We start from the raw sequence: 57,186 nt of genomic DNA, 5'->3' as shown, positions 1-57,186 counted from the left end.
CCCGTACCCTTGCAGTACAGAGTCGGGCGTCAAATAGCGGGCGCCCCTGACTGAAGGATTTTCTTCATGCTGATCGCTCAGCGTCCCTCGTTGACCGAAGAGGTCGTCGACGAGTTCCGCTCCCGGTTCGTCATCGAGCCGCTGGAGCCGGGCTTCGGCTACACCCTCGGCAACTCCCTCCGCCGCACCCTCCTCTCGTCGATCCCCGGCGCTGCTGTCACCAGCATCCGCATCGACGGTGTCCTGCACGAGTTCACCACCGTGCCGGGCGTCAAGGAGGACGTCACCGACCTGATCCTCAACATCAAGCAGCTGGTCGTCTCCTCGGAGCACGACGAGCCGGTCGTGATGTACCTGCGCAAGCAGGGCCCGGGTCTGGTCACCGCCGCCGACATCGCGCCCCCGGCCGGTGTCGAGGTGCACAACCCCGACCTCGTCCTCGCCACGCTCAACGGCAAGGGCAAGCTGGAGATGGAGCTGACCGTCGAGCGCGGCCGCGGCTACGTCTCCGCCGTGCAGAACAAGCAGGTGGGCCAGGAGATCGGCCGTATCCCGGTCGACTCCATCTACTCGCCGGTTCTCAAGGTCACGTACAAGGTCGAGGCCACGCGTGTCGAGCAGCGCACCGACTTCGACAAGCTGATCGTCGACGTCGAGACGAAGCAGGCCATGCGTCCCCGTGACGCCATGGCGTCGGCCGGCAAGACCCTGGTCGAGCTGTTCGGTCTCGCCCGCGAGCTGAACATCGACGCCGAGGGCATCGACATGGGTCCGTCCCCGACGGACGCCGCGCTCGCCGCCGACCTGGCGCTGCCGATCGAGGAGCTCGAGCTCACCGTCCGGTCGTACAACTGCCTCAAGCGCGAGGGCATCCACTCCGTGGGTGAGCTCGTGGCGCGTTCCGAGGCCGACCTGCTCGACATCCGCAACTTCGGTGCGAAGTCGATCGACGAGGTCAAGGCGAAGCTGGCGGGCATGGGCCTCGCGCTCAAGGACTCGCCTCCCGGGTTCGACCCGACCGCCGCCGCGGACGCCTTCGGCGCCGACGACGACGCGGACGCGGGCTTCGTGGAGACCGAGCAGTACTGAGCGCTCCGCGAGGAAGCCGGTTCTGCGGCTGCCGGCCGGCCGTGGCCGGCCGCGCAGTTCCCCGCGCCCCTTCGGGGCGCGGACCCTCCGGGGCGTCCGACAGGACGCCTCGGATCTCCGACAGGCGACCGCCTGCTCGGATACTGACTCCGGTACCTGATACGGCCGGGGCAGACACCTAGGAGAAACACCATGCCGAAGCCCAGCAAGGGTGCCCGTCTGGGCGGCAGCGCCGCGCACGAGAAGCTGCTCCTCGCGAACCTCGCGAAGTCGCTGTTCGAGCACGGCCGCATCACCACGACCGAGGCGAAGGCGCGCAGGCTGCGTCCGTACGCCGAGCGTCTGGTCACCAAGGCGAAGAAGGGCGACCTTCACAACCGCCGTCAGGTGCTCCAGGTCATCACGGACAAGAGCGTCGTCCACACGCTCTTCACCGAGATCGGCCCCCGGTACGAGAACCGTCCCGGTGGTTACACCCGGATCACCAAGATCGGCAACCGCCGTGGCGACAACGCGCCCATGGCCGTCATCGAGCTGGTCGAGGCCCTGACCGTGGCGCAGCAGGCCACCGGTGAGGCCGAGGCCGCCACGAAGCGTGCCGCCAAGGACGCCGAGGCCACCGAGGCTGCCGAGGCCAAGGTCGACACGGCCAAGGCCGACGAGGCTCCTGCCGAGGAGTCCAAGGACGCGTAAGCGTCTGCCGGGGGCTGTGCGACGGCGGCTGCGGCTTCGTCGTGGTTGTTCGCGCAGTTCCCCGCGCCCCTTGAGGGTGTTGGCGGGTCCGTTCCCTTCACAGGAACGGGCCCGCCTTTTTGTCGGTGAGAGGATTCCTGGGTGAGTGACGAAGTAGAGGCCGGGTTCGTACGGGTGCGGCTCGACCTGTCGTACGACGGGTCAGAGTTCTCCGGCTGGGCCAAGCAGGCCGGTGGGCGGCGGACGGTGCAGGGGGAGATCGAGGACGCGCTGCGGACGGTCACGCGCTCCCGGGAGACCTACGAGCTGACCGTGGCGGGGCGGACCGACGCCGGCGTGCACGCCCGGGGGCAGGTCGCCCACGTCGACCTGCCGCGCGAGGTCTGGGCCGAGCACCACGGGAAGCTGCTCAAGCGGCTCGCCGGGCGGCTGTCCCGGGACGTGCGGGTGTGGGCCCTCAGGGAGGCGCCCGGCGGCTTCAACGCCCGGTTCTCCGCGATCTGGCGACGCTATGCCTACCGGGTCACCGACAACCCGGGCGGTGTGGACCCGCTGCTGCGCGGACACGTCCTGTGGCACGACTGGCCCCTCGACGTCGACGCCATGAACGAGGCCGCCCGGGGGCTGCTCGGGGAGCACGACTTCGCCGCCTACTGCAAGAAGCGGGAGGGGGCCACGACCATCCGGACGCTGCAGGAGCTGAGCCTGGTGCGCGGTGAGGACGGCATCGTCACCGCCACGGTCCGGGCCGACGCCTTCTGCCACAACATGGTCCGCTCGCTGATCGGGGCGCTGCTGTTCGTCGGCGACGGCCACCGTCCGCCCGACTGGCCCGCCAAGGTGCTCGCCGCCGGTGTCCGGGACTCCGCCGTGCACGTCGTACGGCCGCACGGGCTGACGCTGGAGGAGGTCGGCTATCCGGCGGACGAGCTGCTGGCGGCGCGGAACAAGGAAGCGCGCAACAAGCGGTCCCTGCCGGGCGCCGGCTGCTGCTGAACCGCTACCCGGCCGTCGCCGCCGCCGACGCCTGGGCCTCGCCGCGCCGGCGGATCTGCCGGAAGGCGAACTCGGCCAGGTCGTCGCCGGTGCGGAAGACGGCCGTGTCCTTCTCCGTCACGCTCTTGCCGGTCGTGAAGCCGGAGATCGTGAAGTAGGCGTAGCGGCCGTAGGAGTTGGTGGTGGAGCGGCAGACCGCGCCCGTGCAGAACGAGTTCACGCCGCCGCCGGACAGCGAGCGCACGATGCTCTTCTTGTCGGTCTGGCCCTTCGCCTTCAGCGCCTGAGCCTCGTTGTCGAAGACGGCCACGCCCACCGTCACCGCCATGTCGCCCTTGGTGTAGGTGACGCGCAGCAGCCGGGTGCAGCCGTTGGCGGTGAGGGCCTTCGGCAGGGTGCCCTGGGCGGCGGAGGCGCAGGTGCGGGTGTCCGCCGTCGGCCCCTTCTTGTACACGATGTCGCCCATGGTCAGCTGCGTGCCCGGGAAGAGGAGGTCCGCGCTCAGCGGGGCCGTGTCCTTCTTGCTGCTGGACACGAAGTCCTTCGGGTCCAGCGGCGGCGGGGCGCTGGTCGGCGCGAACGAGGGGGGCGCGGCCGACTGGCTGGGGATGTCCGCCGTCGACGGGAGCTGGGAGGAGGGCGCGTCCGACGCCTGGTCGGAACCGTTCGCCGAGACCACGGCCACGGCGACGGCACTGGCTATCGCCACGGTGGCCAGCGCGCCGCCGCCGATGAGCAGCAGCCGGCGCCGCTTGTTACGGGCCTCCGAGGCCTCGGCGAGGGCGGCCCAGTCCGGGGAGTCGCCGCCGCCGCTGTTCCAGGGCTGCTGCTGCGATTGCGGTTTCCAGGGATCCCACTGCGACTGAGGTCCCCCCTGCCCAAAGCTCATGGGCGGCATCTTAGACGGGCCGAGAGGCGTGCTGGTGCGCCTGTGGAGGGCCCGCAGCGCCTAGCGTTCCCCCCATGCGGACGGGCAAAAACGACATCTCCGGGTGGTTGGTGCGCCCCGTGGGCGGGCACGCGTGGGCGGCGCTCGTGGCGGTGCTCGGGGCGTCGGCGCTGAGTGCGGCCCGGGCGGCTCCGGACGGGGGGATGGACAACGCGATCGTGGTGCGGGCCGCCCGCACCTGGCTGGCCGGCGGCTCCCCCTACGACGATCCGCACTTCCTCTATCTGCCGAGCGCGGTGCTGGCCGCCGTCCCGCAGGCGCTGCTGCCCGGGGCCGTGCTGCGGGTGCTGGCGCCGCTGACGGTGACGGCGCTGCTGGCGCTGGCCTGGGGCTGCGCGCTGCGGCTGCACCGGGTGCCGTGCGGCAGCCGCCTCGGGGTGCTCGGGGCGATCGGGCTGGCGGCGGGCTTCGCGCCGTTCGGGCACCTGGTGCGGCTCGGCAACTGGACGGTGACGGCGGCGGTGGGCCTGCCGCTGTGCCTGCTGCTGGCGAGCCGGGGCCGGTGGACGGCGGCGGGGGCCGTCGTCGGGGCGGCGGTGGCGCTCAAGCCGCTGCTGGCGCCCGTGGTCCTGCTGTTCGTGTTCGCCGGGCGGTGGCGGGCCCTGGCGGCGGCGGTCCTGGTGCCCGCCCTGGCCTCCGGCGCGGCGGCGCTGCTCATGCCCGACCCGGCCGGCTTCCTCACCCGCACCCTGCCGTTCCTGGCCCACGGCGACGACGGCTTCCTGCGGCTCTACGAGGCGTCCCCGGCGGCCGTCCTGCCCCGGCTCGGCCTGGCGGAGCCGCTCGCGCAGGGGGCAGCGGGGGTGGCCGCCGGGGCCGGGGTGCTGTGCGCGTACCTGCGCTGGCGCCGCGCGGACGCCGGGCCGCTGCGGTACGCGGAGACCGGCGCGGGCCTGATGCTGTCGGCCTTCCTGGTCTCCAGGCCGTCGTACGACCACTACCTCCTGGTCGCGGTGCCGGTGCTGCTCGCCGGGCTGCCGTACGCCGGGGCGGTGGCCCGGGGGCCCTGGTTCTGGATCGCCCTGGTGCCCCAGGCGCCGGGGCTGACCTGGCCCTGGCTGGAGTCGGCGCGGGAGCGGGCCTTCAAGGACGCGTTCACGCTGTGTGTGCTGGCGTGGGCCCTGGCGCGGCGGGCCCGGGGCGGCGCGGCTCCCGCCGGTGGGCACGACGGCGCCGGGCGCGCGCCGGAGACGACGCGGGTGTCGGCCGCTCCGTTTTGACCCGGCTGAGGCACCCCGGGTACTCTGCACAGTCGTATGTGTATTGGCTTGCTCATTCTCACGTGAGGGGCCCTTACACCGGTCCACCGGGACCGATGACCAGCGACCAGCACGCGGTTTGCGTCACCGCTGTGCGGTCAGGGCTGTCGTGATCGTCTTCGGTGACCTTGTCAGGACCATTCACTGAAGAAGCGAAGGCTACGAACCGTGCGTACGTACAGCCCCAAGCCCGGCGATGTGACGCGCCAGTGGCACGTCATCGACGCTCAGGACGTCGTCCTGGGTCGTCTCGCCACGACCGCCGCCACCCTCCTGCGCGGCAAGCACAAGCCGATCTACGCGCCGCACGTCGACGCTGGTGACTTCGTCATCATCATCAACGCCGACAAGGTGCACCTCTCCGGCAACAAGCGGACCCAGAAGATGGCGTACCGCCACTCCGGCTACCCCGGCGGTCTGCGCTCCGTGCGCTACGACGAGCTGCTGGACAAGAACCCCGAGAAGGCCATCGAGAAGGCCGTCAAGGGCATGCTCCCCAAGAACACGCTGGGCCGTCAGATGCTCTCGAAGCTGAAGGTCTACAAGGGTGACCAGCACCCGCACGGCGCGCAGCAGCCGCAGCCGTTCGAGATCACCCAGGTCGCGCAGTAAGTCCGGCCACCCCCTAAGACTGAAGAGAATCTGAGGAGCATCGTGGCCGAGACCACTGCCGAGCAGCCGCTCGAAGAGATCGACATCGACAGCTACACCACCGAGTCCGAGGTCCCCGTCGAGGGCGAGTACACCTCGGAGTCCATGGCGTCCCGCTTCGGCGAGCCCCAGCCGGCCGCCGGCCTGGGCCGTCGCAAGAACGCCATCGCCCGCGTCCGGATCGTCCCGGGCACCGGCAAGTGGAAGATCAACGGTCGCACCCTCGAGGACTACTTCCCGAACAAGGTGCACCAGCAGGAAGTCAACGAGCCCTTCAAGGTGCTCGAGCTCGAGGGCCGTTACGACGTCATCGCCCGCATCGCGGGTGGCGGTGTCTCCGGTCAGGCCGGTGCGCTCCGTCTCGGTGTCGCCCGTGCGCTGAACGAGGCCGACGTGGACAACAACCGCGGCCCGCTGAAGAAGGCCGGCTTCCTCAAGCGCGACGACCGTGCGGTCGAGCGCAAGAAGGCCGGTCTCAAGAAGGCCCGCAAGGCTCCGCAGTACAGCAAGCGCTAAGCCTCGCTGCCTGTACTCCGAACGCCCCGGCGGCACGCCACTGTGCTGCCGGGGCGTTCGTTTATCTCCGCCGTTGGGCGTATAACGGCACAAGACGTTCAGACATTGAGACGCTCAGACGTTCAAAGGCTTGTGTGATCGGATGGCCGGGCAGCGCGGTGCGACGCGTGACCGGTACCACGGGAGCCGACTGCGTGGGCCGCACCAGCAGCCGCTCCCGGAATTGACGTTTCCTCAGGAGGACAAGTGGGACGACTCTTCGGCACGGACGGCGTGCGCGGTGTCGCCAACGCGGATCTGACGGCCGAGCTGGCGCTCGGTCTCTCCGTCGCCGCGGCGCACGTACTGGCCGAGGCGGGCACCTTCGCCGGACACCGCCCGACCGCGGTGGTCGGACGGGACCCGCGCGCCTCCGGGGAGTTCCTGGAGGCCGCCGTGGTCGCGGGCCTGGCCAGCGCCGGCGTGGACGTGCTGCGGGTCGGCGTGCTGCCGACGCCCGCGGTGGCCCACCTCACCGGCGCGCTCGGCGCCGACCTCGGCGTGATGCTCTCCGCGAGCCACAACGCCATGCCCGACAACGGCATCAAGTTCTTCGCCCGCGGCGGCCACAAGCTCGCCGACGAGCTGGAGGACCGCATCGAGGCCGTCTACGCGGAGCACCGCACCGGCGCGCCCTGGGACCGCCCGACCGGTGCCGGCGTCGGCCGCGTCCGCGACTACGACGAGGGGCTCGACCAGTACGTCGCCCACCTCGTCGGCGTCCTCCCGAACCGCCTCGACGGACTCAAGATCGTCCTCGACGAGGCGCACGGCGCGGCCTCCCGGGTCTCGCCCGAGGCGTTCGCGCGGGCCGGCGCGGAGCTCGTCACCATCGGCGCCGTGCCGGACGGCCTCAACATCAACGACGGCTGCGGCTCCACCCACCTCGACCTGCTCAAGGCCGCCGTCGTCGAGCACGGCGCCGACCTCGGCATCGCCCACGACGGTGACGCCGACCGCTGCCTGGCCGTGGACCACACCGGCGCGGAGGTCGACGGCGACCAGATCCTCGCCGTGCTCGCGCTCGCGATGCGGGAGCGGGACGCGCTGCGCTCCGACACCGTCGTCGCCACCGTGATGTCCAACCTGGGCTTCAAGCTGGCCATGGAGCGCGAGGGCATCCGGTTCGTGCAGACCGGGGTCGGCGACCGGTACGTGCTGGAGGAGATGAAGGCCCACGGCTACGCCCTGGGCGGCGAGCAGTCCGGCCACGTGATCATCCTCGACCACGCCACCACCGGCGACGGCACGCTGACCGGCCTGATGCTGGCGGCGCGGGTCGCGCAGACCGGCCGTACGCTGCGGGACCTCGCGTCCGTGATGGAGCGGCTGCCGCAGGTGCTGATCAACGTGCCCGACGTGGACAAGGCGCGGGTCACGACGTCCGCCGAGCTGTCGACCGCCGTCGGCGAGGCGGAGCGGGAGCTGGGCAGCACCGGTCGTGTGCTGCTGCGGCCCTCGGGGACCGAGCCGCTGGTGCGGGTCATGGTCGAGGCGGCGGACATCGAGCAGGCGCGGTCCGTGGCGGGGCGGCTGGCGGACGCGGTGAAGTCGGCGCTGGGGTAGTTCCGCGGCGCCGGGCACGGGGTGGGGGCGCTGTGCGTTGCGGGCCGCGGGTCTCGTCGTGGCTGGTCGCGCCCGCGCGGCGGAGCCGCACATCGGCAGAGCCCCGCGCCCCTGAGGGACATGCCCTCACCCGGCGTTCAGAGGGTGCCGTTCCCTCAGTGCCTGTCCGGCTTCGCGAGCCGGCCGCGTTGTGTCGCCCACAGGGCCTTCTGGGCGCAGAGGGTGAGGGTGCCGGCCAGGATGATGCCCACCAGGTTCAGCAGGAGCTGTTCGGCCGAGTGCCAGGCCTGGTGGGTGTCGCCGTAGACGAGGGCCACGGCCGCGTTCGCCCCGGCCGGGACCGTCGTCACGGAGATGGCGACGCCGACCAGCGCGCCGGACTTCGCCGAGGTGAGGGAGAGGGTGCCCGCCACGCCCGCCAGTACCGCCACCACGAACGAGAACCAGTCCGGGGCGTAGATGAACCCGGTGTTGGGCCGCTCCGCCTCCAGCCGTGCCTTGCTGAACAGGTCCACGGCGTCCATGAAGAGGCTGAAGCCGGCCGTGACGACCATCGCCACCGCGAAGCCCACCAGCAGCGCGGTCGCCGAGCGCAGCGCCAGGCGCGGCGCGCGCTGGACGATCGCGGTGCAGATCCCCGCCAGCGGCCCGAACTCCGGGCCGACCGCCATCGCGCCCACGATCAGGACGGCGTTGTCGAGCACCACGCCGCAGGCCGCGATCATCGTGGCGAGCGTGATGAAGGCGACGTAGGTGAAGGAGAGGGTCGACTCCTCGTGGGTCGCCTCCTCCAGCTGCTCCCACAGCACGGCGTCCGCGGGCTCGCCGGGGGCGTCCCGCTCCGCCGCGTCGGCGCGCCTGGACAGGGACAGGTCGATGTTCTCGACGGTGATGGCGCCGCAGTCGTCGATGCCCAGCGCCCGGAGCCGGCTGACGATCTCGTCGCCCGCCTCGCGGGCCACGTCGCACATGACGACGTCGCCCTTCGGGTCGCGGGCGGCACCGGGCAGGACGACGAGGTGCGTGGTGCCGACCGTCCGGTCGATCACACGGAGCACCTCCTCGGTCCGGTCGGCCGGGGTGATCAGACGCAGATGCAGCATCCGGTATTTCTACAGGCAGCCGGCCGCCGTCGTCACAGCTTCCGCAGGCTCAGGCGCTGCACCTTGTGGTCCGGCCCCTTGCGCAGGATCAGCGTGGCCCGGCCACGGGTGGGGGCGACGTTCTCCACCAGGTTGGGCTTGTTGATGGTGCGCCAGGTGGTGCGGGCGTAGTCCAGGGCCTCCTCCTCCGAGACCTGGGTGTACTTGCGGAAGTACGAGGACGGGTTCTGGAAGGCGGTCGCGCGCAGCTTGCGGAAGCGGCTGAGGTACCAGTGCTCGATGTCCTCGGTGCGGGCGTCGACGTACACGCTGAAGTCGAAGTAGTCGGCGAGGCCGACCCTGGTGCGGCCGTCCTTGCCGGGCAGCGCGGGCTGGAGCACGTTCAGGCCCTCGACGATCAGGATGTCGGGGCGGCGCACGACGAGCTTCTCGTCCGGGACGATGTCGTAGATGAGGTGCGAGTAGACCGGTGCGGTGACCTCGGCCTTGCCCGCCTTGATGTCGGCGACGAACCGGGTGAGCGCCCTCCGGTCGTACGACTCGGGGAAACCTTTCCGCGACATCAGGCCGCGGGCCTCCAGCTCCTTCGTGGGCAGCAGGAAGCCGTCGGTGGTGACCAGCTCGACGCGCGGGTGCTCGGGCCAGCGGGACAGCAGCGCCTGGAGCAGGCGGGCGACGGTGGACTTGCCGACCGCGACCGAGCCGGCGACCCCTATGACGAAGGGCGTGCCGCTCTGGGAGCCCTGCTCGCCGAGGAAGGTGTTCAGCGCGCCGCGCAGTCCGTCGGTGGCGCCGACGTAGAGGTTGAGGAGCCGGGACAGCGGGAGGTAGATGTCCCGCACCTCGTCGAGGTCGATGACGTCGCCGAGGCCGCGCAGCTTCTCCACCTCCTCGGCGGTCAGCGGCAGCGGCGTCTTGTCGCGCAGCGCGCTCCACTCGGGGCGGGTGAGGTCGACGTAGGGAGTCGCCTCCGGCCGGGACCGGTGGGCGCTCCGGGGCATCGAGGGGACCGGAGAGATCACAGTCCATTGTTAACGGAGTTTGAACGGGGCGGCGGGTGGGCTGCGTCACGCCGGGCCGCGTTCCGCCGGGCAAGATCACGTCGGCGTCACGGTCGGATACCGGGTGGTCATGAAGTGGTCGCCGAGTGATCGACTGTGTGGTCGCTGTGAGTACAGTGCGCGCGAAGCATGCGGAGCTCCTCCGCTGTACTGGCAGAAAGAGTCACCCCACGTGAGATCGACCGCTGTGCGCCGCACCGCCCTGGCGGCCTCGGCTGCCGCCCTGGCCCTCCTCGTCACCGCCTGCGGCGGCTCCTCCGACGACGGCGGCGAGGCCGGTGACGGCGCGACGGACGCCGGCAAGAACGCCCCGGCCGCCGCGAAGGCGCTGACCGCCGCCGAGCTGGAGAAGGCCGCCCTGGCCCAGGCCGACGTCAAGAACGGCAAGGTCACCGACGCCGTCGCGACCGACGACATCGCCCAGGACAAGGTCAAGGCGGAGAAGGCCGAGTGCCGGCCGCTCAGCTTCGCCCAGACCGGTGTCGCCGCGGGCGAGCCGGCGGCCACGGTGAAGCGGTCCTGGACGGAGGAGCCGAAGAAGCCGGCCGGCGACGACATCTCCGAGGAGGCGCTGAACAGTGCCTTCGACCTGGACAAGGTCCTGGTGACCCTGGCCTCCTACGAGGACGGCGGCGCCGAGAAGGCCGTCGCGGACGTCAAGGCCGCGATGAGCGCGTGCGCGGGCGGCTTCAGCCACACCGCGGCCGGCGTCAGGACGCAGGTCGACAAGGTGGTCGCCGACAAGGCGCCCGCCGGTGCCGACGAGGCCGTCGCGATGACGCTGACGGTGACCGGCGATGAGGGCGACAAGTTCCCGGTCAAGGTCGCCGTCACCCGCAAGGGCTCCACCGTGGCGTCCTTCACCGTGATCAACCTGGCCGCCGCCGCCACGGGCAAGGACTTCGCCTTCCCCACGGAGATCAGCGACGCCCAGCTCGCCAAGCTGGGCTGATCCGACGGCCCGAAATTCCCACCGGGGTGTTCGTACCCCGGTGGGAATTTCTGATTTCGGGCACGCGACGACGGGTTCGTGACGGGACCTGACCGTAGGCTGCCGGTCATGTGCGGAATTGTGGGATATGTGGGGGCGCAGTCGGCGCTCGACGTCGTGGTGGCCGGACTGAAGCGGCTGGAGTACCGGGGATACGACTCGGCGGGCGTCGCCGTGCTCGCCGACGGCGGGCTCGCCACCGCCAAGCGGGCCGGCAAGCTCGTCAACCTCGACAAGGAACTGTCCGAGCACCCGCTGCCGTCCGCCGCGGCCGGCATCGGGCACACGCGCTGGGCCACGCACGGCGGACCCACCGACGCCAACGCGCACCCGCACCTCGACAACGCCGGCCGGGTGGCCGTGGTCCACAACGGCATCATCGAGAACTTCGCCGAGCTGAGGGCCGAGCTGGAGGAGCGCGGCCACGAGCTGGTCTCCGAGACCGACACCGAGGTCGTCGCCCACCTGCTCGCCGAGGAGTACTCCGCCTGCGCCGACCTGGCCGAGTCGATGCGGCTGGTGTGCCGTCGGCTGCAGGGTGCGTTCACCCTGGTCGCGGTGCACGCGGACGAGCCGGACGTGGTCGTGGGCGCCCGTCGCAACTCACCGCTCGTGGTGGGCGTGGGGGAGGGCGAGCACTTCCTCGCCTCCGACGTCGCCGCCTTCATCGCCCACACCCGGGACGCCCTCGAACTGGGCCAGGACCAGGTGGTGGAGCTGCGCCGGGGGGGAGTGACGGTCACCGGCTTCGACGGCAGCCCCGCGGACGTGCGCGCTTACCACGTCGACTGGGACGCCTCCGCCGCCGAGAAGGGAGGTCACGACTACTTCATGCTCAAGGAGATCGCCGAGCAGCCCAAGGCGGTCGCCGACACGCTCCTCGGCCGCATCGACGGCTCCGGCTCCCTCACCCTGGACGAGCTGCGGATCCCCACGGGTGTGCTCCGCGAGGTCGACAAGGTCGTCATCGTCGCCTGCGGCACGGCCTTCCACGCCGGGCTGATCGCCAAGTACGCCATCGAGCACTGGACGCGCATCCCCTGCGAGGTGGAGCTGGCCAGCGAGTTCCGCTACCGCGACCCCATCCTCGACCGGCAGACCCTGGTCATCGCCATCTCCCAGTCCGGCGAGACCATGGACACCCTCATGGCGCTGCGGCACGCCCGCGAGCAGGGCTCCCGGGTGCTGGCCATCTGCAACACCAACGGCTCGACCATCCCGCGCGAGTCCGACGCGGTGCTCTACACGCACGCCGGTCCCGAGATCGCCGTCGCCTCGACGAAGGCGTTCCTGACCCAGCTGGTCGCCTGCTACCTGGTCGCCCTCTACCTCGGCCAGGTCCGCGGCACGAAGTACGCCGACGAGATCCGCGACGTCGTCCGCGACCTCTCCCGCGTCTCCGGCGCGGTCGACAGGGTGCTGGAGACCATGCAGCCGGTACGGGAACTGGCCCGCTCCCTCGCCCACAAGAACACGGTGCTGTTCCTGGGCCGGCACGTCGGGTACCCGGTCGCCCTGGAAGGCGCCCTCAAGCTCAAGGAGCTGGCGTACATGCACGCCGAGGGCTTCGCGGCGGGCGAGTTGAAGCACGGTCCGATCGCACTGATCGAGGAGGACCTGCCGGTCGTCGTGATCGTGCCGTCCCCCCGCGGCCGTTCCGTGCTCCACGACAAGATCGTGTCCAACATCCAGGAGATCCGGGCCCGGGGCGCGCGGACCGTCGTCATCGCCGAGGAGGGCGACGAGGCGGTCGTCCCCTACGCCGACCACATCGTCCGGATCCCCGCCACCCCGACGCTGCTCCAGCCGCTGGTGGCGACGGTGCCGTTGCAGGTCTTCGCCTGCGAGCTGGCCACGGCCCGGGGCAACGAGGTCGACCAGCCGCGGAACCTGGCCAAGTCGGTGACGGTGGAGTAGCCGTGCGGGTTCCTCAGGGTTCCCGCGCCGGATGGGACGAAGGTCACCAAGCAGCCCCCTGTGCGGGGGCGGCGCTGATCGCTAAGGTACGGGGGTTTGCGGTTGGTGCTGCAGTGATCACTCCTGCCCGCCGGCCGTGACCGCACGCGGATACGACTGGTGGACCGTTATGACCACAGCCCCCCCGGCACCCACGACTCCGGCCACGGAGCGGTCAGGGCGCGCGGATCGGGCCGGCACCCTGCCCACGCGTCTGGCGTCGCTGACCAGCCTGCGCTTCTTCGCGGCCTTCGCGGTCTTCGTGCATCACTTCAACGGAGTGAGCGCGGGCGGCGGAGTGTGGCGGGTGCCCGACCTCTTCCCGTACTCGAAGATCGGCGCGCACGGCGTGACGTTCTTCTTCGTCCTCTCCGGCTTCCTGCTCACCTGGAGCCACAAGCCGACCAACGGCAAGGGGACGTTCTACTGGCGGCGCTTCGGCCGCATCTACCCCGCCCACCTGGTCGCGGCCGTCGCCGCCATCGCCGTCTTCTACGGCATGGGCAACGACCACACGGACGCGGTCAGCCTGATCTCGTCCCTGTTCCTGGTGCAGGCGTGGCTGCCGAACGCGATGCCCACCCTGCCGGGCAACCCCGTCACGTGGACGCTCAGCGTCGAGCTGCTCTTCTACGCGCTCTTCCCGCTGCTCATCGGGCGCCTGCGCGCCTGGCGCACCAGGACCCTCGCGATCGTCACGGTCGCCGGACTGGTCGCGATGTGGGCCGTGCACGTGGCGGCCGACCACTACCTGAACGCGCACGACGCCTCCTGGGTGATGCGCCACCCGGTGGTCTACCTGCCGCAGTTCCTCGTCGGCGTCACCTTCGCCATCGCTCTGCGCCGCGGCCACCGCGTCCCCCTGCGGCCCACCGCGGTGGTGGCGCTGCTCCTCGTGTACGCCGTAGCCTTCACCCGCGCACCCGACTGGGGCAGCCGCTTCGTCGCCCACCAGATGGAGTGCACCGTGCGCCCCGTCATCGCGGTGCTGTCCGTGCTGCTGATCGCCGCCTGTGTGCAGAACGAGGCCGCCGGCCGCGCCCGCCTGCTGACCAACCGTTCGCTGATCATGCTCGGGGCCAGCTCGTACGCCTTCTACCTGGTCCACCAGACCGTCAACCAGTTCATCCGCGAGTACTGGCCGCACCGGATGGCACCCAGCAACGAGGCGATCGTCTTCCTCCTGGGCACCTTCCTGGTCTCCCAGGCCCTCGCCTGGCTGCTGTACCGGTGGGTCGAGGAACCGGCCCAGCAGTGGTGGGCCAAGCGCGGCCCGAAGTCCCGCGCGCCTCGCGCCGACAAGGCCCCGGGCGCCTTCGTCCCCTGAGGAGGTCGGCGCGGCCTCGTAAGGTGCTCGGCATGAGCATCATCGGGGTCGGGATCGACGTGGCGGAGATCGCCCGTTTCGGGGCGTCGCTGGAGCGGACGCCGGCCATGGCGCGCCGGCTCTTCCTGGAGAGCGAGCTGCTGCTGCCCAGCGGGGAGCGCCGGGGCGTCGCCTCGCTCGCCGCCCGGTTCGCGGCCAAGGAGGCGCTGGCGAAGGCGCTCGGCGCGCCAGCGGGGCTGCACTGGACGGACGCCGAGGTGTACGTCGAGGACAGCGGACGGCCACGGCTGCGGGTCACCGGGACGGTGGCGGCGCGGGCGGCGGAGCTGGGGGTGACGTCGTGGCACGTGTCGCTCAGCCACGACGCGGGTGTGGCCTCGGCGGTGGTCGTCGCGGAGGGGTAGCTTCCCGCACCGCCAGGGGCCGCACGCGTCCGACGCGAACCGGGCCGGCGCGGCTCGTGACGTTCGCCGCGTACCGGGAAGACTCGACGGCATGCGGACTGCGTACAGCGTGGAGACGGTCAGGACGGCCGAACGGGAGTTGATGGCGAGGCTGCCGGAAGGGGCCTTGATGCAACGGGCGGCGGCCGGGCTCGCCGCCGCCTGCGCGGAGCTGCTCGGCCGCGTCGCCGGGCGGGTCTACGGCAGCAGGGTCGTGCTGCTGGTCGGCAGCGGCGACAACGGCGGCGACGCCCTGTACGCCGGGGCGCGGCTCGCCCGGCGCGGGGCCGGCGTGACGGCCGTCCTGCTCACGCCGGAGCGCGCCCACGCCGGCGGGCTCGCGGCGTTCCGGCGGGCCGGCGGCCGGGTCGCCGCCGACGGCGACGGGGAGCGGCTGATCGAGCGGGCCGACCTGGTCGTGGACGGCATCGTCGGGATCGGCGGCCGGGGCGGCCTGCGGGCGGAGGCGGTGCCGCTGGCCGCCGCGGCCGGGCGGTCGCGGGCCGCCGTCGTCGCGGTCGACCTGCCGAGCGGGGTCGACGCCGACACGGGGGAGGTGCGCGGGGAGGCGGTCCGGGCCGACCTGACGGTGACCTTCGGGACGCACAAGCCGGGGCTGCTGGTCGACCCGGCGCGGGAGTACGCCGGGTCGGTGCGGCTGGTCGACATCGGGCTGCCGCTGCCGCACGACGCGGCCGAGCTGGAGGCGTTGCAGCACGCGGACGTGGCGCGGCTGCTGCCGGTGCCGGGCGCGGAGAGCGACAAGTACCGGCGCGGGGTCGTGGGGATCGCCGCCGGGTCGGCGCGTTACCCGGGGGCCGCCGTGCTCGCCGTCTCCGGGGCGCTGCGGGGCGGGGCCGGGGCGGTGCGGTACGTCGGGCCGGCGGGGGACGCGGTGATCGCGCGCTTCCCGGAGACGCTGGTGTCGGACCAGGGGCCGAAGCGGGCGGGGCGGGTGCAGGCGTGGGTCGTCGGACCCGGGGCCGGGGACGACGCCGGGACGGTCGCGGAGGTGCTGGGGGCGGAGGTGCCGGTGCTGATCGACGCGGACGGGCTGCGGCTGGCCGACGCGGAGGCGGTGCGGGGACGGACGGCGCCGACGCTGATGACGCCGCATGCCGGGGAGGCGGCGGCGCTGCTCGGGGTGAGCCGGGAGGAGGTCGAGGGGGCGCGGCTGGCGTCCGTGCGGGAGCTCGCGGGGCGGTACGGGGCGACGGTCCTGCTGAAGGGGTCGACGACGGTGGTGGCCGCGGCGGGCGGGAAGGGGCCCGTGCGGGTCAATGCGACGGGGACGTCGTGGCTGGCCACGGCGGGGAGCGGGGACGTGCTGTCGGGGCTGGCGGGGTCGTTGCTGGCGGCGGGGCTGTCGGCGGTGGACGCGGGCAGTGTGGGGGCGTATCTGCACGGGCTGGCCGGGCGGGTGGCGGCGGTGGGGGCGCCGGTGGGGGCGCATGACGTGGCGGAGGCGGTGCGGGTTGCGTGGCGGGACGTTCGGGGGGTCGGCGGCGGGGGGTGACGTGGGCGGTGCGGTGAGGTGCGGTGCCGTTGGGCCGGGCCTGATGTGGGCGGTGCGGTGAGGTGCGGTGCCGTTGGGCCGGGCCTGATGTGGGCGGTGCGGTGAGGTGCGGTCGGACCGGGCCCGATGTGGGCGGCGTTGCGTGGGCGGGGGCGTCGGTGCGGGGGGTGGTGCGCGGCCCGGCGCTGCGGGGTGCCGCTGCGCCCACCCGTGCCGCCCCAGCGGCACGACTGCCCGCAGCTGCGTGAGCAACGGGGTTGCCCGGGGGTGATCGGGGGCTCTGAGAGACTGGGGGCACCATGAGTGAGACTTCCGCCCAGTGGGCCGCGTCCCTGCGGGGCCGTGCCGAGATCGATCTGGCCGCACTGCGGGCCAACGTGCGCGCGCTGCGTGAACGGGCGCCCGGCGCGGCACTGATGGCCGTGGTCAAGGCCGATGCCTACGGCCACGGGGCGATCCCGTGCGCCCGCGCTGCCGTCGCGGCCGGTGCGACCTGGCTCGGTACCGCCACGCCGCAGGAGGCGCTCGCGCTGCGCGCGGAGGCCGGGCTGCCGGACGACCTGCGGATCATGTGCTGGCTGTGGACGCCGGGCGGCCCCTGGCGCGAGGCCGTCGAGGCCCGTCTCGACGTCTCCGTCAGCGGGCTGTGGGCCCTGGAGGAGGTCACCGCCGCCGCGCGTCTGGCCGGCCGCCCCGCGCGGGTGCAGCTGAAGGCCGACACGGGGCTCGGCCGCAACGGCTGCCAGCCGGGCGGCGACTGGGAGGAACTGGTCCGGGAGGCCCTGCGCGCCGAGGCCGAGGGACTGATCCGCGTCACCGGGCTCTGGTCGCACTTCGCCTGCGCCGACGAGCCCGGCCACCCCTCCATCGCCGCCCAGCTCACCCGCTTCCGGGAGATGACGGCGTACGCCGAACAGCAGGGCGTGCGCCCCGACGTGCGGCACATCGCCAACTCGCCGGCCACGCTCACCCTCCCCGAGGCCCACTTCGACCTCGTACGCCCCGGCATCGCGATGTACGGCGTCTCGCCCAGCCCCGAGATCGGCACCCCCGCCGACTTCGGACTGCGCCCCGTGATGACGCTGTCCGCCGCTCTGGCCCTGGTCAAGCAGGTCCCCGGCGGACACGGCGTCAGCTACGGCCACCACTACACCACCCCCGGCGAGACCACCCTCGGTCTCGTCCCCCTCGGCTACGCGGACGGCATCCCGCGCCACGCCTCCTCCACCGGTCCCGTCCTGGTCGACGGCAAGTGGCGCACGATCGCGGGGCGGGTCGCGATGGACCAGTTCGTCGTCGACCTGGGAGGGGACCGGCCCCCGGCAGGCGCCGAGGCGGTGCTGTTCGGCCCCGGCGACCGCGGTGAGCCCACCGCCGAGGACTGGGCGCAGGCGGCGGGCACCATCGCGTACGAGATCGTCACCCGGATCGGCGCGCGCGTCCCGCGCGTCTACGTCAACGAGTGACGGTCGCGGGCCCGGGTGACCAGTGACACATGACGCGTGCCCGGCCCGGCGTGTATGACGGGCATGCCGCACGCGTTCGGGTGAATGAGGAACGAGAGGGGAATCCGCCCCGCGGCCCGGTGAGGAGGAGCGGTACGTGAGCGAGAGCAGCGCGGAGGGTGTCGCGGACGTCGCCGCCGCGGCCGTCGCCTCCGCCGCGGAGGCCGCCACCGACGTGGCCGCCGGGGGCTGGCGACGGGCGACCGGGATCGCCGGTCTCGCGATAGGCGTGGTCGCCGCGGGCGCGGCGGCCGGCGTGGCGATAGAACGGCTCACCGTCGGCCGCGGGATACGCCAGAAGGCGCGGCTCGCCCTCGACTCGGCAGGGCCGTACGGCGGACTGCGCGGCACCCCCGGCACGGCGTACGCCGACGACGGCACCGAACTGCACTACGAGGTCGACGACGTCGATCCGGAGACCGCGACCGTGCTCAGCCCGCGCCGCCGGCGGCTCTTCGGCCGCAGGGCGCCCGCTCCCGTCACCGTCGTCTTCAGCCACGGCTACTGCCTCAACCAGGACTCGTGGCACTTCCAGCGGGCGGCGCTCGAGGGCGTCGTGCGCACCGTGCACTGGGACCAGCGCAGCCACGGACGGTCGGGGCGGGGCGTGGCCCAGGTGCGCGACGGCGAGCCGGTCACCATCGACGAGCTGGGCCGGGACCTCAAGGCCGTCATCGACGCGGCGGCGCCCGAGGGCCCCCTGGTGCTGGTCGGGCACTCCATGGGCGGCATGACGGTGATGGCCCTGGCCGACCGTTTCCCCGACCTGATACGCGAGCGCGTCGTCGGCGTGGCCCTCGTCGGCACGTCGTCCGGGCGGCTCGGCGAGGTCAACTTCGGACTGCCCGTGGCCGGGGTCAACGCGGTGCGGCGGGTGCTGCCCGGGGTGCTGAAGGCGCTGGGGCAGCGGGCCGAGCTGGTGGAGAAGGGCCGGCGGGCGACGGCGGACCTGTTCGCCGGGATCATCAAGCGGTACTCGTTCGCGTCCCGGGACGTCGACCCGGCCGTGGCCCGCTTCGCCGAGCGGATGATCGAGTCGACGCCGATCGACGTGGTCGCCGAGTACTACCCGGCGTTCAACGACCACGACAAGACCGAGGCCCTCGCCCGCTTCCGCGACCTCCCGGTGCTGGTGCTGGCCGGGGAGCAGGACCTGGTGACACCCAGCGAGCACAGCGAGGCGATCGCCGGCCTGCTGCCCGACGCCGAGCTGGTGCTCGTCCCCGACGCGGGGCACCTGGTGATGCTGGAGCACCCGGAACTGGTCACCGACCGCCTCGCCGACCTGCTCGCCCGCGCCCACGAGAAGGCGCGCGGCGCGGCCGTGTGAGCGCGGTGGCGGGAGTCCGGCCGGTGCGCCGGCAGCGGCTACCGTTGAGGGCTATGGAAGCACCAGCCACACCGCAGGGCCCGGCCGAGCCCGCACCCGCCGTCGAGATCACCGTCACCTCCCCGGAGCAGATGCGGGAACTGGGCCGCAGGCTCGCCAAACTGCTCCGCGCCGGTGACCTGGTCATGCTGAGCGGGGAGCTGGGCGCGGGCAAGACGACGCTGACCCGGGGGCTCGGCGAGGGCCTCGGCGTGCGCGGCGCCGTCACCTCCCCGACCTTCGTGATCGCCCGCGTGCACCCCTCGCTCGGCGACGGCCCGCCGCTCGTCCACGTCGACGCCTACCGGCTGTCCGGCGGCCTCGACGAGATGGAGGACCTCGACCTCGACGTCTCCCTGTCCGACTCGGTGATCGTCGTCGAGTGGGGCGAGGGCAAGGTGGAGGAGCTCACCGAGGACCGGTTGCAGCTCCTGATCCACCGGGCCGTGGGCGACACCACCGACGAGGTGCGGCACGTGACGCTGACGGGTGTCGGCGAGCGCTGGTCGGCGGTCGACCTGAGCGTCCTCGCCGCCTGAGCCGCTTCCCGCGGCCGGGTTCCGACAACACGTCGGCAAGATATTGCCAAGGGGGCACCGCCCGTGGTCACATGGTATCCAGCTCGTAGTTAGGCATGCCTAACTACGCCCGCCCCCGACCTTCAGGAGGCGTCCGTGCCGGAGCCCGTGACCCAGCAGCCGCCCGCGCCCGCCGGGGTGTCCATGCGTGACCTGCTCGCGGCCTGCGCCGCGGCGGCCGCCGTCTCCACGCCACCGCGCACGCCGGAACCGGAGGAGTGCCGCCCCGTCCGGGAGCACCGCGAGGCCGCCTGACCCGCCGGGCGGCCTCGGCGGACGTACCGGGGCCGCGTCAGGGGATGACGACGACCCGCTGGCCGATCGTCGCGAACCGCCACATCGCGTCGCCGTCCGCGCGGGACTCCCGGATGCCGCCGGTGCGCAGGCGCGGATCGGGCTTGGGCGCGGAGTCGTCCACGGCCGCGCTGAAACCCACGACCACGCCCTCCACACTGGTGAAGCGCACGACGTGCTCGACGGGGACGCCGTCCGATCCGGTGACCTGCTTCGAGCGCGAGGTGACGGCGTAGGTGCCCGGCACCGGGTCGACCCTGCTCGGGGTGACCGCGAAGGTGGTCCGGACCCTGTTGTCCGGGCCGACCAGCCACACCCGGTCGTCGTCCAGCGAGTACACGACCCGTTCGCCCCGGCCCGAACCGACGGGCAGGGCGTCCGGGTGCCGGGCGTCGCGGGGCGCCTTGGAGGCCCCGGGGGCGGGGGTGCTGGTCGCGTGCGCCCGGCTCAGGTCGGCCGGCAGGCGGACCGACGCCTGGTGGGCGAGGAATCCGACCGTGCCGAGGGCCGCCGCCGTGAGCGCGGCCACCCAACCGGCGCTGCTGCTTGCCACTGGGACCACCTAGGCGTCGTACTCATGGGCATCGCGTGACGCAAGGTGCACTTTTCGTCACGCACCGTGCTTCCGGCGACGGTAGCAGCAGCCGGCCGTCCGACCCGGCCGTCCGACACGGGGCCGCGAGCGCCGTAGGCTGTTTGCGTGCTCTTGCTCGCTCTGGATACCGCCACGCCCGCCGTGACCGTCGCGCTGCACGACGGTACGGACGTCATCGCCTCGTCGAGCCAGGTGGACGCACGCCGGCACGGTGAGCTGCTGCTTCCCGCCGTCGACCGGGTGCTCGCCGAGGCCGGACTGCGGCTCGACGCCGTCACCGCGGTCGTCGCCGGAATCGGTCCCGGCCCGTACACGGGTCTGCGCGTCGGCCTGATGACCGCGGACACCTTCGGGCTCGCGCTCGGCGTGCCCGTGCACGGCGTGTGCACGCTGGACGGACTGGCGTACGCCGCCGACCTGGAGGGCCCCTTCGTGGTCGCGACGGACGCCCGCCGCAAGGAGGTCTACTGGGCGCGCTACGCCGACTCCCGCACCCGTCTCACCGACCCGGCGGTCGACCGGCCCGCCGACATCGCCGCACAGGTGGCCGGGCTCCCGGCCGTCGGCGCGGGCGCGCTGCTGTACCCGGACACCTTCCCGCGGGCGCACGAGCCCGAGCACGTGTCCGCCGCCGCCCTGGCGAGCCTGGCCGCCGAGAAGCTGGCGGCGGGCGAGGAACTGCCCGCGCCCCGGCCGCTGTACCTGCGCCGGCCGGACGCGCAGGTCCCGAAGAACTACAAGGTGGTCACCCCCAAGTGACCGAGCCCGTGACCTTGCCCGTGGACGCCGTGCTGCGCGAGATGCGCTGGTGGGACATCGACCCCGTGCTCCGGCTGGAGCGGGAGCTGTTCCCGGAGGACGCCTGGTCGCGGGGGATGTTCTGGTCCGAACTGGCCCATGCGCGCGGGCCCGGTGCCACCCGGCGCTACCTGGTCGCCCAGCAGGACGCGGAGGTCGTCGGCTACGCGGGTCTGGTCACCTCCGGGGAACAGGCGGACGTGCAGACCATCGCCGTCGCCCGCGACCACTGGGGCACCGGCCTCGGCGCCCGGCTGCTGACCGAACTGCTGCGGGCCGCGACCGCCTTCGAATGCACCGAGGTGCTCCTGGAGTGCCGCGTGGACAACACCCGCGCCCAGCGGCTGTACGAGCGCTTCGGCTTCGAGCCCATCGGCTTCAGACGCGGCTACTACCAGCCGGGGAACGTGGACGCCCTGGTGATGCGCCTGACCGACCCTTCCACCTCCGTACCGGGAACCGAACGAGGAACCGACAACCATGGCTGACTCACGCGACGAGCCCCTCGTCCTCGGGATCGAGACCTCGTGCGACGAGACCGGCGTCGGTGTCGTGCGCGGCACCACCCTGCTGGCCGACGCCGTCGCCTCCAGCGTCGACGAGCACGCCCGCTTCGGCGGCGTCGTCCCCGAGGTGGCGAGCCGCGCCCACCTGGAGGCGATGGTCCCCACCATCGACCGCGCGCTGAAGGAGGCGGGCGTCAGCGCCCGCGACCTCGACGGCATCGCCGTCACCGCCGGCCCCGGCCTGGCCGGCGCCCTGCTGGTCGGCGTCTCGGCGGCCAAGGCGTACGCCTACGCCCTCGGCAAGCCCCTGTACGGCGTCAACCACCTCGCCTCCCACATCTGCGTCGACCAGCTGGAGCACGGCCCGCTGCCCGAGCCGACCATGGCGCTGCTCGTCTCCGGCGGGCACTCCTCGCTGCTGCTGTCGACGGACATCACCTCCGACGTCCGCCCCATGGGCGCCACCATCGACGACGCGGCCGGCGAGGCCTTCGACAAGATCGCCCGCGTGCTGAACCTGGGCTTCCCCGGCGGCCCCGTCATCGACCGGTACGCGCGCGAGGGCGACCCGAACGCCATCGCGTTCCCGCGCGGACTGACCGGACCGCGCGACCCGGAGTACGACTTCTCCTTCTCGGGGCTGAAGACGGCCGTGGCCCGCTGGATCGAGGCCAGGCGGGCGGCGGGCGAGGAGGTGCCGGTACGGGACGTGGCGGCCTCCTTCCAGGAGGCGGTCGTGGACGTGCTGACCCGCAAGGCGGTACGGGCCTGCAAGGACCAGGGCGTCGACCACCTGATGATCGGCGGCGGCGTGGCCGCCAACTCCCGGCTGCGGGTCCTGGCCCAGGAGCGCTGCGAGGCGGCCGGCATCCGGCTGCGCGTGCCCCGGCCCAAGCTGTGCACGGACAACGGCGCGATGGTCGCCGCGCTCGGCGCCGAGATGGTCGCCCGCGACCGGGCCGCCTCCGACTGGGACCTGTCGGCGGACTCCTCGCTGCCGGTGACGGACCCGCACGTCCCGGGGCAGGGCCACACGCACGACCACGTCCACGAGGTCAGCAAGGAGAACCTGTACCCGTGACCGTCGCGCTGATGTGGGAGGCCCGTGCCGTGCCCGGCCGGGGCGAGGACCTGCTGGCCTGGGCACGGGCGCAGCCGCTCGACGGCGAGCCGCTGCGCCGGGAGACGCTGCGCGCCCCGCAGGACCGCGTCCTCGTCGTCACCTGGTGGGACGCCGCCTACGACGCCGACCTGCCCGAACTGCCGGAGCCGGACGGAGAACTGGTCACGCGGGCGGTGCACCGGTGGCGGTTCGAGTCGGTCGCCGCGGACTGAGCGGAACGGCCGGTCGGGCGGCGGGCGTCACGCCGGCGACACCTCCGTCGCGCAGCGCAGCCGCCGGTCCGGTCCGAGCACCCGGGCGGGCCCCGTGAGGGTCAGCCGTGCCGTGTGGCGGACGTCCGCGCTGGACGCCGCCAACCGCAGTTCCAGGGCGCCCGGTTCCACCGTCCGGCGGCCCGCGCGGTCGGTGAACGCCGAGAGGTCGGCGTGGAACCGGAACGTCACCCGGCGGGCCTCGCCGGGCGCCAGCTCCAGTCGCCGGTAGCCGATCAGGCGGACGTCCGGGCGGGTCACCGACGCCACCGGGTCGTGCAGGTACAGCTGGACCACCTCGGCCCCGGCCCGGCCGCCGGTGTTGCGGACGGTCACCGACACGTCGTACGTGCCGTCCGTGCCGATCTCCACGCCGTCCTCGGGACCGCCGGTGCCGGCCTCCCACGCGAACGTCGTGTACGAGCGGCCGTGGCCGAAGGCGTACAGCGGGGTCGGGTCCAGGTTGCTCACCTCGCCGGCCAGGCCCAGCGGGGGCTGGAGGTAGGTCCACGGCTGGCCGCCGGGCAGGTGCGGAACGCTCACCGGGAGGCGGCCGGACGGAGAGACGCGGCCCGACAGCACGCCCGCCACCGCGGGGCCGCCCTCCTCGCCGGGGAAGAACGCCTGCACGGCCGCGCCGAGCCGCCCGTGCCAGCGGCCGAACGCGTACGGGCGGCCGGTCAGCAGCACCAGGACCACCGGCACGCCCGTCGCGACCAGCGCGTCCAGCAGCGCCCCCTGGACGCCGGGCAGCCCCAGGTCGCTCACGTCGCAGCCCTCGCCGGAGGTGCCCCGCCCGAACAGCCCGGCCCGGTCGCCCAGGACCGCGACGCACACGTCGGCCTCCGCGGTCCGCGCCACCGCCTCCTCGAAGCCCGAGGTGTCCGGGCCGGAGGTGTCACAGCCCTCCGCGAACGTCACCTTGGCGTCGGGCAGTTCGGCGCGCAGGGCGTCCAGCACGGTCGGGATCTCGATGCCCGTCGGCACGTCGGGGTGGTGGGGCAGGACGTGGGACGGGAAGGAGTAGCAGCCCAGCATCGCCAGGGCGTCGGCGGCCCGCGGGCCGACCACCGCGATCCGGGTGTCGGGGGCGAGCGGCAGGACGCCTTCGGGGTTGTCCAGGAGCACCACCGACTCCTCGGCGAGGCGGCGGGCCAGCGCGCGGTTGCCGGGGGAGTCCAGGTCGACCGCGGCCGGGTCGCCGGCCGGCTCCGGGGTCCAGTCCTCGTCCAGCAGGCCCAGTTCGCACTTCTGCAGCAGCACGCGGCGGGCCGACAGGTCGATCAGCTCCTCGGGGACGTCGCCCGCGCGGACCGCCTCCAGCAGTGGCTTGCCGTAGCACCGCACCGTCGGCAGCTCCACGTCGATGCCGGCCGCGAGGGCCAGGTGCGCCGCCTCGGCGGGGCCGGCGGCGACCCGGTGCAGGGACTCCAGGAAGCCGACGCCGAAGTAGTCGGCGACCACCGTGCCGGTGAAGCCCCACTCGTCCCGCAGCAGCGAGGTCAGCAGTGCCGGGTCGGCCGAGGCGGGGACGCCGTCCGTCTCCGTGTACGCCGCCATCACCGACCGGGCGCCGCCCTCGCGCAGCGCCAGCTCGAACGGCGGGAGCGTCACGTCGGCGAACTCCCGCACGCCCGCCCGCACGGGGGCCAGGTTGCGGGCACCGGCCGAGGAGGCGTACCCGGCGAAGTGCTTGAGCGTGGCGACGATCCCGGCCGACTCCAGGCCCCGCACGTATGCGGTGCCGATCGTGCCCACCAGGTACGGGTCCTCGCCGATCGTCTCCTCCACCCGGCCCCAGCGGGCGTCCCGTACGACGTCCAGGACGGGGGCGAGGCCCTGGTGGACGCCGACCGAGCGCAGGTCGTGGCCGATGCGCCGGGCCATCTCCTCGACCAGGTCGGGGTCGAAGGTGGCGCCCCAGGCCAGCGGCACCGGGTAGGCGGTGGCCCGCCAGGCGGTGAAGCCGGCCAGGCACTCCTCGTGGGCGAGCGCCGGGATGCCGAAACGGCCGGCCTCACGGATGTGGTGCTGGGCGCGGGCGAGGGCCTGCGCGCCGAGGACCGGGTCGACGGGGGCGGTGCCGAAGGGGCGGGTGAGCTGGCCGAGGCCGTGGGTGATCAGCTCGTCCCAGTCGTGGTCGGCGGTCATCTGGTTCTGGAGCGGGGCGACGCCGTCGCCGTCCGTGGCGGCGCCCACCCACACGCCGTACAGCTGTGCGGTCTTCTCCTCCAGGGTCATCCGGGCCAGGAGGTCGTCGACGCGGGCGGCGGCGGGCAGGGCGGGGTCACGCCAGGGCGCGGTGGTCATGGAACTCCTGTCGGGGTGGACGGGACGGCTGCCCTCTCACGAACGCTTCTTCACGGACGGCTCCGCGAATGTTTCGACGTATCAAGCGAATGTTCCGGAAACCTATGGCCACCCGTAGTCTTCGTCAAGAGGGTCGGCGGGGATACGATCGCCGCCATGACATCCCCGCAGCCCGCTGAAACCCGGACGCACAGGCGGTCCGCGCAGACCGCGACCCTCGCGGAGATCGCCCGCGAGGCCGGTGTGTCGGCACCGACTGTTTCGAAGGTCCTCAACGGCCGCGCCGACGTCGCCCCCGCCACCCGGGCCCGCGTCGAGGAACTGCTGCGGGCCCACGGGTACCGGCGCAGGCGGGCCGAGGCGACCCGCTCACCCTTGATCGACCTGGTCTTCCACGAACTGGAGAGCGCCTGGGCGATGGAGGTCATCCGGGGCGTGGAGAACGTGGCCCGGGACGCGGGGCTCAGCGTCGTGCTCTCCGAGAGCGCGGGCCGCCTCACGCCCGGCAGGACGTGGGCCGACCAGGTCGCCGCGCGGCGACCGCACGGCGTCGTCCTGGTGCTGTCCGGCCTCGACGAGTCCCAGCGGGCCTTGCTGACCAGCCGCTGCATCCCGTTCGTGGTGATGGACCCGGCCGGCGACCCGGGCGCCGACGTGCCGTCCATCGGCGCCACCAACTGGCAGGGCGGACTCGCCGCCACCCGCCACCTGATCGACCTGGGGCACACCCGCATCGGCGCGATCAGCGGACCCACCCGGATGATGTGCAGCCGCGCCCGCGTCGACGGGTACCGGGCCGCGCTGGAGACGGCCGGGCTGCCGGTCGACCCCGGCCTGATCGTGACCGGGGACTTCCACCACGAGGCCGGCTACCGGCAGGGCCTGGAGCTGCTGCGCCGGCCCGACCGGCCGACCGCGGTCTTCGCCGGCAACGACCTCCAGGCGCTCGGACTGTACGAGGCCGCGCGCGAACTGGGGCTGCGCATCCCGCAGGACCTGAGCGTGGTCGGGTTCGACGACCTGCCGGTGGCGCGCTGGGTGGGGCCGCCGCTGACCACCGTGCGGCAGCCGCTCACGGAGATGGCCGAAGCCGCGGCACGCCTGGTACTGGACCTCGGCCGGGACGACGGCTCGGCCGCGGCCACCCGGGTGGAGCTGGCCACCAGCCTGGAGGTGCGCAGCAGTACGTCGGCGCCACCGTCCGCCTAGCCGTCGAAACTTTCGCGAAAGCTTTCGAGTCCAGGATTCTGCGTCCTGCCCGCTGCCCGCTGCCCGCCTGGCGAGAAGTCTGAGAATTTCCGCAGAATGCCGTCCGCGTCTACCCGCTCCCCATAATTCGGACTTATGTTTCCTTCCGGTGGGGCACTCGGGTGGGGACGCGAGCGGGACGGGCGGGGGCGGACGCATGGCTGCGCGGGCGGAGCGGGACGGACGTTCGGCGATGCTGAGGACCGCCTGCCTCGCCCTGGCCGGCGCCCTGCTGCTGGGCATCGCCGCGGCCGGCTGGGCGTACTGGCACCTGAGCGGCAACATCAGGAGCGTCGACATCGACGGCGCGCTCGGCGACGACCGCCCCGCCCGGTCCCTCACCGCCCCCTCCGCCTCCGCCTCCGAGCCCCCGCCGCCCAGCGGCGCCCTGAACCTCCTGGTCCTCGGCTCGGACTCGCGCGACGGGGAGGGGAACCAGGAGCTCGGCGGCGGCGACAGCGAGGGCGCCCGCTCCGACACGGCGATGGTCGTCCACCTCGACGCCGGCCGGACCTCCGCCACCGTCGTCAGCATCCCGCGCGACACGCTCGTCACCCGTCCCTCCTGCCCGCTGCCGTCCGGCGGCACGACCCGGGAGGCCGAGGGCGCGATGTTCAACACCGCGTACGCCCTGGGCGGGCCGGTCTGCGCGGTCAAGACCGTCGAGTCGCTGACCGGCGTCCGCATGGACCACTACCTCGAGATCGACTTCTCCGGTTTCGCCGAGCTGGTCGACGCGCTCGGCGGTGTCACCGTCACCACGGACGTGGACATCGACGACGACAAGAGCCACCTCCACCTGGACGCCGGCACCCATCACCTCGACGGCACGCAGGCCCTCGGACTCGCCCGCACCCGGTACGGGCTGGCCGGCGGCAGCGACCTCGCCCGCATAGGACTCCAGCAGAAACTGGTCAAGGCGCTGCTGGAGCGGCTCTCCGACGCCGGCCTGCTCACCGACCCCGCCCGGCTGTACCGGGTCGCCGACGCGGTCACCGGCAGCCTCACCACGGACACCGGCCTGGACTCGCTGGGGGAGCTGACGAACCTCGGCCGCAGCATCGGGGGCCTGTCGGCGGACGCCGTACGGACGGTGACGATGCCGGTCGTACCGGCCCCGTGGGACGCCAACCGGGTGGTGGCCCGCGAACCGGACGCCCGCAAACTGTGGGAATCGCTGCGCTGACCCGCCGCCCGGCCTGCGCTCATGGGGGCGCGGGCGGCTGTCCGGACACGGGCCGAAAAAAATCCGGGAAAAAATCCGGGGCCCTGTCGATCCACGGCCCTCCCGTTCGACGCAGGGGTGAGAGGCCGGGAACGACCCGGTCCCGGCACCGACCCGAGGAGTCACCATGCCCCGCTACCTGTCGCTCGTCCGCATCGACGAGAACAACACCCCCGCCGAGGGCCCCAGCCCCGAACTGATGCAGCGCATGGGGGAGCTGATGGAGGAGATGACGAAGGCCGGCGTCCTGCTCGACACCGCCGGGCTGACCCCCACCGCCCAGGGCACCCGGGTCCACTACGAGTCCGGACAGCTGTCCGTCACCGACGGCCCCTTCACCGAGTCCAAGGAGGTCGTCGGCGGCTACGCGCTGATGCAGGCCAAGGACATGGCCGAGGCGATCGAGTGGACCAAGCGCTTCCTGAAGGTCCACGAGGAGCACTGGACGGTGACCTGCGAGGTGCGGGAGATCATGGAGGGCTGAGTTCCGCTTTGTCCGGGGTGCGCGAGGGTGTTGCATGTGGGCTGTGAAGCCACAGCCCACCGCCGCCCCGCGCGGCACCGCCGCCTCCGCCCGGACCGCGGAGGCGATCGAGACGGTCTTCCGGCTGGAGTTCCCCCGCGTGATCGCCGGCGTCGCCCGCGTCGTCCGGGACGTCGGCATCGCCGAGGAGATCGCGCAGGACGCGCTGGTCGCGGCACTGGAGCAGTGGCCCCGCGACGGGGTGCCCGACAATCCGGGCGCCTGGCTGACGACCACCGCCCGGCGCCGCGCCGTCGACCTGGTCCGGCGCCGGGAGACCTACGCCCGCAAGCTGGCGGAGATCGGCCGGGACCTGCCCGTCGCCGCGCCGCCCGAGGAGCCCGCCGACCCGGACGGCATCGACGACGACCTGCTGCGGCTGGTCTTCACCGCCTGTCACCCGGTGCTGTCCGCCGAGGCCCGCATCGCGCTGACCCTGCGCCTGCTCGGCGGCCTGACCACCGCCGAGATCGCCCGCGCCGTCCTGGCACCGGAGTCCACGGTCGCGCAGCGCATCGTGCGCGCCAAACGGACGCTGGCGGCGCGGAACGTCGCCTTCGAGGTGCCGTACGGACCGGAGCGGGCGGCCCGGCTCGGCTCGGTCCTGGAGGTCATCTACCTGATCTTCAACGAGGGTTACGCGGCGACCGCCGGCGACGACTGGCTGCGGCCCGGCCTGTGCGAGGACGCGCTGCGCCTGGCCCGCGTGCTGTCCGCCCTGATGCCGAAGGAGCCCGAGGTCCACGGGCTGACCGCGCTGCTCGAGTTCCAGGCGTCCCGCACCGCCGCCCGCACCGGTCCCGACGGCACGCCCGTCCTGCTGAAGGACCAGGACCGCCGTCGCTGGAACCGCATGCTCATGGCCCGCGGCATCACCGCCCTCGACCGGGCGAACGCCCACGCCGCCGGCTCCCCGGGCCCGTACGCGCTCCAGGCCGCCATCGCCGCGTGCCACGCCCTCGCGTACACCTGGGAGGAGACCGACTGGCCGCGCATCGCCACGCTGTACGGCCTGCTCGCGGCCCGTGCCCCGTCCCCGGTCGTCGAACTCAACCGCGCAGTGGCCGTGTCGATGGCCGAGGGCCCGGCCCAGGCGCTCGCCCTGGTCGACACCCTCGCCGCCGAACCGGCCCTGCGCGGCTACCACCTGCTGCCCAGCGTCCGCGGCGACCTCCTGCTCCGCCTGGGCCGCACGGAGGAGGCCCGCCCGGAGTTCGAACGGGCCGCGTCCCTGGCCCACAACGAACGCGAACGCGAACTGCTGACGCACCGCGCGCGGGAGTGCGGCTGAGGCACGCACCGCAGCCCGCCGAAAACCCGCCACAGGCGGCCCGGCTCGCGGGTGCCCGGCCGACCACCCCGCACGGGGTCGCGCCCCGCCGCCACGGGAACCCGCCACAGGCGGCCCGGTACGCCTGTCAGACCGACCCCGCACGGGGGCGCCCCCGCCCACACGGGCCCCGCCGCAGGAGGCCCCGGTACGCCTGTCCGGACGACCTCGCACGGGGGTGCGCCCGTCCGCGGAAAGCCACCGCAGGCAGCCCGGCACGGGGGCACCGCCGGCGCCGAACGCCCGTGCCGCTCGTGCCGGTCACGTCACGCGGCCGAACCGCCGGAGGCATCAGCGCGCCGGGTGTCCGATCAGCATCGTCGGCGCCCCCGCGACCCGGGTCAGGAACACCGTGGCGGCGTGCGGTCCCTGGGGCTTGACCTTGCGGCGCAGCTCCTCCGGCTCGACCGCCGAGCCGCGCTTCTTGACGGTCAGCGTGCCGACCTGACGCTCCCGCAGCAGTGCCTTCAGCTTCTTGACGTTGAAGGGCATCCGGTCGGTGATCTCGTACGCCGTGGCGTACGGCGTCGGCAGCAGCTCGTCCGCCGTGACGTAGGCGATGGTCGCGTCGAGCAGCCCGCCGCCGACCTGTTCGGCGACCTCGGCGACCAGGTGGGCCCGGATGACGGCGCCGTCGGGCTCGTACAGGTACCGGCCGGGCGTGCGGACCTCCGGGTCGGGCAGGCCGGCGCCGAGCAGAGTGCGCGGCCCCGGCAGCAGCGTCGCCCGGACCGCCCCCGGTGCGGTGCCGAACCACAGCACCGCCTCCTTGACGTCCCCGCCGTCGGAGATCCACTCGGCCTCGGCCCCCTCCGGCACCGCCTCGTGCGGGATGCCGGGCGCCACCTTCAGCGCGGCGGCGCGGGACGCCGTACGGGCGGCCGCCACGGCCCAGGACAGCGGCGGCGAGTAGGCCTCCGGGTCGAAGATCCGGCCCCGCCCGCCCCGCCGCGCCGGGTCGACGAACACGGCGTCGTACCCGCTCGTGTCCACCTCGGTGACGTCCGCCTCGCGCACCTCGACCAGGCCGGCGAGCCCCAGCGCCTCGGCGTTGGCGCGCGCCGCCGCGGCCGTCGCCGGGTCGCGGTCGACGGCCAGGACCCGGATGCCCGCGCGGGCCAGCGCGATCGCGTCGCCGCCGATCCCGCAGCACAGGTCGGCCACCGAGGTCACGCCCAGGTCCGCCAGCCGGCCGGCCCGGTGGGCCGCCACGCTCGCCCGGGTCGACTGCTCGACCCCGTTCGGGGTGAAGAACATCCGTCCGGCGTCCTCGGCCCCGAACTTCACCGCCGCCCGCTGCCGCAGCCGCGCCTGACCGAGCGCCGCCGACACCAGCCCGGCCGGGTGGTCGCGGCGCAACCGGGTGGCGACGGCCAGCTCACGCGCGGGGTCGGTGTCGCGGACCTCGTCGAGCAGGGCGCGGCCTTCGGGGGTGAGCAGGGAGAGGAGGGCGTCGAGGTCGTTCACCGGCCCATTGTGGGCCAGTCGGTGGATGGTGTGCGCCCGACGCGGTGTCGGGCGCGGACGGGGAGCCCGCGGCTGCGAAGATCCGGCACCATGCGAGTAGTAGTACAAAATGACAAAAGCCGGGCACGCGGGGTGTCCCGGGCGGCTTCCGGGCCCTCGCCGGCCGCCCGGGTGTGCGGCGGCCTCGCCGTGCTCCTCGTCGCCGCCCTCGCCTCCGCCTGTGCGCACCACCCTTCCGAGGTGCGGGACACCGCCGGCCGGCGGCCCCTGCAGGCGCCCCCCGCCCGGGCGTTCGACACCGACGCGTCCATGCTGCGCGCGGCCCAGGCCGCCCGGGCCGCCGCCGCCAAGCGCTGGAACCTGGAGGAGGTGCCGCTGACGGCCCCGCCGCCGCCCGCCCGGAAGCCGGAGATCACGGCGCGCGAGGGCTTCGAGGTGGACGGGCAGGAGGACCTCCCGCCCGTCTTCACCACCGTCCCCACCGAGGAGAGGGTCCTCTTCCTCACCATCGACGACGGCGCCGAGAAGGACCCGGCGTTCCTGCGCATGATGAGCGAGCTGCAGATCCCCTACACCGTCTTCCTCACCGACGACGAGATCAAGGACGACTACGCCTACTTCGAGGAGATGCAGGCCCGCGGTGTCACGCTCAACAGCCACACCCTGAGCCACCCCTACCTCCCGGGGCTCTCGTACGCGCAGCAGAAGCACGAGATCTGCGGCATGCAGGAGGTGATCGAGAAGCGCTACGGCAAGCGCCCCGAGCTCTTCCGCCCGCCCTTCGGCAACTACAACCAGGACACCCTGCGCGCCGCGAAGTCCTGCGGCATCAGGTACGCGCCGATCTGGAACGAGGAGGTCTACGTCGACCACTGGGAGTACCGCGAGTGGGACCGGGACCTCCACCCGGGCGACATCGTCCTCACCCACTTCCGGGGCCGGAACGACTGGGACGGCACGATGACGGACATGGTCCGCCGCTTCCTGAACCGGGTCACCGCCGAGGGATACGCGGTGGCCCGGCTGGAGGACTACCTGTGAGGCGGGGGCGGTTCCGGGCGGCCGGGGCCGCCCTGGCCGCCGTCCTGCTCACCGGCTGCGCCCAGCTCGGCGGTCCCGCCGGCCACCCCACGGCCGGCAAACCGGCCCGGGCCGGCGGTCAGGACCGCACACCGCCGCCCGTCCTGGACCACGTCCGCACCACCGACAGGGTCGTCTTCCTCACCTACGACGACGGCGCCGACCGGGACCCCAACCTCACCGCACTGATCCGTGAACGGCGGCTCCCGGTCACCCTGTTCCTCACCGACACCGTGGCCGGGCCGGCCTACGGTCACTTCGCCCGGCTCCGCTCGGTCGGCGCGAGCCTGCAGAACCACACCCTCGATCACCGCTCCCTGGCCGGCCTGCCCTACGCCGGCCAGCGCGCCGAGATCTGCGGCCAGCAGACCAAGCTCCACTCCCGCTTCGGTGTCCTCCCGCGCCTGTTCCGCCCGCCCCACGGCCGCTACGACCCGACGACCCTGCGAGCCGCCGCCGACTGCGGCATCACGGCCGTCGTCCTGTGGCGGGCCGCCCTCGACGCCGACGGAGACCTGGCCTTCGCCCGCGGCGATCCCCACCTGCACCCCGGCGACATCGTCTCGGTCACGGCCCCGTCCCGCACGGAGGACCTGCTGCAGCAGATCGAGGAGCGGAACCTCCGGGTGGCCCGCCTGGAGGACTACCTCTGACCTGCGGTGGCGGCTCGTGGCTTCTCGGCCCGGGCCGCGAATCTCAGCCCGTCCGGCGTTTGAGGACGAGGCCGTCCAGGCCGATGGCGGGGCCCGGGGGCGGCAGCCCCCAGCGACGCCCACACCCACGCCGGGTGCGCCACAAAACCGGCGTTCACGCGAGAAAGTCCCCCGACGCGCCGCAGGCATTGGCACTCCGCTTGACCGAGTGCTAATCGCGGTCATAGTCTCGGCTCTGGCACTCCCCCCTGGAGAGTGCCAACAAAGCGACGGGCAGGTCCGGCACCCGCGACGACGGATCGACCTGGTCGCCACCTCAGACAGTTAACCCCGTGAGATCTCCGAAGGGGGAGGTCGGATCGTGACGACCGCCAGCTCCAAGGTTGCCATCAAGCCGCTCGAGGACCGCATCGTGGTCCAGCCGCTCGACGCCGAGCAGACCACGGCTTCGGGCCTGGTCATTCCGGACACCGCCAAGGAGAAGCCCCAGGAGGGCGTCGTCCTGGCCGTGGGCCCGGGCCGCTTCGAAGACGGCAACCGTCTTCCGCTCGACGTCACCGTCGGCGACGTCGTGCTCTACAGCAAGTACGGCGGCACCGAGGTGAAGTACAACGGCGAGGAGTACCTCGTCCTCTCGGCTCGCGACGTCCTCGCGATCGTCGAGAAGTAGTTCACCCGAAGCACCTTGCTTTCCAGCTGCGCCCCTGGCTCCCGCGACCATAAAAAGCCGGGCGTCGGGGGCGCAGTTGCCGTATAACCCCAAGATTTCCGGAAGAGGGCTCACGCTCCCATGGCGAAGATCCTGAAGTTCGACGAGGACGCCCGTCGCGCCCTCGAGCGCGGCGTCAACAAGCTTGCCGACACGGTGAAGGTGACGATCGGCCCCAAGGGCCGCAACGTCGTCATCGACAAGAAGTTCGGCGCTCCCACCATCACCAACGACGGTGTCACGATCGCCCGCGAGGTCGAGATCGAGGACCCGTACGAGAACCTCGGCGCCCAGCTGGTGAAGGAGGTGGCGACCAAGACCAACGACATCGCTGGTGACGGCACCACCACCGCCACCGTCCTGGCCCAGGCTCTGGTCCGCGAGGGCCTGAAGAACGTCGCCGCCGGTGCCTCCCCCGCGCTGCTGAAGAAGGGCATCGACGCGGCCGTCAAGGCCGTCTCCGACGACCTCCTCGCCACCGCCCGCCCGATCGACGAGAAGTCCGACATCGCCGCCGTGGCCGCGCTGTCCGCCCAGGACCAGCAGGTCGGCGAGCTCATCGCCGAGGCCATGGACAAGGTCGGCAAGGACGGTGTCATCACCGTCGAGGAGTCCAACACCTTCGGCCTGGAGCTGGACTTCACCGAGGGCATGGCCTTCGACAAGGGCTACCTGTCGCCGTACTTCGTGACGGACCAGGAGCGCATGGAGGCCGTCCTCGAGGACCCGTACATCCTCATCAACCAGGGCAAGATCTCCTCCATCGCGGACCTGCTGCCGCTGCTGGAGAAGGTCATCCAGGCGGGTGCCTCGAAGCCGCTGCTGATCATCGCCGAGGACCTCGAGGGCGAGGCGCTCTCCACCCTCGTCGTGAACAAGATCCGCGGCACCTTCAACGCCGTCGCGGTGAAGGCCCCGGGCTTCGGCGACCGCCGCAAGGCGATGCTGCAGGACATGGCCGTCCTCACCGGCGCCACGGTCATCTCCGAGGAGGTCGGCCTCAAGCTCGACCAGGTCGGTCTGGACGTGCTCGGCACCGCCCGCCGCGTCACCGTCACCAAGGACGACACCACGATCGTCGACGGTGCCGGCAAGCGTGACGAGGTCGAGGGCCGCATCGCCCAGATCAAGGCCGAGATCGAGAACACGGACTCCGACTGGGACCGCGAGAAGCTCCAGGAGCGCCTCGCGAAGCTGGCCGGCGGCGTGTGCGTGATCAAGGTCGGCGCCGCCACCGAGGTGGAGCTGAAGGAGCGCAAGCACCGTCTGGAGGACGCCATCTCCGCGACCCGCGCCGCGGTCGAGGAGGGCATCGTCTCCGGTGGTGGCTCCGCCCTGGTCCACGCCGTCAAGGTCCTCGAGGGCAACCTCGACAAGACCGGCGACGAGGCCACCGGTGTGTCGGTCGTCCGCAAGGCCGCCGTCGAGCCGCTGCGCTGGATCGCCGAGAACGCCGGCCTCGAGGGTTACGTCATCGTCTCCAAGGTGGCCGAGCTCGAGAAGGGCAACGGCTACAACGCCGCCACCGGCGAGTACGGCGACCTGGTCAAGGCCGGCGTCATCGACCCGGTCAAGGTCACCCGCTCCGCCCTGGAGAACGCCGCCTCCATCGCCTCCCTCCTGCTGACGACCGAGACCCTGGTCGTCGAGAAGAAGGAAGAGGAAGAGCCGGCCGCCGCGGGCCACGGCCACGGCCACGCCCACTGAGCGCCGCGCTGAGCTGAGCCGACGGTGCCCGGCATCCCCACGGGGGTGCCGGGCACCGCGCGTTTCAGGGCCGGTTCCCGTCCGCCCCGGCGGGAGCGGCGCCGGGCGCGGCGGGGGCCGGTCGCGCAGGTCCCCGCGCCCCTGCGGGGCGCTTGCGCTCCGCTACTGCGGCCCGTACTTGCGCCCCGTCCGCGACGAGATGCCGCCCAGCATCCCCCGCGGCACCAGCTTCGCCGCGCCCATCAGGGCCTTGTAGCGCGGGTCGGGGATCGACACGGACTTGCCGCGGGACAGGTCGGCGAGGGCCGCCGCGACCAGTTTGTCCGCGTCCAGCCACATCCAGTTCGGGATGTTGTCCGTGCCCATGCCGGCCCGCTCGTGGAACTCCGTGCGCACGAAGCCGGGGCACAGCGCCATCAGGCGTACGCCGCTGCCGGCCAGGTCCTTCGCCACGCCCTGCGTGAACTGCACGACCCACGCCTTGGACGCGCCGTACGTGCCGCGCGGGACGAAGGCCGCGACCGAGGCCACGTTGACGACGCCGCCGCGGCCCCGCGCCCGCATCGCCTCCGTCGCCGCCGCGGTCAGCCGCAGCACCGCCTCGCAGTGCACCTTGAGCATCGTCAGCTCGTCGGCCATGGAGACCTCGAGGAAACGGCCCTTGTTGCCGAAGCCGGCGTTGTTGATCAGCAGGTCGACGGCGTTCCTGCGGTCGTCCAGCCGGGCGGCCACCGCCTCGATGCCCGTGTCCGTCGCCAGGTCGGCCGTCAGCACCTCGGCCTCGATGCCGTGCCGGTCGTGCAGTTCGGTCGCCTGTTCGCGCAGCCGCTTGGTGTCGCGGGCCACCAGCACCAGGTCGTGTCCGTCGGCCGCCAGCCGTCGCGCGAACGCGGCGCCGATGCCCGCCGTCGATCCGGTAATCAATGCCGTTGTCATGGCGCAAGGTTATGGGTCCGGACCGGGCAGGTCCGTTTCGCTCACCAGGACTGCGGCTCGTGAAGGGCGAGTGAAGGCGGGGCCGGTGAGCCCGGGTCAGTCCGTCTGCGCCGCCAGGTACTTCCGTGCCGTGGCCAGAGCCTCCGCGTGCAGGGCGTCGCCGGCCGCGAGCAGCCGGGGCAGCAGCTCCCGCTCCGTCGTCACCGCCCGGAACTGGAGCGCCACCGTCACCTCGTGGGCGGGCCGGTGCACGATCTCCACCGGGTCGCCCGCCCGTATCTCACCGGGCTCGATCACCCGCAGGTAGGCGCCCGGCGCACCCTTGGCCATGAAGCGCTTCACCCACCGCTCCTCGCCCAGGTGGCCCTGGAAGGTCCGGCAGGGGATCCGGCCGCTGGTGACCTCCAGGAGCAGGTCGGGGCCGACGCGCCAGCGCTCGCCGATCAGCGCGCCGGAGACGTCCACGCCCGTCGTGGTGAGGTTCTCGCCGAACACGCCGTGCGGCAGCGGCCGGCCCAGCTCGCGCTCCCAGTCATCCATGTCCTCGCGCGCCATGGCGTACACGGCCTGGTCCACGCCGCCGTGATGCCGGGTGTCGCACACCGTGTCCCCGGCCAGCCCGCTCGCGCCGGTCCCCTTCGGTCCGGGCGCCGTCACCCGGACGGGCCCGTCGGCCGGCTGTTTGTCGATGCCGGTGACGCCGTCGGGCTGGTCGGTGTACGGCACGGGCTTCGCGCGGCCCAGGTTGACTGACAGAAGCTTCATGAGCGAACGATAGGACAGCCCTTTCAAAGGGGCGACGCAGTATTCGGCGCTCGGCCAAAGGGTCGCTTATCCTCGGTGGTGTGATCGAGGCCCGTCATCTCCGCGTGCTGCGCGCCGTGGCATCCACCGGTTCCTTCTCCGCCGCCGGGCGGGAACTGGGCTGCACGCAGCCCGCCGTCAGCCAGCAGATGAAGGCCCTGGAGGCCTCCGTCGGTACGCCCCTGCTCGTGCGCACCGGCCGCGAGATGCGTCTGACCCAGGCCGGCGAGGCGCTGGTGCGGCACGCCGCGGGGATCCTCGCCGGGCTCACCGCGGCCGAGGAGGAGGTCGCCGCCATCGCGGGGCTGCGGGCCGGGCGCGTCCGCCTCGTCTCCTTCCCGAGCGGCAGTTCCACCCTCGTCCCCACGGCACTGGCCGCGCTGCGCGCCGCCCATCCCGGCACCCGGGTCTTCCTGGAGGAGGCCGAGCCGCCCAAGTCGGTGGAGCTGCTGCGCGAGGGCGACTGCGACGTGGCGCTCGCCTTCCGCTACGAGGGCGCGGCGGGCGTCGAGGAGTGGGACGACCTGGTCGTGCGGCCGCTGCTGACCGACCGCCTCGTGGCCCTGGTGCCCGAGCGGCACCGGCTCGCGCGCACCGGGGCCGAGGGCAGTGTGGCCATCGGGGAGCTGGCGCGTGAACCGTGGATCGCCGGCTGTCCGCGCTGCCGCGGCCAGCTGGTGGAGGTCTGCGAGGGCGCCGGCTTCACCCCCCGCATCGACTTCGCGACCGACGACTACCCGGCGGTGGTCGGCCTGGTCGGGGCGGGCCTCGGGGTGGCCGTCCTGCCTCAGCTCGCCGTCGAGTCCGTACGGCCCCGGGGCGTGCGCACCGTCGCGCTGGAGCCCGAGGTGCGGCGGGAGATCGTCGCGCTGACGCTGCCCGACCTCGCCCAGGTTCCCGCGGTGCGGGCGACGCTGGACGAGCTGGCACGGGCCGCCTCCGGCCAGACCGCCGGGCACTGAGCGGGCGCGCCGGCGGGGGAGCGGCGTCCAGGGGTCACGACGCCGCAGAAAGAGGGCACGCGTGTGCGTGCCCTGGTTCGCGCCGGTTGTCGACGCGGTCTCGGAAAAACGTTCCTTCAGTGATGTGCGGCAGCGTCCCGGCCGACCGAAGCCGACGCCGGTGAGGATGCCGCCACCAGGCGGTTGCGCGCTCTTCCCATGAGTTCCTCGCGCTCGTCCTCGGTCAGTCCGCCCCACACGCCGTACGGCTCGCGTACGGCCAGTGCGTGCGCCGCGCACTCCGCGCGGACCGGGCACCTCATGCAGACCTCCTTGGCCGAGTTCTCACGAGCGCTCCGGGCCGCACCGCGCTCGCCCTCCGGATGGAAGAAGAGCGAACTGTCCACCCCGCGGCAGGCGGCGAGCAGCTGCCAGTCCCACAGGTCCGCGTTCGGTCCGGGAAGGCGGGAGAAATCTGCCATTGCGTGACCCCTTGGTAGCCGATCTGGGTGGATTCGGTGTCCACGACCGTACAACTACGATCTAAGGAGATGAAAATATGACTCATAACGAATCTAGCCGCAGACACCAGCGAAGTGGGAGAAAAGCGGCTAAATGGGGCATCGCTTGTGATGAAAGAGCGTGGGTCAGCCGCGCATGTCTGCACCGTGAACGCCCCCTCACGTAGAGTGCCGAAGACGACACACAGCCCCGTAACTCTTTCGAGTGACCGTCGTTGAGAGTGCGGAGGCGGTTGAAGGAACAGGTGCTCGGGCGGCGTCCGGGACGGTCGACCGCACAGGTGAGATTTCGTAACAGCCTGGAGGCTCAACGTGACGCGCATCAGCTGCGGAGGACGGCCATGACTTCCGTCCTCGTCTGCGACGACTCCCCGCTTGCCCGAGAGGCGCTCCGCCGCGCGGTCGCGACCGTGCCCGGCGTCGAGCGTGTGACGACGGCCGCCAACGGCGAGGAAGTCCTCCGCCGCTGGGGAGCCGACCGCTCGGACCTGATCCTGATGGACGTGCGCATGCCCGGCCTGGGCGGCGTCGAGACCGTCCGGCGGCTGCTGTCCGCCGACCCCGGCGCGCGCATCATCATGCTCACCGTCGCCGAGGACCTGGACGGCGTGGCCCTGGCGGTCGCCGCCGGTGCCCGTGGCTATCTGCACAAGGACGCCTCGCGCGCCGAGCTGCGCGCCACCGTGACCCAGGCCCTGGCCGACCCGACCTGGCGGCTGGCCCCGCGCCGGCTGCGTTCGGCCGAGATGGGCGCCGCGCCCACGCTCACCGCGCGTGAGATCCAGGTCCTGGAGGGCATGAGCCACGGCCGCTCCAACGCGGAGATCGGCCGCGAGCTGTTCCTCTCCGAGGACACCGTCAAGACCCACGCCCGGCGGCTCTTCAAGAAGCTCGGCGCCTCGGACCGGGCACACGCGGTGGCGCTCGGCTTCCGGTGGGGCCTCGTCCGATAGGAAGACCCCGTGTGGTGGAGGCCCACAGGGCCCGACGGGGGCGCCCGGTTCCCCGCTTACCGCGAGGTGAGCGGGGGTGACAAGCCGACCCGCCGGGTGCCCGCTGCTCGTTTCGCCGCGGATGACGCATCCTTGAGGTGTGGAGTTCCTCGGGGACGAGTCGGTCGAGCGGAAGGGGAGGGCGCAGGGGATGAGTTCCGGCGCACCTACTCATAACGCTTCGGTGCACAACAACGGGCACGGAGCCACGGATCGGACGGCCGCAAGGCACCATGGACCGATGCGTGACGACGAGGCGGCCCCCGACCAAGGGACGGTCGGCGGGCTCGTACACCGCGCCGTCGACGGGGACGAGCAGGCCACGCACGACCTGCTCGCCCATGTCCACCCCCTGGCGCTGCGCTACTGCCGGACACGGCTGTCCCGGCTGCCCGGCGACGCCCGGCACTTCGTCGAGGACCTCGCCCAGGAGGTCTGCGTCGCGGTGCTCCTCGCGCTGCCGCGTTACAAGGACACCGGGCGCCCCTTCGAGGCGTTCGTCTTCGCCATCGCCGCCCACAAGGTCGCCGACCTCCAGCGCGCCGCGATGCGGCACCCCGGCTCGACGGCGGTCCCGTCCGACGAGATGCCCGAGCGGCCGGACGACTCGCTCGGCCCGGAGGAGCGGGCGCTGCTCAACAGCGACGCGGCCTGGGCCAAGAAACTGCTGGCCAACCTCCCCGAGAACCAGCGGGAGCTGCTCCTGCTGCGCATCGCCGTGGGGCTCACGGCCGAGGAGACCGGGCAGATGTTGGGAATGTCACCCGGGGCCGTCCGCGTCGCCCAGCACCGGGCGCTGAGCCGTCTGCGGGCGCTGGCGGAGCAGTAGTCCGCCGGGTGAACGGGCGGAGCGGCCGTTTCGTAGGAAACGACGAACGTCACGGGCGTCCTTGATCGTGGAATGACCCACGTCCACTTCCCGTTAGCATGGACATCCGCACCGATCAAGGCCATTTGGGGAAGGTGTCATGACTGCCAACGTCGACGGAGTGCCCGAGAAATTCGCGACACTCGGGCTGACCTACGACGACGTGCTGCTGCTGCCGGGCCCGTCGGACATGGCACCCGACGAGATCGACACCGCCTCGTACGTCTCCAAGAACGTGCGGGTGAACATCCCGCTGCTGTCCGCCGCCATGGACAAGGTCACCGAGTCGCGCATGGCGATCGCGATGGCCCGGCAGGGCGGCGTCGGTGTTCTGCACCGCAACCTGTCCATCGAGGACCAGGCCAACCAGGTCGACCTGGTCAAGCGCTCCGAGTCGGGCATGGTGGCCAATCCGATCACCATCCACCCGGACGCCACCCTCGCCGAGGCCGACGCGCTGTGCGCCAAGTTCCGCATCAGCGGCGTGCCGGTCACCGACGGCGCCGGCAAGCTGCTCGGCATCGTCACCAACCGTGACATGGCCTTCGAGACCGACCGCTCGCGCGGCGTGCGCGAGGTCATGACCCCGATGCCGCTGGTCACCGGCAAGGTCGGCATCTCCGGCGTGGACGCCATGGAGCTGCTGCGCCGCCACAAGATCGAGAAGCTGCCGCTGGTCGACGACAACGGTGTGCTCAAGGGCCTCATCACCGTCAAGGACTTCGTCAAGGCCGAGAAGTACCCGAACGCGGCGAAGGACGGCAAGGGCCGGCTGCTGGTCGGCGCCGCGGTCGGCGTCGCCGGGGACGCCTTCGAGCGCGCCCAGGCGCTGATCGAGGCGGGCGTCGACTTCATCGTCGTCGACACCGCGCACGGCCACTCCCGCCTGGTCGGCGACATGGTCGCCAAGATCAAGTCGAACTCCGCCGGCGTGGACGTCATCGGCGGCAACATCGCCACCCGCGACGGCGCCAAGGCCCTCATCGACGCCGGCGTGGACGGCATCAAGGTCGGTGTCGGCCCCGGCTCCATCTGCACCACCCGCGTCGTCGCCGGCATCGGCGTCCCGCAGGTCACGGCCATCTACGAGGCGTCGCTCGCCGCCAAGGAGGCCGGCGTCCCGGTCATCGGCGACGGCGGCCTGCAGTACTCCGGCGACATCGCCAAGGCCCTGGTCGCGGGCGCCGACACGGTGATGCTGGGCTCGCTGCTCGCGGGCTGCGAGGAGTCGCCGGGCGAGCTGCTGTTCATCAACGGCAAGCAGTTCAAGTCGTACCGCGGCATGGGCTCGCTGGGCGCCATGCAGACCCGCGGCGACCGCAAGTCGTTCTCCAAGGACCGCTACTTCCAGGAGGGCGTCGCCTCCGACGAGCAGCTGGTCCCCGAGGGCATCGAGGGCCAGGTGCCCTACCGCGGCCCGCTCTCCTCGGTCGTCCACCAGCTGGTCGGCGGCCTGCGCCAGTCGATGTTCTACGTCGGCGGCCGGACCGTGCCCGACCTCCAGGCGAACGGCCGGTTCGTGCGGATCACCTCCGCCGGCCTCAAGGAGAGCCACCCGCACGACATCCAGATGACGGTCGAGGCACCGAACTACAGCCGCAAGTAGGCACAACGCCTTCCGAGGGCGGTCCCGGACGCGTTCCGGGACCGCCCTCGCGCCGTGTCCGAAGGGGACATCGGCGATACTGGAAGGCGCTGCAACGCATCAGGGAAAGGCCACAGACGTGACTGAGATCGAGATCGGGCGCGGCAAGCGCGGCCGCCGGGCGTACGCCTTCGACGACATCGCCGTCGTCCCCAGCCGCCGTACGCGGGACCCGAAGGAGGTCTCGATCGCCTGGCAGATCGACGCCTACCGCTTCGAGCTGCCGTTCCTGGCGGCCCCCATGGACTCGGTCGTCTCCCCGGCCACCGCCATCCGCATCGGCGAGCTGGGCGGCCTCGGCGTCCTGAACCTCGAGGGCCTGTGGACGCGGTACGAGGACCCGCAGCCGCTGCTCGACGAGATCGCCGGGCTGGACGCGGACACCGCGACCCGGCGCCTCCAGGAGATCTACGCCGCTCCCATCAAGGAGGAGCTGATCGGGCAGCGCATCAAGGAGGTCCGCGACTCCGGCGTGGTCACCGCCGCCGCGCTCTCCCCGCAGCGCACCGCGCAGTTCTCCAAGGCCGTCGTGGACGCCGGGGTCGACATCTTCGTCATCCGCGGCACCACGGTCTCCGCGGAGCACGTCTCCGGTTCGCACGAGCCGCTCAACCTGAAGCAGTTCATCTACGAGCTGGACGTCCCGGTGATCGTCGGCGGCTGCGCCACCTACACCGCCGCCCTGCACCTGATGCGCACCGGCGCCGCGGGTGTCCTCGTCGGCTTCGGCGGCGGCGCCGCGCACACCACGCGCAACGTGCTGGGCATCCAGGTCCCGATGGCCACGGCCGTCGCCGACGTGGCCGCCGCCCGCCGCGACTACATGGACGAGTCCGGCGGCCGGTACGTCCACGTCATCGCCGACGGCGGGGTCGGCTGGTCCGGCGACCTGCCGAAGGCCATCGCCTGCGGCGCCGACTCCGTGATGATGGGCTCCCCGCTGGCCCGTGCGACCGACGCGCCGGGCAAGGGCAACCACTGGGGCATGGAGGCCGTGAACGAGGAGCTGCCGCGCGGCAAGAAGGTCGACCTCGGCACGGTCGGCACCATCGAGGAGGTCCTCACCGGTCCGTCCCACACCCCGGACGGCTCGATGAACTTCTTCGGCGCCCTGCGCCGCGCGATGGCCACGACGGGCTACAGCGAGCTGAAGGAGTTCCAGCGCGTGGAGGTCACCGTCGCGGACTCGCAGCACCGGCGGTAATCACCCGGACGGCGTACGAAGGGGCCCGGAGCGACTGCTCCGGGCCCCTTCGCGCGTCCGGGCGCCGTTTCAGAGGCGGTGCGCCGCCCCCGTGGGCGTCGCCCCCCGGGTGTCCAGCAGGAGCTGGGCCTTCACCGACAGGCCCTGGAGGTCGTACGTGCGGTGCTGCTGCAGGAGGATCGTCAGGTCGGCGTCGGCGGCGGCCTCGTAGAGGGAGTCGGCGCGGGGGACCGGGCGGTCCAGGACGTTCCAGGACGGGACGTGCGGGTCGTGGTAGCTGACGGCGGCCCCCATCGACATCAGGCGGGTCGCGATCTCCTCGGCCGGGGTGGCCTGCTGGTCGGCGAGGTCGGCCTTGTAGGTGACGCCGAGGAGCAGGACGCGGGCGCCGCGCGCGGACTTGCCGTGCTCGTTGAGGAGGGCGGCGGCGCGCCGGACCACGTAGCGGGGCATCCGCTCGTTGACCTGCCGGGCCAGTTCCACCATGCGCAGGCTGCGGGGGGCCCGGCCGGTCAGGTCCTGGGGGACGGAGTGGCCGCCGACGCCCGGGCCGGGACGGAAGGCCTGGAAGCCGAACGGCTTGGTCTCCGCGCACCGCAGGACGTCCCACAGGTCGACGCCCAGGTCGTTGCAGAGGACGGCCATCTCGTTGACCAGGGCGATGTTGACGTGCCGGAAGTTGGTCTCCAGGAGCTGGACCGTCTCGGCCTCGCGGGGGCCGCGCGCGCGGACCACCTTGTCGGTGAGGCGGCCGTAGAAGGCGGCGGCCGACTCGGTGCAGGCCGGGGTGAGGCCCCCGATGACCTTCGGGGTGTTGGCCGGCGTGAAGTCGCGGTTGCCCGGGTCGACGCGGCTGGGGGAGCAGGCCAGGTGGAAGTCGCGGCCGGCGCGCAGTCCGGAGCCCTCCTCCAGCAGGGGACGCAGGAAGTCCTCCGTCGTACCCGGCGGCACGGGCGACTCCAGGATGACCGTGGTGTGGGGGCGCATGTGGGCGGCCAGGGTGCGGGCCGCGGCCTCCACCTGACCGAGGTCGAGGCCGCCGTCCGTGCTCTGCGGGGTCGGCGCGCAGATCACCGCGGTGCGCACCCGGCCCAGCTCGGCGGGGCCCGCCGGGGTCCGGAAGCCCCCCGAGAGCATCCGGCGCAGTTCGGCGGGGGTGAGGGGGCCGGGCTCGGGTCCGGTCTTGTAGCCGAGCGTGGGGATGCCGGCGGCGACGGCGGCCTGGGCCAGGGGCAGGCCGTACGGTCCGAGTCCGATGACGGCGAGATCTGCGGGCATGGCGTGGGCCGTCCTTCCCAGTAGCCGAAGCGGGACAGGTGCGCAAGCCCGGTGGACAGGATGGGCGAGCACAACGTCAGACTAGGAGTAAATATGACCGATTTGCGGGATTGATCGGCCGAGTCTCGGTGAGTGTCGACGGTGACCGGTGGGGGACTTGTCCACAGGCTGGGGGTGCGTGGTGGCTGAAGTCGGGCAACCCGGTCAGAATCTGGGCAGGGGGTACACGGAACCGGGCTTCGCCGGACGGTGCGGCCGACGCGACCGACAGCGGGAGGCAGCAGTGAGGACAGCGACACTGGGACCGGCGCAGCGCGCCGAGGCTCTCGCGGCCATGGCCGAGCGTGAACTGGACGTGCTGGTGGTCGGCGCGGGCGTGGTCGGTGCGGGCACCGCCCTGGACGCCGTGACGCGCGGCCTGTCCACCGGGCTGGTCGAGGCGCGCGACTGGGCGTCGGGCACCTCCAGCAGGTCCAGCAAGCTGATCCACGGCGGCCTGCGCTATCTGGAGATGCTCGACTTCGCGCTCGTACGGGAGGCGCTGAAGGAGCGCGGACTGCTGCTGGAGCGGCTCGCGCCGCATCTGGTGAAGCCGGTGCCGTTCCTGTACCCGCTGCAGCACAAGGGCTGGGAGCGGTGGTACGCCGGCTCGGGCGTGGCGCTGTACGACGCGATGTCGATGGCCCGCGGTCACGGCCGGGGCCTGCCCGTGCACCGGCATCTGAGCCGACGTCACGCTCTGCGGGTGGCGCCCGCCTTGAAGAAGGACGCGCTGGTCGGCGCCCTCCAGTACTACGACGCCCAGATGGACGACGCCCGGTTCGTGGCCACGCTGGTGCGCACGGCCGCTGCGTACGGCGCCCCGGTCGCCAACCGGGCCCGGGTGACCGGCTTCCTGCGCGAGGGCGAGCGCGTGGTCGGCGCGCGCGTGCAGGACGTCGAAGGGGGCGGCGAGTACGAGATCCGCGCCAAGCAGGTCGTGAACGCGACCGGCGTGTGGACCGACGACACCCAGTCGCTGGTCGGCGAGCGCGGCCAGTTCCACGTCCGGGCGTCCAAGGGCATCCACCTGGTCGTGCCCAAGGACCGCATCCACTCCACCACCGGCCTGATCCTGCGCACCGAGAAGTCCGTGCTGTTCGTCATCCCCTGGGGGCGGCACTGGATCGTCGGGACCACCGACACCGACTGGGACCTCGACAAGGCGCACCCGGCCGCCTCCAGCGCGGACATCGACTACCTGCTGGACCACGTCAACTCGGTGCTGTCCGTGCCGCTCACCCGCGACGACGTGGAGGGCGTGTACGCCGGGCTGCGCCCGCTGCTGGCCGGCGAGTCGGACGCCACGAGCAAGCTGTCGCGCGAGCACACCGTCGCCCACCCGGTGCCGGGGCTGGTCGTCGTGGCGGGCGGCAAGTACACGACGTACCGGGTGATGGCCAAGGACGCCGTGGACGAGGCGGTGCACGGGCTCGACATGCGGGTCGCCGACTGCGTCACCGAGGAGACGCCGCTGCTCGGCGCCGAGGGCTACCACGCCCTGTGGAACGCGCGGGCGCGGATCGCCGCGCGCACCGGACTGCACGTCGTCCGCGTGGAGCACCTGCTCAACCGGTACGGCGCCCTGGCGGAGGAACTGCTGGCGCTCGTCACGGCCGACCCCTCGCTCGGCGAGCCGCTGCACGCCGCCGACGACTACCTGCGCGCCGAGATCGTCTACGCGGCCTCGCACGAGGGCGCGCGGCACCTGGACGACGTACTGACCCGGCGCACCCGCATCTCCATCGAGACCTTCGACCGGGGCACCCGCAGCGCCCGCGAGGCCGCCGAGCTGATGGCACCGGTCCTGGGCTGGGACAAGGACCAGATCGAACGCGAGGTCCAGCACTACGAGAAGCGGGTCGAGGCCGAGCGGGAGTCGCAGCGCCAGCCGGACGACCTGACCGCCGACGCGGCCCGGCTCGGGGCGCCGGACATCGTCCCCCGGTAGGCGGGCACCCGGACCCGGTGACGCGGGGTCAGTACGCCGCGCGACGCGTCGCCGTGCCGCTCGTGGGGGCCCGCGGAACGCGTCGTTCCCCGGGCCCCGCGCCGCGCCGGGCGGGGGTGCGGCACGAGAGGCACCCTGGGCGTCGAGCACTTGTCGGGTGAGAGACAATGAAGGCTCTGTCAGGGCGGGTTGCATGAGGGGACGCATGTCGGAGGCGGAGCGGGCGGGGACATCCCGTACGGACAAGAGCGCACGTCTCCTCGCCGGGCGGTACCGGCTGGGAGACGTGCTCGGCCGCGGCGGCATGGGGACGGTGTGGCGGGCCGAGGACGAGACCCTCGGACGCACGGTCGCCGTCAAGGAGCTGCGGTTCCCGGGGAACATCGACGAGGAGGAGAAGCGCCGCCTGATCACGCGCACGCTGCGCGAGGCCAAGGCGATCGCGCGGATCCGCAACAACAGTGCCGTGACGGTCTACGACGTGGTCGAGGAGGACGACCGGCCGTGGATCGTGATGGAACTCGTCGAGGGCAAGTCGCTCGCCGAGGCCATCCGGGAAGACGGCCTGCTGGAGCCCAAGCGCGCCGCCGAGGTGGGTCTCGCCGTCCTCGACGTGCTGCGCTCCGCGCACCGCGAGGGCATCCTGCACCGTGACGTGAAGCCGTCCAACGTCCTGATCGCCGAGGACGGCCGGGTCGTGCTCACCGACTTCGGCATCGCCCAGGTCGAGGGCGACCCGTCCATCACCTCCACCGGCATGCTCGTCGGCGCCCCCTCCTACATCTCCCCGGAGCGCGCCCGGGGCCACAAGCCCGGCCCGGCCGCCGACCTGTGGTCGCTCGGCGGCCTGCTGTACGCGGCGGTGGAGGGCACCCCGCCCTACGACAAGGGCTCCGCGATCGCCACGCTCACCGCGGTGATGACGGAGAACCTGGAGGAGCCGAAGAACGCCGGACCGCTGCGGGACGTCATCTACGGGCTGCTCACCAAGGACCCCGCCCAGCGGCTCGACGACGCGGGCGCCCGCGCGATGCTCAACAAGGTCATCCACGCGCCCGCGGCCCCCGCGGACGAACCGATGGACGCCACCAAGGTCGTACCGCTGCCGGCGCAGCCGGACGAGCGCACGCGGCGGGGCGGGCCGGCGGGCGGCGCGGGCAAGCGGGAGGAGGCCGGGGAGCGGCTGCGCGGAGCCCTGCGTTCCGTGCGCAAGGCCGCCGCGGGCGCGGGCGCGGGTGCCGCGGCCACGTCCCGCACCGAGCCCGGCGGCGACCGGTCCCGGCCGGGCTCCGCGGCGGCCACCGCCGCTTCGGCTTCCGCCGGGCCGGCGGCCTCACCGGGCCGGGCGGCGGCCTCCGGTGCCGGGGCCGGCCGGGGAACCGGCACACCGGACACCGGCTCGGGCGGACGCAGTTCCGGCTGGCCCGTCATGCCGCCGCCGGACCTGCCGCCCCGCCCGGCGCCCCGCGCGCCGCTCACCGACGTGGTGCCGAAGCGGACGCTCGTGATCATCGCGGTGATCGTCGCCCTCGCCGTCCTCGGCACCGTGCTCGCCCTCACCCTCGGCGGCGGCGACGACAACACGGCCAAGGAGCCGGGCGGCGGCACCACCGCGGCCACCGGCTCCGCGAGCGGTGACACCGGGCAGGACGGGACCGGCGGGCCCCGCACCGACGGCTCCGCCTCCGGACCGGCGGGGGGCGCCTCCTCGGACGCCTCGGGCAGCCCCTCCGCGAGCGCCTCCGGCGACGCCGGGAGCGGCGCCAACGACGGGGACGGCGCGGACGGCGGGGACGACGCGGGCAAGGACGACGGCGCGGCCGCCACCCACCGGGGCGGCCAGGGCTACTCCATCGGGCTCCCGAAGGGATGGAAGTTCCAGTCCTCGGGCACCGCCGGCGACCGGTTCACCGGACCCGGCGGGCAGAAGCTGCTGGTCGCCTGGACGTCCACGCCCAAGGACGACCCGGTCGCCGACTGGCGGAACCAGGAGCGGTACATGGTGCGCTCGCAGTACAAGAAGATCCGCATCGAGAAGGTGGGCTACCGCGGCTGGAACGCCGCCGACTGGGAGTTCACCTACCAGGACGGCGGCACGGCGTACCGCACCGTCGACCGGGGCTTCGTCGTCGACGACCACCAGGGCTACGCGCTCATGTACACGGCGAAGGCCGCCGACTGGGACAGTGACCAGCGCCGGGACAACTGGCAGACGCTGACGAAGACCTTCACGCCCAAGTCCTGAGTCCCGCGGGCCCGGGTTCGATCGGTCCGAGATCCGGCATCCCCTCTTTGCGGGTTGCCTCCGGCACGTATCGTGAATGCCTGCGGACCGTACGCAGCCGGAACGGCCCGCGAGGCGAACGGAATTGACCGACCGGTACCGACGACCGGGCTGCCGGGGGAGGCAACGTGGACGACTACGCGGGTCGGGTGCTCGCCGACCGCTACCGCCTGCCGCTGCCGCCCTCCGACGAGTACGAGCTGACCGAGAGCCGGGCCTTCGACACCTACAGCGGCCAGGAAGTCCTGGTGCGTCAGGTGCCGCTGCCGGAAGTCGTCGAGGCGGAGGTCCTCGACGCGGACGGCCTGCCCGACGGTTTCACGGCCCGTGACCGCGGCGCCCGGCGCACCGGCGGGCGGGCCCAGGCGCCCCGGGGCGGCACGAGGCGACCGGCCGACCCCGTGGTGCGGCGTGCCGTCGAGGCCGCGCAGGCCGCGGCCGCCGTTCCCGACCATCCACGCCTGGACCAGGTCTTCGACGTCTTCGCCGAGGGCGGCTCGCTGTGGATCGTCAGCGAGCTGGTGGCCGCGCGGCCCCTGGCCGCCCTGCTCACCGAGCAGCCGCTGACTCCGTACCGGGCGGCCGAGGTCGCCTCCGACGTCCTCATGGCGCTGCGGGTGCTGCACGGCTACGGCTGGGTCCACCGGAACATCACCGCCCGCACGGTGCTGGTCTGCGACGACGGGCGCGTGATGCTGACCGGCCTGGCGGTCGGGGCGGCGGAGGAAGCGCTGTGCGGCTACGACCCCGTCCCCGCCCCGGAGGGTGAGGCGCCTCCCCCCGGGCGGGGAGGCCAGGCGATGTCGCCGGGTCCCGGCGGGGAGGCACCGGGGGCGCTGGGCCCCGGTCCGACGGGGCAGGGGGCCGGGGCGCGGAGCCCTCGGGGCACCCGCGCCGGCGCCTTGGGGCCGGGGGGTGCGGATCCGGAGGCCGGTGCCGACGCCGGTGGCTACGGGCCGGGCGGTGCCGGTCCCGCGACCGGGACGTTCGATCCGGGCGGGGGAGCAGGACCTGAGACAGAGTCGTTCGGTGCCGGCGGTGCCGGTCCCGTGACCGGTGTGTTCGGGCCCGGCGGTGCCGATCCCGAGGCCGCCCGGCGGGCCGCCATCGAGGCGCGCAGCGAGCGCGGGCTGCCGGCGACCGGCCCGGAGGGCCCCCGCGGACTCCCCGCCGGCTTCACCCCCGCGGCGAGCGACGCCGGCGGCGACGTCCGCGCCGCCCGCGCCGGGGCCATCGCCGCCTACCGCGCCGGCGCCCGCGCCGCGGCCCGCGTGCAGGAGGCGCAGGACGGCCGCGCGGCCCTGCCCGGCGCCCGCTCCGCACCCGACGACGGCACGGGCGCGCGCGGCGGCACACCCGCGCCGCCCGGGCAGATCGCCGACCCCTACGGCGTCCGTACCACCCCCTGGCACGGGGCCACGCCCCGAACGACCGGCGACCCCGCGTCCCCCACCGCCCCCGCACCGGCCGACGACCGAGCCGCCCTGGCCCCCGCCCCGCGGCAGGAAGCCGCCCCGGCCACCGGCGGCTGGGACGACCCGGCCGCCCGCACCCCCGCCCGGCGCGGGCCGGGCACCGCGCTCGCCGCCGAGCGGGCACGGCAGGCACGGATGGCCCTGGTCGGACCCGTGACCGAGCGCTGGGCCCCCGAGCAGGCCGGGCCGGTGCACGAGAACTGGCAGCTCGCCGCGCCCATCGGTCCCGCCACCGACCTCTGGGCGCTGGGCGCGCTGCTCTTCCGCGCCGTCCAGGGGCACGCGCCCTACCCGGAGGAGTCGACGGCCGAGCTGGTGCAGATCGTGTGCGCGGAGCCGCCCGCGTTCGCCGAGGAGTGCGGGCCGCTGCGGCCGGTCGTGGAGTCGCTGCTGCGTCAGGACCCCACCGAGCGCATCGACTTCGAGGAACTGAGCGGCTGGCTGCGCTCCCTGGTGCGGTCGGCGCCCGAGCCGGACGCCGGACTGCACGTCGTCGCCGCCCCGCCCGCCGACACCAGCCGGCTGCCCATCGTGCGCCGCCGCGGCGAGCTGGTGCGCAGGCGGCGCGCCGGGCTGCCCGCCCATCACGGACGGCACAAGAGGTCCCGGGAACCGGACCGTTCACCGCGCAGCCTCGGCCGGACCCTGCTCCTGCTGATACTGCTCGCGCTGGCCGGGGCGGTCGCGTACGCCATGTTCTTCATGCCGAAGAGCGACACCGACGGGGCCGGCGCCCCCGGCCGGACGGACGCAGCCGCCGAGACGAGCCGGGCGCCGTCCGAGCGGTCCCCCGAGGCCGGCGGTGAACCCCGGCCCGGGCAGTCGTCGCCCGCGGCCGATCCCTCCCGGTCGGCCGGTTCGGCCGAGACGCAGACCACCGGCCCCGAAGTCGCCGACGGGTTCGCGCTGCGCAAGGACCCGGAGGGCTTCCGGGTCGCCGTCGCCGAGGGCTGGAACCGCACCCCGCGCAACGGCAGCGGCCAGGTCGTCTACGCCAAGGGCGACTTCGAACTCGTCGTCGTGCCCGGCCGGGACGGCTCGGGCGAGTTCGGTACCGACCCGATGGTCTACCAGCGTGACAGGGAGCGCGAGTTGGAGCCCTACCGCGCCTCCAGCTGGGCCACCTCCAGCGGGCTGAAGACCATCGAGGTGGGCGGACGGACCATGGCCGAGGGCCAGTTCACCTGGACCGGCGCCGACGGCGGCGAGCTGTACGTGCGCAACGTCGCCATGCTGATCGACGGCCGCTACCACGTGCTGCAGGTACGCGGACCCGAGGCGGAGCGCGACGAGGTGACCCGGCTGTACGAACAGGCGTCGGCGAGCTACCAGTACACGGGCTGACGGCACTTGGGACGGACGGGGGCCCGCGATGGTTGCCTCCCGGCGCAGGAAGCGACAACTGTCACAGAGCGGTCTTGGTGGCCCCCCGCCAGTTCCCCGGACGGGGCCCGGTCCCTAGTCTGACCCTGACAAGACCATTGCGGGGCAACGTGAATCAGATGCAGGGCCGGCTCGTCGCGGGCCGTTACCGGCTCGGCGAGACCATCGGCAGCGGCGGCATGGGGCGGGTGTGGCGCGCTCATGACGAGGTACTCCACCGGGCCGTCGCCATCAAGGAGTTGACCGCCGCGCACTACGTCTCCGAGAGCGACCAGGCCATCCTGCTGGCGCGCACCCGGAGCGAGGCGCGCGCGGCCGCGCGGATCAACCACTCGGCCGTCGTCACCGTGCACGACGTACTCGAGCACGACGGCCGTCCCTGGATCGTGATGGAGCTGGTCGAGGGCCGCTCGCTGGCCGACGCGGTCAAGGAGGACGAGCGCGTCGCCCCGCGGGAAGCGGCCCGGATCGGCCTGTGGGTGCTGCGCGCCCTGCGCGCCGCCCACACCGCCGGGGTCCTGCACCGCGACGTCAAGCCCGGCAACGTGCTGCTCGCCGACGACGGCCGGGTACTGCTCACCGACTTCGGCATCGCGCAGATCGAGGGCGACAGCACCATCACCCGCACCGGTGAGGTCGTCGGCTCCGTGGACTACCTGGCACCCGAGCGGGTGCGCGGCCACGACCCCGGCCCCGCCTCCGACCTGTGGGCGCTCGGCGCGACACTGTACACGGCGGTGGAGGGCAGGTCGCCCTTCCGCCGCACCTCACCGCTGTCCACGATGCAGGCGGTCGTCGAGGAGGAGGCCACCGAGCCCCGGCACGCCGGCCCGCTCGCGCCCGTCATCAGCGCCCTGCTGCGCAAGGACCCGGCCGGCCGGCCCGGTGCGACCGAGGCCGAGCACCTGCTCGCCGAGGCGGCCGAGGGACGGCGCCCGCACGCGGCCCAGGCGTACGTGCCGACGCAGTACGCGGGCACCGGGCACGCACCGGCGCCGGCCCACCCGGGCCCGGCCGGGCAGACGCCCTACCCCCCGGTGACCGGCCCGACGGCCACGGGACACCCGGCGCCGGTCCCGACGGTGGGCACCGTGGCGGGCGGCGGCACGGCCCCCATGGGCTACCCACCCGCTCCTCCGGCCCGGCCCCGGCGCCGCCTGTGGACGATCGCGCTGGTGGTCGCCGTCGCCGCCCTGGTCGGCGGCGCCACCGCCGTGCTGCTCCAGGCGTCGGGCAAGGGGAAGGAAGCGGACCGGGGGACGGCCGTCAGCCAGTCGCCCACCCCGTCCGCCTCCGGGTCCCCTTCCGCCTCCGCGGACGGCAGGCCCACGGGAGCCGTCCCGGCCGACTGGGTCCGCCACGACGACCCGCTCGGTTTCAGCCTCTCCCTGCCCCCGGGCTGGGAGCGGGAGGAGCTCCCGGGCAGCGGCGATCTGCGTCAGGTCGACTACAGCCCGGACGGCGGTGAGCACTTCGTCCGCATCGCCGTCGACACCGCGCCCGACTTCAACGACCCGTACGCACACCAGCTCGACCTGGAGCAGCAGCTCCAACGCCTGTACGAGTACAAGCGTCTGACGCTGGAGCACTCCACCTACCGCGACCGCGACAGCGCACGGTGGGAGTACACCTGGACGGCACTGGCGAAGGACATGCCCTTCCCCGGCCCGCGGCGTGCCGCCGAGGAGATGTACATGTCCCGGGACGGCGTCGAGTACGCCCTCTACATCTCCTCGCCCGCCGAGGACTGGGCGGAGACGAGCGACCAGTTCACGTACCTGCTGCGGAGCTGGCAGGAGAAGCCGGCCTGACCGCCGCCGCGCCTGGGGCGGGGGCCTGGCCGGGTGGAGAGCGGCGCCCGTCGGTTGTCGGCCACCCGCGGTCCGGCGGCCCGGAGCCGGTACGTCCGGTGGGGCATGATGGGACGCATGGTGACCCAGGAGTCGGGTGGGCGTGTCATCGCCGGCCGTTACCGTCTCCATGAGCGGCTCGGCCGCGGCGGCATGGGCATCGTGTGGCGGGCGACCGACCAGCTGCTCGGCCGTCAGGTGGCCGTCAAAGCGCTCCCGCGCGACGAGACCCTCTCCGCGGCGGAGGCCCGGCGCCGCCGCGAGCGCACCCTGCGCGAGGCCCGCGCGGTGGCACAGCTGCGGCATCCGCACGTCATCGTCGTCCACGACGTCGTCGAGGACGAGGAACGGGCCTACATGGTCATGGAGTTCGTGGAGGGCGGCTCGCTCGCCGACCGTGTCCTCGGCAGCGGCCCGGTCGACGCCCCCGAGGCCGCCCGGATCGGCGTCGCCCTGCTCGGCGCCCTGCGCACCGCGCACGCGGCCGGCATCCTGCACCGGGACGTGAAACCGTCCAACGTGCTGGTCGCGGAGGACGGCCGGGTGGTCCTCACCGACTTCGGCGTCGCCCAGGTGGCGGGCGCCACCACGCTCACCGAGACCGGCTCCTTCGTCGGCTCGCCCGAGTACACCGCCCCCGAGCGGATGTCCGGCGCCGGGACCGGACCGGAGTCCGACCTGTGGTCGCTGGGCGTGCTGCTGTGCGCGGTCCTCAGCGGCGCGTCGCCCTTCCACCGCGACTCGCTGGGCGGAGTCCTGCACGCCGTGGTCTCCGAGGAGATCCGCCCGCCCGCACAGGCCGCGCCGATCCTGCCCGTCGTACGGGGGCTGCTGGAACGCGACCCGGGCCGCCGCCTGGAAGCCGCCGAGGCGGAACGCATGCTGCGGGGCTACCTCGACACGGGCCGCACGCCCGCGCCGCCCGGCACCGGCGGGGCGCGGTACTCCACGCGCGGCGTGCTCCTCGGGGTGCTCCTGGTCGCCGCGGCGGCCGGGGCGGGCATCTCGGCGGCGGTGCTGCTCGCGGACGGGGGTGACGACGGCGGGGGAGGCGGTACGCCGACGACATCCGTGCCCGGGACACCGCCGTCGGCGTCCCGGCCCGCCTCGTCGCCGGGGTCCGGACGCGCTCCCTCCTCCGACGCCCCCGGCGGGCCCCCCGGGCCGCCGACCGCCACGGTCACCGTGACCCGCCAGGCGTCCGCGCCGCAGTCCTCGAACACGACCGAATAGGACATAAGTGCCGGGGTGCGTCACGGGTCTGTGACCGCCGTCCACGGGCGGTGGATATCGGTGCGTCCGGCGCGATATGGATGGTCCATGAGCGACGACGGGGGAACCGGGAGCGGGGCGGACGAGCCGACGAGTTTTGTCCTGCAACCGCCGAACCCACCGGCTGCCGTGCCGTTTCCCGGCAACCCTTACGCGGCCCCCGCCGAGGTCGTGCCCCCGCGGTCACCGGTCCCCGCCGGGCCGGAACCGGTGCGGGCGCCCGCACCGGAGCCGGGTGCGGGGCGGCTGATCGCGGGCCGCTACCGGCTCGTCGCCAAGCTCGGGCACGGCGGCATGGGCACCGTGTGGCGGGCGCGGGACGAGACGGTGGACCGCGAGGTCGCCGTCAAGGAACCCCGCGTCCCCGATCACCTTCCCGAACGCGAACGGGCCAACGCCTTCGAGCGGATGCGCCGCGAGGCGCGCGCCGCGGCCCGGCTCGACCACCCGGCCGTCGTCGACGTGCACGACGTCGCCGTGGTGGACGGCCGGCCGTGGATCGTGATGGAGCTGGTGCGGGGCCGCTCGCTGGGCGACGCGTTGCAGGAGGGCACGCTGGACGCGCGCGAGACGGCCCGGATCGGCCTGGAGGTCCTCGGCGCGCTGGAGGCCGCCCACGCGGCGGGAGTCCTGCACCGGGACGTGAAGCCGGACAACGTCCTGCTCGGCCGCCACGACCGGGTCGTCCTCACCGACTTCGGCATCGCCCGGATCGAGGGCGAGACCACTCTGACCGACACCGGCGGCTTCGTCGGCTCGCCCGAGTACATCGCCCCCGAGCGGGTGCTGGGCCGGCGTCCCGGCCCGGCGAGCGACCTGTGGTCGCTGGGCGTGGTGCTGTACGTGGCGTCGGAGGGCGTCTCGCCGTTCCGCCGCAGCAACACCCCCGCCACGCTCCAGTCGGTGCTGAACGCCGTGCCGGCACCGCCCGCCTCCGCGCAGGGCCCGCTGGCCGAGGTGATCACCGCTCTGCTGGACAAGGACCCGGCGCGCCGTCCGGACGCCGCCCGGGTGCGTGCCCTGCTGGAGGCCGCCGCGAACCCGCCCGCGCAGCCACCCACCCGGTCCGTGCCGGTTCCCGTGCCCGGCGGCCGTGGCCCGCGGCTGGGCCGCAAGGCGTGGGCCGGCCTCGCCGCGGCCGTCGTCGCCACGGCGGTGGCGGGGTACCTGGTGGTCGCGGACCCGTTCGCGGGGCCGCTGCCCGAGGGCTGGCGGACCCCGCACGAGAAGCAGCTCGCCGCCACCCTGGCGGTGCCCGAGGGCTACCAGCGGACCGTGTCCGACGACGCCGCGGAGCACTGGGTCACGTACACCGACTGGAGCGGCGGCATCTGGATCGGCCTGTCCCTGGACAGGAAGGCGGAGGACACCGGCGGGAACATCGCGGGGTCCGCCGCGGCGGAGATGTACGACGACGACGGGAAGTTCAAGGAGAGCGGAGAGTACGAGCTCTCCATGCCCGAGAACCCGAAGACGGATCCCCGGGAGACCACCTACCGGGGCCGGAAGTCCGCCGAGAACACGGTCGTCTACACCACCACCGACAGCCAGGACCCCCGTCCGCGCGAGCTGCGGATCCTCTACTACCGGACCACCGCGGGCGACATGTACAAGCTCACCGTCAGCTACCCGGGCAAGGGCGACTTCACCGAGCGGGGGCGCGAGGTGGCCAGGGCTGCGGTCGCCCATCTGGACATCGACGGCACCTGAGCGCTGCGCCCGCACAACGCCCTGATCAGCGCGTTTGTTGCCAGTGTTCGCTGGCGCCGTGTGAGTACTCCGTGAATCCCCGTTACCGACGGGTACACAAAGCCCGCCCGGCGTCATACCCTGCGCCTCATGACGGACGCGCAGGCCCCGGAACTGACCGGCACGAACCCCCTCGCCCCCGCCCCCGCGGGCGCCCGCACCGCGGCCGACGTGGTGACCCCCGAGCTGGTCGCCCAGCTCACCAAGGGCGTCGCCGGCTCCGGCCGGACCGCCAACCACACGCCGTTCACCGGCGAGAAGCTGGCCGACCTGCCCGAGTCCACGCCCGAGGACGTGGCCGGCGCCTTCGAGCGGGCCCGCGCCGCCCAGGCCGTGTGGGCCCGCGTTCCGGTGCGCCAGCGAGCCGCCGTCCTGCTCCGCTTCCACGACCTGGTCCTGGAGCGCCAGGCCGAGGTCCTCGACCTCATCCAGCTGGAGACCGGCAAGGCCCGCCTGCACGCCCACGAGGAGGTCCAGGCCGTCGCCGTCGCCGCCCGGCACTACGGCCGCAAGGCCCCCGCCTACCTGCGGGCCAAGCGGCACACCGGCGCCGTCCCGACCCTGACGA

49 protein-coding genes and 1 pseudogene (1 of these 50 running past the window's edge) are annotated in these 57,186 nt (G+C 73.3%); 40 read left to right on the top strand and 10 right to left on the bottom strand.

The genetic code is table 11. From position 1 onward, the window contains the following. Window positions 1-66 precede the first annotated feature (66 nt). The 3 genes from ACGF3H_RS22055 (at window position 67) to truA (ending at window position 2,778) form a co-directional block, all read left to right on the top strand. Complete coding sequence (locus ACGF3H_RS22055) at window positions 67-1,089, top strand: DNA-directed RNA polymerase subunit alpha (RefSeq protein ID WP_003966937.1); 1,023 nt, start codon at window positions 67-69, stop codon at window positions 1,087-1,089. 192 nt (window positions 1,090-1,281) lie between these two features. Further along, window positions 1,282-1,782 carry a 50S ribosomal protein L17 gene (gene rplQ / locus ACGF3H_RS22050; RefSeq protein ID WP_362489434.1) on the top strand — a complete coding sequence of 167 codons (501 nt, stop codon included), beginning with the start codon at window positions 1,282-1,284 and terminating at the stop codon, window positions 1,780-1,782. A 141-nt stretch (window positions 1,783-1,923) separates the two neighbouring features. Beyond that, window positions 1,924-2,778: a tRNA pseudouridine(38-40) synthase TruA gene (gene truA / locus ACGF3H_RS22045; RefSeq protein WP_362489436.1), complete on the top strand. Its 855-nt coding sequence runs from the start codon at window positions 1,924-1,926 to the stop codon at window positions 2,776-2,778. A 4-nt stretch (window positions 2,779-2,782) separates the two neighbouring features. Here the strand turns inward: truA and ACGF3H_RS22040 are convergent, their stop codons facing one another. After that, window positions 2,783-3,667 carry a hypothetical protein gene (locus ACGF3H_RS22040; protein WP_362489438.1) on the bottom strand — a complete coding sequence of 295 codons (885 nt, stop codon included), beginning with the start codon at window positions 3,665-3,667 and terminating at the stop codon, window positions 2,783-2,785. 74 nt (window positions 3,668-3,741) lie between these two features. Here ACGF3H_RS22040 and ACGF3H_RS22035 point away from each other — a divergent pair, with 74 nt between their 5' ends. The 4 genes from ACGF3H_RS22035 to glmM all read left to right on the top strand — a co-directional run bounded on the left by ACGF3H_RS22035 (window position 3,742) and on the right by glmM (window position 7,758). After that, the gene (locus tag ACGF3H_RS22035; protein WP_362489440.1) at window positions 3,742-4,947 is read left to right on the top strand and encodes a glycosyltransferase 87 family protein; all 1,206 of its coding nucleotides are present in this window, start codon (window positions 3,742-3,744) and stop codon (window positions 4,945-4,947) included. A gap of 207 nt (window positions 4,948-5,154) precedes the next feature. Next, on the top strand, window positions 5,155-5,598 hold the full coding sequence (gene rplM, locus ACGF3H_RS22030; RefSeq protein ID WP_033308956.1) for a 50S ribosomal protein L13: 444 nt from the start codon (window positions 5,155-5,157) through the stop codon (window positions 5,596-5,598). Window positions 5,599-5,640: 42 nt separating this feature from the next. Further along, on the top strand, window positions 5,641-6,153 hold the full coding sequence (gene rpsI, locus ACGF3H_RS22025) for a 30S ribosomal protein S9 (protein WP_077796742.1): 513 nt from the start codon (window positions 5,641-5,643) through the stop codon (window positions 6,151-6,153). Between the two features lie 246 nt (window positions 6,154-6,399). Further along, a complete protein-coding gene (glmM, locus tag ACGF3H_RS22020) occupies window positions 6,400-7,758 on the top strand; it encodes a phosphoglucosamine mutase (protein ID WP_362489442.1) in 1,359 nt (452 codons plus the stop codon). A gap of 155 nt (window positions 7,759-7,913) precedes the next feature. On the opposite strand, the gene ACGF3H_RS22015 is transcribed toward glmM, so the two are convergent. Together ACGF3H_RS22015 and coaA are read right to left on the bottom strand one after the other, a co-directional pair. Next, window positions 7,914-8,861 carry a DUF389 domain-containing protein gene (locus ACGF3H_RS22015; RefSeq protein ID WP_362489444.1) on the bottom strand — a complete coding sequence of 316 codons (948 nt, stop codon included), beginning with the start codon at window positions 8,859-8,861 and terminating at the stop codon, window positions 7,914-7,916. A gap of 32 nt (window positions 8,862-8,893) precedes the next feature. Further along, the gene (coaA, locus tag ACGF3H_RS22010) at window positions 8,894-9,862 is read right to left on the bottom strand and encodes a type I pantothenate kinase (protein ID WP_189229231.1); all 969 of its coding nucleotides are present in this window, start codon (window positions 9,860-9,862) and stop codon (window positions 8,894-8,896) included. Between the two features lie 232 nt (window positions 9,863-10,094). On the opposite strand from coaA, the gene ACGF3H_RS22005 reads away from it, so the two are divergent. The 9 genes and pseudogenes from ACGF3H_RS22005 (at window position 10,095) to ACGF3H_RS21965 (ending at window position 19,862) form a co-directional block, all read left to right on the top strand. Beyond that, entirely contained in the window at window positions 10,095-10,874 is a 780-nt protein-coding gene (locus tag ACGF3H_RS22005; RefSeq protein ID WP_362489446.1) for a hypothetical protein, read from the top strand. Window positions 10,875-10,982: 108 nt separating this feature from the next. Continuing rightward, window positions 10,983-12,830 carry a glutamine--fructose-6-phosphate transaminase (isomerizing) gene (glmS, locus tag ACGF3H_RS22000; RefSeq protein ID WP_362489448.1) on the top strand — a complete coding sequence of 616 codons (1,848 nt, stop codon included), beginning with the start codon at window positions 10,983-10,985 and terminating at the stop codon, window positions 12,828-12,830. A 169-nt stretch (window positions 12,831-12,999) separates the two neighbouring features. Beyond that, on the top strand, window positions 13,000-14,196 hold the full coding sequence (locus tag ACGF3H_RS21995; RefSeq protein ID WP_362489450.1) for an acyltransferase: 1,197 nt from the start codon (window positions 13,000-13,002) through the stop codon (window positions 14,194-14,196). A gap of 32 nt (window positions 14,197-14,228) precedes the next feature. Further along, window positions 14,229-14,600, top strand: coding sequence for a holo-ACP synthase (locus ACGF3H_RS21990; RefSeq protein ID WP_362489451.1), 372 nt, complete (start codon window positions 14,229-14,231; stop codon window positions 14,598-14,600). A gap of 91 nt (window positions 14,601-14,691) precedes the next feature. Then, window positions 14,692-16,155, top strand: coding sequence for an NAD(P)H-hydrate dehydratase (locus ACGF3H_RS21985; protein WP_362489453.1), 1,464 nt, complete (start codon window positions 14,692-14,694; stop codon window positions 16,153-16,155). Between the two features lie 299 nt (window positions 16,156-16,454). After that, on the top strand, window positions 16,455-17,621 hold the full coding sequence (gene alr, locus ACGF3H_RS21980) for an alanine racemase (RefSeq protein ID WP_362489455.1): 1,167 nt from the start codon (window positions 16,455-16,457) through the stop codon (window positions 17,619-17,621). A gap of 136 nt (window positions 17,622-17,757) precedes the next feature. Further along, a pseudogene (locus ACGF3H_RS21975) lies at window positions 17,758-19,075 on the top strand (alpha/beta fold hydrolase); the annotation flags it as partial. Further along, complete coding sequence (gene tsaE / locus ACGF3H_RS21970; RefSeq protein ID WP_362489457.1) at window positions 19,044-19,568, top strand: tRNA (adenosine(37)-N6)-threonylcarbamoyltransferase complex ATPase subunit type 1 TsaE; 525 nt, start codon at window positions 19,044-19,046, stop codon at window positions 19,566-19,568. The pseudogene ACGF3H_RS21975 and the gene tsaE, both read left to right, overlap by 32 nt. Window positions 19,569-19,703: 135 nt before the next feature. After that, window positions 19,704-19,862 (top strand): hypothetical protein, encoded by a 159-nt coding sequence (locus ACGF3H_RS21965; RefSeq protein WP_362489459.1) that lies wholly within the window; start codon window positions 19,704-19,706, stop codon window positions 19,860-19,862. Window positions 19,863-19,899: 37 nt separating this feature from the next. Here the strand turns inward: ACGF3H_RS21965 and ACGF3H_RS21960 are convergent, their stop codons facing one another. Further along, window positions 19,900-20,454 carry a hypothetical protein gene (locus ACGF3H_RS21960; RefSeq protein ID WP_362489461.1) on the bottom strand — a complete coding sequence of 185 codons (555 nt, stop codon included), beginning with the start codon at window positions 20,452-20,454 and terminating at the stop codon, window positions 19,900-19,902. 147 nt (window positions 20,455-20,601) lie between these two features. Here ACGF3H_RS21960 and tsaB point away from each other — a divergent pair, with 147 nt between their 5' ends. The 4 genes from tsaB to ACGF3H_RS21940 are packed head-to-tail and all read left to right on the top strand — an operon-like array spanning window position 20,602 to window position 23,135. After that, window positions 20,602-21,255, top strand: coding sequence for a tRNA (adenosine(37)-N6)-threonylcarbamoyltransferase complex dimerization subunit type 1 TsaB (gene tsaB / locus ACGF3H_RS21955; protein ID WP_362489463.1), 654 nt, complete (start codon window positions 20,602-20,604; stop codon window positions 21,253-21,255). Between the two features lie 41 nt (window positions 21,256-21,296). Further along, window positions 21,297-21,782: a ribosomal protein S18-alanine N-acetyltransferase gene (rimI, locus tag ACGF3H_RS21950; RefSeq protein ID WP_362489660.1), complete on the top strand. Its 486-nt coding sequence runs from the start codon at window positions 21,297-21,299 to the stop codon at window positions 21,780-21,782. Next, on the top strand, window positions 21,775-22,881 hold the full coding sequence (tsaD, locus tag ACGF3H_RS21945; protein WP_362489465.1) for a tRNA (adenosine(37)-N6)-threonylcarbamoyltransferase complex transferase subunit TsaD: 1,107 nt from the start codon (window positions 21,775-21,777) through the stop codon (window positions 22,879-22,881). The genes rimI and tsaD overlap by 8 nt, the downstream gene beginning before the upstream one ends. Then, window positions 22,878-23,135, top strand: a complete 258-nt coding sequence (locus tag ACGF3H_RS21940) for a hypothetical protein (protein WP_362489467.1) — start codon at window positions 22,878-22,880, stop codon at window positions 23,133-23,135. The genes tsaD and ACGF3H_RS21940 overlap by 4 nt, the downstream gene beginning before the upstream one ends. A gap of 27 nt (window positions 23,136-23,162) precedes the next feature. On the opposite strand, the gene ACGF3H_RS21935 is transcribed toward ACGF3H_RS21940, so the two are convergent. After that, window positions 23,163-25,484, bottom strand: coding sequence for a glycoside hydrolase family 3 N-terminal domain-containing protein (locus ACGF3H_RS21935; protein WP_362489469.1), 2,322 nt, complete (start codon window positions 25,482-25,484; stop codon window positions 23,163-23,165). A 156-nt stretch (window positions 25,485-25,640) separates the two neighbouring features. On the opposite strand from ACGF3H_RS21935, the gene ACGF3H_RS21930 reads away from it, so the two are divergent. The 4 genes from ACGF3H_RS21930 to ACGF3H_RS21915 all read left to right on the top strand — a co-directional run bounded on the left by ACGF3H_RS21930 (window position 25,641) and on the right by ACGF3H_RS21915 (window position 29,771). After that, a complete protein-coding gene (locus tag ACGF3H_RS21930; protein ID WP_362489471.1) occupies window positions 25,641-26,693 on the top strand; it encodes a LacI family DNA-binding transcriptional regulator in 1,053 nt (350 codons plus the stop codon). 196 nt (window positions 26,694-26,889) lie between these two features. Further along, the gene (locus tag ACGF3H_RS21925; RefSeq protein WP_362489473.1) at window positions 26,890-27,918 is read left to right on the top strand and encodes an LCP family protein; all 1,029 of its coding nucleotides are present in this window, start codon (window positions 26,890-26,892) and stop codon (window positions 27,916-27,918) included. Window positions 27,919-28,084: 166 nt separating this feature from the next. Next, complete coding sequence (locus ACGF3H_RS21920) at window positions 28,085-28,441, top strand: YciI family protein (protein ID WP_362489475.1); 357 nt, start codon at window positions 28,085-28,087, stop codon at window positions 28,439-28,441. Window positions 28,442-28,475: 34 nt separating this feature from the next. After that, entirely contained in the window at window positions 28,476-29,771 is a 1,296-nt protein-coding gene (locus ACGF3H_RS21915) for an RNA polymerase sigma factor (protein WP_393816525.1), read from the top strand. A 330-nt stretch (window positions 29,772-30,101) separates the two neighbouring features. Here ACGF3H_RS21915 and ACGF3H_RS21910 read toward each other — a convergent pair whose 3' ends face one another. Beyond that, window positions 30,102-31,385 carry a methyltransferase domain-containing protein gene (locus tag ACGF3H_RS21910; protein WP_393585011.1) on the bottom strand — a complete coding sequence of 428 codons (1,284 nt, stop codon included), beginning with the start codon at window positions 31,383-31,385 and terminating at the stop codon, window positions 30,102-30,104. On the opposite strand from ACGF3H_RS21910, the gene ACGF3H_RS21905 reads away from it, so the two are divergent. The 4 genes from ACGF3H_RS21905 (at window position 31,368) to groL (ending at window position 35,426) form a co-directional block, all read left to right on the top strand. Next, window positions 31,368-32,318 (top strand): polysaccharide deacetylase family protein, encoded by a 951-nt coding sequence (locus ACGF3H_RS21905; protein ID WP_362489479.1) that lies wholly within the window; start codon window positions 31,368-31,370, stop codon window positions 32,316-32,318. The two genes, ACGF3H_RS21910 and ACGF3H_RS21905, sit on opposite strands and share 18 nt — an antisense overlap. Then, window positions 32,315-33,010 carry a polysaccharide deacetylase family protein gene (locus tag ACGF3H_RS21900; RefSeq protein WP_362489481.1) on the top strand — a complete coding sequence of 232 codons (696 nt, stop codon included), beginning with the start codon at window positions 32,315-32,317 and terminating at the stop codon, window positions 33,008-33,010. The genes ACGF3H_RS21905 and ACGF3H_RS21900 overlap by 4 nt, the downstream gene beginning before the upstream one ends. A 361-nt stretch (window positions 33,011-33,371) precedes the next feature. Then, window positions 33,372-33,680 (top strand): co-chaperone GroES, encoded by a 309-nt coding sequence (gene groES, locus ACGF3H_RS21895; RefSeq protein WP_010986397.1) that lies wholly within the window; start codon window positions 33,372-33,374, stop codon window positions 33,678-33,680. Between the two features lie 120 nt (window positions 33,681-33,800). Next, on the top strand, window positions 33,801-35,426 hold the full coding sequence (groL, locus tag ACGF3H_RS21890) for a chaperonin GroEL (RefSeq protein WP_362489483.1): 1,626 nt from the start codon (window positions 33,801-33,803) through the stop codon (window positions 35,424-35,426). Window positions 35,427-35,588: 162 nt separating this feature from the next. Here groL and ACGF3H_RS21885 read toward each other — a convergent pair whose 3' ends face one another. Both ACGF3H_RS21885 and ACGF3H_RS21880 read right to left on the bottom strand, forming a co-directional pair. Further along, window positions 35,589-36,362, bottom strand: coding sequence for an SDR family oxidoreductase (locus ACGF3H_RS21885; protein WP_362489485.1), 774 nt, complete (start codon window positions 36,360-36,362; stop codon window positions 35,589-35,591). 96 nt (window positions 36,363-36,458) lie between these two features. Next, the gene (locus tag ACGF3H_RS21880; RefSeq protein WP_362489487.1) at window positions 36,459-37,127 is read right to left on the bottom strand and encodes an MOSC domain-containing protein; all 669 of its coding nucleotides are present in this window, start codon (window positions 37,125-37,127) and stop codon (window positions 36,459-36,461) included. 80 nt (window positions 37,128-37,207) lie between these two features. On the opposite strand from ACGF3H_RS21880, the gene ACGF3H_RS21875 reads away from it, so the two are divergent. Further along, window positions 37,208-38,128, top strand: coding sequence for a LysR family transcriptional regulator (locus tag ACGF3H_RS21875; protein ID WP_362489489.1), 921 nt, complete (start codon window positions 37,208-37,210; stop codon window positions 38,126-38,128). 116 nt (window positions 38,129-38,244) lie between these two features. On the opposite strand, the gene ACGF3H_RS21870 is transcribed toward ACGF3H_RS21875, so the two are convergent. Beyond that, window positions 38,245-38,589, bottom strand: a complete 345-nt coding sequence (locus ACGF3H_RS21870) for a WhiB family transcriptional regulator (protein WP_362489491.1) — start codon at window positions 38,587-38,589, stop codon at window positions 38,245-38,247. Between the two features lie 380 nt (window positions 38,590-38,969). Here ACGF3H_RS21870 and ACGF3H_RS21865 point away from each other — a divergent pair, with 380 nt between their 5' ends. From ACGF3H_RS21865 to ACGF3H_RS21850, 4 genes are all read left to right on the top strand, one after another. After that, window positions 38,970-39,581 carry a response regulator transcription factor gene (locus ACGF3H_RS21865; RefSeq protein ID WP_003948568.1) on the top strand — a complete coding sequence of 204 codons (612 nt, stop codon included), beginning with the start codon at window positions 38,970-38,972 and terminating at the stop codon, window positions 39,579-39,581. A 280-nt stretch (window positions 39,582-39,861) separates the two neighbouring features. Further along, window positions 39,862-40,449: a sigma-70 family RNA polymerase sigma factor gene (locus tag ACGF3H_RS21860; RefSeq protein ID WP_019329587.1), complete on the top strand. Its 588-nt coding sequence runs from the start codon at window positions 39,862-39,864 to the stop codon at window positions 40,447-40,449. Window positions 40,450-40,588: 139 nt separating this feature from the next. Next, on the top strand, window positions 40,589-42,094 hold the full coding sequence (gene guaB, locus ACGF3H_RS21855) for an IMP dehydrogenase (protein ID WP_362489494.1): 1,506 nt from the start codon (window positions 40,589-40,591) through the stop codon (window positions 42,092-42,094). A 118-nt stretch (window positions 42,095-42,212) separates the two neighbouring features. Further along, on the top strand, window positions 42,213-43,337 hold the full coding sequence (locus ACGF3H_RS21850) for a GuaB3 family IMP dehydrogenase-related protein (RefSeq protein WP_362489496.1): 1,125 nt from the start codon (window positions 42,213-42,215) through the stop codon (window positions 43,335-43,337). Between the two features lie 69 nt (window positions 43,338-43,406). Here the strand turns inward: ACGF3H_RS21850 and ACGF3H_RS21845 are convergent, their stop codons facing one another. Next, on the bottom strand, window positions 43,407-44,615 hold the full coding sequence (locus tag ACGF3H_RS21845; protein ID WP_362489498.1) for a nucleotide sugar dehydrogenase: 1,209 nt from the start codon (window positions 44,613-44,615) through the stop codon (window positions 43,407-43,409). A gap of 283 nt (window positions 44,616-44,898) precedes the next feature. Here ACGF3H_RS21845 and ACGF3H_RS21840 point away from each other — a divergent pair, with 283 nt between their 5' ends. The 7 genes from ACGF3H_RS21840 to ACGF3H_RS21810 all read left to right on the top strand — a co-directional run. Continuing rightward, window positions 44,899-46,605, top strand: a complete 1,707-nt coding sequence (locus ACGF3H_RS21840; RefSeq protein ID WP_362489501.1) for a glycerol-3-phosphate dehydrogenase/oxidase — start codon at window positions 44,899-44,901, stop codon at window positions 46,603-46,605. A 205-nt stretch (window positions 46,606-46,810) separates the two neighbouring features. After that, the gene (locus tag ACGF3H_RS21835; RefSeq protein ID WP_362489664.1) at window positions 46,811-48,850 is read left to right on the top strand and encodes a serine/threonine-protein kinase; all 2,040 of its coding nucleotides are present in this window, start codon (window positions 46,811-46,813) and stop codon (window positions 48,848-48,850) included. A gap of 167 nt (window positions 48,851-49,017) precedes the next feature. Then, on the top strand, window positions 49,018-51,708 hold the full coding sequence (locus ACGF3H_RS21830) for a protein kinase (RefSeq protein WP_362489503.1): 2,691 nt from the start codon (window positions 49,018-49,020) through the stop codon (window positions 51,706-51,708). Between the two features lie 158 nt (window positions 51,709-51,866). Then, window positions 51,867-53,558, top strand: coding sequence for a serine/threonine-protein kinase (locus ACGF3H_RS21825; RefSeq protein ID WP_362489665.1), 1,692 nt, complete (start codon window positions 51,867-51,869; stop codon window positions 53,556-53,558). Window positions 53,559-53,666: 108 nt separating this feature from the next. Beyond that, the gene (locus ACGF3H_RS21820; RefSeq protein ID WP_362489667.1) at window positions 53,667-54,830 is read left to right on the top strand and encodes a serine/threonine-protein kinase; all 1,164 of its coding nucleotides are present in this window, start codon (window positions 53,667-53,669) and stop codon (window positions 54,828-54,830) included. A gap of 87 nt (window positions 54,831-54,917) precedes the next feature. Further along, entirely contained in the window at window positions 54,918-56,579 is a 1,662-nt protein-coding gene (locus ACGF3H_RS21815; RefSeq protein ID WP_362489505.1) for a protein kinase, read from the top strand. Between the two features lie 129 nt (window positions 56,580-56,708). Then, window positions 56,709-57,186, top strand: partial view of a succinic semialdehyde dehydrogenase gene (locus ACGF3H_RS21810; RefSeq protein WP_362489507.1) — the beginning only. The gene runs 1,136 nt beyond the window's last position; 478 of the gene's 1,614 nt are visible here — the first part of the coding sequence; the start codon lies at window positions 56,709-56,711; its stop codon lies beyond the right edge, outside the window.

This window comes from Streptomyces sp. NPDC048185 (assembly GCF_043202495.1).
Classification (GTDB): domain Bacteria; phylum Actinomycetota; class Actinomycetes; order Streptomycetales; family Streptomycetaceae; genus Streptomyces.
This window is presented reverse-complemented; position numbering and strand designations above follow the sequence as displayed.

Coding starts and splice junctions, on each gene's coding strand:
- ACGF3H_RS22055 (WP_003966937.1), top strand. CDS start 67: ATGCTGATCGCTCAGCGTCCCTCGTTGACCGAAGAGGTCGTCGACGAG.
- rplQ (WP_362489434.1), top strand. CDS start 1,282: ATGCCGAAGCCCAGCAAGGGTGCCCGTCTGGGCGGCAGCGCCGCGCAC.
- ACGF3H_RS22040 (WP_362489438.1), bottom strand. CDS start 3,667: ATGAGCTTTGGGCAGGGGGGACCTCAGTCGCAGTGGGATCCCTGGAAA.
- ACGF3H_RS22035 (WP_362489440.1), top strand. CDS start 3,742: ATGCGGACGGGCAAAAACGACATCTCCGGGTGGTTGGTGCGCCCCGTG.
- ACGF3H_RS22015 (WP_362489444.1), bottom strand. CDS start 8,861: ATGCTGCATCTGCGTCTGATCACCCCGGCCGACCGGACCGAGGAGGTG.
- coaA (WP_189229231.1), bottom strand. CDS start 9,862: ATGCCCCGGAGCGCCCACCGGTCCCGGCCGGAGGCGACTCCCTACGTC.
- glmS (WP_362489448.1), top strand. CDS start 10,983: ATGTGCGGAATTGTGGGATATGTGGGGGCGCAGTCGGCGCTCGACGTC.
- ACGF3H_RS21995 (WP_362489450.1), top strand. CDS start 13,000: ATGACCACAGCCCCCCCGGCACCCACGACTCCGGCCACGGAGCGGTCA.
- ACGF3H_RS21990 (WP_362489451.1), top strand. CDS start 14,229: ATGAGCATCATCGGGGTCGGGATCGACGTGGCGGAGATCGCCCGTTTC.
- ACGF3H_RS21985 (WP_362489453.1), top strand. CDS start 14,692: ATGCGGACTGCGTACAGCGTGGAGACGGTCAGGACGGCCGAACGGGAG.
- alr (WP_362489455.1), top strand. CDS start 16,455: ATGAGTGAGACTTCCGCCCAGTGGGCCGCGTCCCTGCGGGGCCGTGCC.
- tsaE (WP_362489457.1), top strand. CDS start 19,044: ATGGAAGCACCAGCCACACCGCAGGGCCCGGCCGAGCCCGCACCCGCC.
- rimI (WP_362489660.1), top strand. CDS start 21,297: ATGCGCTGGTGGGACATCGACCCCGTGCTCCGGCTGGAGCGGGAGCTG.
- tsaD (WP_362489465.1), top strand. CDS start 21,775: ATGGCTGACTCACGCGACGAGCCCCTCGTCCTCGGGATCGAGACCTCG.
- ACGF3H_RS21935 (WP_362489469.1), bottom strand. CDS start 25,484: ATGACCACCGCGCCCTGGCGTGACCCCGCCCTGCCCGCCGCCGCCCGC.
- ACGF3H_RS21930 (WP_362489471.1), top strand. CDS start 25,641: ATGACATCCCCGCAGCCCGCTGAAACCCGGACGCACAGGCGGTCCGCG.
- ACGF3H_RS21925 (WP_362489473.1), top strand. CDS start 26,890: ATGGCTGCGCGGGCGGAGCGGGACGGACGTTCGGCGATGCTGAGGACC.
- ACGF3H_RS21920 (WP_362489475.1), top strand. CDS start 28,085: ATGCCCCGCTACCTGTCGCTCGTCCGCATCGACGAGAACAACACCCCC.
- ACGF3H_RS21915 (WP_393816525.1), top strand. CDS start 28,476: ATGTGGGCTGTGAAGCCACAGCCCACCGCCGCCCCGCGCGGCACCGCC.
- ACGF3H_RS21905 (WP_362489479.1), top strand. CDS start 31,368: ATGCGAGTAGTAGTACAAAATGACAAAAGCCGGGCACGCGGGGTGTCC.
- groL (WP_362489483.1), top strand. CDS start 33,801: ATGGCGAAGATCCTGAAGTTCGACGAGGACGCCCGTCGCGCCCTCGAG.
- ACGF3H_RS21885 (WP_362489485.1), bottom strand. CDS start 36,362: ATGACAACGGCATTGATTACCGGATCGACGGCGGGCATCGGCGCCGCG.
- ACGF3H_RS21880 (WP_362489487.1), bottom strand. CDS start 37,127: ATGAAGCTTCTGTCAGTCAACCTGGGCCGCGCGAAGCCCGTGCCGTAC.
- ACGF3H_RS21870 (WP_362489491.1), bottom strand. CDS start 38,589: ATGGCAGATTTCTCCCGCCTTCCCGGACCGAACGCGGACCTGTGGGAC.
- ACGF3H_RS21865 (WP_003948568.1), top strand. CDS start 38,970: ATGACTTCCGTCCTCGTCTGCGACGACTCCCCGCTTGCCCGAGAGGCG.
- ACGF3H_RS21860 (WP_019329587.1), top strand. CDS start 39,862: ATGCGTGACGACGAGGCGGCCCCCGACCAAGGGACGGTCGGCGGGCTC.
- guaB (WP_362489494.1), top strand. CDS start 40,589: ATGACTGCCAACGTCGACGGAGTGCCCGAGAAATTCGCGACACTCGGG.
- ACGF3H_RS21845 (WP_362489498.1), bottom strand. CDS start 44,615: ATGCCCGCAGATCTCGCCGTCATCGGACTCGGACCGTACGGCCTGCCC.
- ACGF3H_RS21835 (WP_362489664.1), top strand. CDS start 46,811: ATGTCGGAGGCGGAGCGGGCGGGGACATCCCGTACGGACAAGAGCGCA.
- ACGF3H_RS21825 (WP_362489665.1), top strand. CDS start 51,867: ATGCAGGGCCGGCTCGTCGCGGGCCGTTACCGGCTCGGCGAGACCATC.
- ACGF3H_RS21820 (WP_362489667.1), top strand. CDS start 53,667: ATGGGACGCATGGTGACCCAGGAGTCGGGTGGGCGTGTCATCGCCGGC.
- ACGF3H_RS21815 (WP_362489505.1), top strand. CDS start 54,918: ATGAGCGACGACGGGGGAACCGGGAGCGGGGCGGACGAGCCGACGAGT.